Source organism: Sulfoacidibacillus thermotolerans (genome assembly GCF_003144315.1).
In the GTDB taxonomy this organism is placed as follows: Bacteria; Bacillota; Bacilli; order Alicyclobacillales; family SLC66; genus Sulfoacidibacillus; species Sulfoacidibacillus thermotolerans.
Map to the genome: position 1 here is coordinate 1 of NZ_MPDK01000014.1, position 57,671 is coordinate 57,671.

The 57,671-nt window shown below is 48.1% G+C and carries 57 protein-coding genes (1 of these 57 running past the window's edge); 52 read left to right on the plus strand and 5 right to left on the minus strand.

Annotated elements, in window-relative coordinates; genetic code table 11:
• Nucleotides 1-97 precede the first annotated feature (97 nt).
• A complete protein-coding gene (locus BM613_RS15065; protein WP_181363005.1) occupies nucleotides 98-274 on the minus strand; it encodes a hypothetical protein in 177 nt (58 codons plus the stop codon).
• A gap of 185 nt (nucleotides 275-459) precedes the next feature.
• Here BM613_RS15065 and BM613_RS08990 point away from each other — a divergent pair, with 185 nt between their 5' ends.
• The 15 genes from BM613_RS08990 to BM613_RS09060 all read left to right on the plus strand — a co-directional run bounded on the left by BM613_RS08990 (nucleotide 460) and on the right by BM613_RS09060 (nucleotide 16,330).
• Complete coding sequence (locus BM613_RS08990; RefSeq protein ID WP_245926323.1) at nucleotides 460-759, plus strand: DUF5665 domain-containing protein; 300 nt, start codon at nucleotides 460-462, stop codon at nucleotides 757-759.
• A 37-nt stretch (nucleotides 760-796) separates the two neighbouring features.
• Nucleotides 797-1,405, plus strand: coding sequence for a TraR/DksA C4-type zinc finger protein (locus BM613_RS08995; protein WP_181363006.1), 609 nt, complete (start codon nucleotides 797-799; stop codon nucleotides 1,403-1,405).
• A 114-nt stretch (nucleotides 1,406-1,519) separates the two neighbouring features.
• Nucleotides 1,520-2,005 (plus strand): signal peptidase II, encoded by a 486-nt coding sequence (gene lspA / locus BM613_RS09000; RefSeq protein ID WP_245926330.1) that lies wholly within the window; start codon nucleotides 1,520-1,522, stop codon nucleotides 2,003-2,005.
• Nucleotides 1,992-2,960 carry an RluA family pseudouridine synthase gene (locus BM613_RS09005; protein ID WP_425450695.1) on the plus strand — a complete coding sequence of 323 codons (969 nt, stop codon included), beginning with the start codon at nucleotides 1,992-1,994 and terminating at the stop codon, nucleotides 2,958-2,960. The genes lspA and BM613_RS09005 overlap by 14 nt, the downstream gene beginning before the upstream one ends.
• A 254-nt stretch (nucleotides 2,961-3,214) precedes the next feature.
• The gene (gene pyrR / locus BM613_RS09010; protein WP_109430850.1) at nucleotides 3,215-3,814 is read left to right on the plus strand and encodes a bifunctional pyr operon transcriptional regulator/uracil phosphoribosyltransferase PyrR; all 600 of its coding nucleotides are present in this window, start codon (nucleotides 3,215-3,217) and stop codon (nucleotides 3,812-3,814) included.
• A gap of 25 nt (nucleotides 3,815-3,839) precedes the next feature.
• Nucleotides 3,840-4,754: an aspartate carbamoyltransferase gene (gene pyrB / locus BM613_RS09015; RefSeq protein ID WP_245926324.1), complete on the plus strand. Its 915-nt coding sequence runs from the start codon at nucleotides 3,840-3,842 to the stop codon at nucleotides 4,752-4,754.
• Nucleotides 4,755-4,809: 55 nt separating this feature from the next.
• On the plus strand, nucleotides 4,810-6,084 hold the full coding sequence (locus BM613_RS09020; RefSeq protein WP_245926325.1) for a dihydroorotase: 1,275 nt from the start codon (nucleotides 4,810-4,812) through the stop codon (nucleotides 6,082-6,084).
• Nucleotides 6,085-6,115: 31 nt separating this feature from the next.
• Entirely contained in the window at nucleotides 6,116-7,216 is a 1,101-nt protein-coding gene (locus BM613_RS09025; RefSeq protein WP_109430852.1) for a carbamoyl phosphate synthase small subunit, read from the plus strand.
• Nucleotides 7,200-10,448, plus strand: coding sequence for a carbamoyl-phosphate synthase large subunit (gene carB, locus BM613_RS09030; protein ID WP_109430853.1), 3,249 nt, complete (start codon nucleotides 7,200-7,202; stop codon nucleotides 10,446-10,448). Before BM613_RS09025 ends, carB begins: the two co-directional genes overlap by 17 nt.
• Nucleotides 10,414-11,184: a dihydroorotate dehydrogenase electron transfer subunit gene (locus BM613_RS09035; RefSeq protein ID WP_245926331.1), complete on the plus strand. Its 771-nt coding sequence runs from the start codon at nucleotides 10,414-10,416 to the stop codon at nucleotides 11,182-11,184. The genes carB and BM613_RS09035 overlap by 35 nt, the downstream gene beginning before the upstream one ends.
• A complete protein-coding gene (locus tag BM613_RS09040) occupies nucleotides 11,181-12,164 on the plus strand; it encodes a dihydroorotate dehydrogenase (RefSeq protein WP_281267848.1) in 984 nt (327 codons plus the stop codon). The genes BM613_RS09035 and BM613_RS09040 overlap by 4 nt, the downstream gene beginning before the upstream one ends.
• On the plus strand, nucleotides 12,161-12,910 hold the full coding sequence (gene pyrF / locus BM613_RS09045; protein WP_219930665.1) for an orotidine-5'-phosphate decarboxylase: 750 nt from the start codon (nucleotides 12,161-12,163) through the stop codon (nucleotides 12,908-12,910). Before BM613_RS09040 ends, pyrF begins: the two co-directional genes overlap by 4 nt.
• The gene (pyrE, locus tag BM613_RS09050) at nucleotides 12,907-13,533 is read left to right on the plus strand and encodes an orotate phosphoribosyltransferase (protein ID WP_109430855.1); all 627 of its coding nucleotides are present in this window, start codon (nucleotides 12,907-12,909) and stop codon (nucleotides 13,531-13,533) included. The genes pyrF and pyrE overlap by 4 nt, the downstream gene beginning before the upstream one ends.
• The gene (locus tag BM613_RS09055) at nucleotides 13,533-14,792 is read left to right on the plus strand and encodes an MFS transporter (RefSeq protein WP_109430856.1); all 1,260 of its coding nucleotides are present in this window, start codon (nucleotides 13,533-13,535) and stop codon (nucleotides 14,790-14,792) included. The genes pyrE and BM613_RS09055 overlap by 1 nt, the downstream gene beginning before the upstream one ends.
• Nucleotides 14,793-14,848: 56 nt before the next feature.
• Nucleotides 14,849-16,330, plus strand: coding sequence for a DUF2254 family protein (locus BM613_RS09060; protein WP_109430857.1), 1,482 nt, complete (start codon nucleotides 14,849-14,851; stop codon nucleotides 16,328-16,330).
• Here BM613_RS09060 and BM613_RS09065 read toward each other — a convergent pair.
• Nucleotides 16,320-18,089: an Rqc2 family fibronectin-binding protein gene (locus tag BM613_RS09065; RefSeq protein WP_109430858.1), complete on the minus strand. Its 1,770-nt coding sequence runs from the start codon at nucleotides 18,087-18,089 to the stop codon at nucleotides 16,320-16,322. The genes BM613_RS09060 and BM613_RS09065 overlap by 11 nt on opposite strands.
• Nucleotides 18,090-18,096: 7 nt before the next feature.
• Nucleotides 18,097-19,023: an SDR family oxidoreductase gene (locus BM613_RS09070; RefSeq protein ID WP_109430859.1), complete on the minus strand. Its 927-nt coding sequence runs from the start codon at nucleotides 19,021-19,023 to the stop codon at nucleotides 18,097-18,099.
• Between the two features lie 165 nt (nucleotides 19,024-19,188).
• On the opposite strand from BM613_RS09070, the gene BM613_RS09075 reads away from it, so the two are divergent.
• From BM613_RS09075 to spoVM, 14 genes are all read left to right on the plus strand, one after another.
• Nucleotides 19,189-21,873, plus strand: coding sequence for a calcium-translocating P-type ATPase, SERCA-type (locus BM613_RS09075; protein WP_109430902.1), 2,685 nt, complete (start codon nucleotides 19,189-19,191; stop codon nucleotides 21,871-21,873).
• Between the two features lie 71 nt (nucleotides 21,874-21,944).
• Nucleotides 21,945-22,838 (plus strand): YicC/YloC family endoribonuclease, encoded by an 894-nt coding sequence (locus BM613_RS09080; protein ID WP_109430860.1) that lies wholly within the window; start codon nucleotides 21,945-21,947, stop codon nucleotides 22,836-22,838.
• Between the two features lie 41 nt (nucleotides 22,839-22,879).
• A complete protein-coding gene (gene remA / locus BM613_RS09085) occupies nucleotides 22,880-23,155 on the plus strand; it encodes an extracellular matrix/biofilm regulator RemA (RefSeq protein WP_109430861.1) in 276 nt (91 codons plus the stop codon).
• A gap of 9 nt (nucleotides 23,156-23,164) precedes the next feature.
• The gene (gene rpoZ, locus BM613_RS09090) at nucleotides 23,165-23,374 is read left to right on the plus strand and encodes a DNA-directed RNA polymerase subunit omega (RefSeq protein WP_109430862.1); all 210 of its coding nucleotides are present in this window, start codon (nucleotides 23,165-23,167) and stop codon (nucleotides 23,372-23,374) included.
• Nucleotides 23,374-24,618 (plus strand): bifunctional phosphopantothenoylcysteine decarboxylase/phosphopantothenate--cysteine ligase CoaBC, encoded by a 1,245-nt coding sequence (gene coaBC / locus BM613_RS09095; protein WP_109430863.1) that lies wholly within the window; start codon nucleotides 23,374-23,376, stop codon nucleotides 24,616-24,618. The genes rpoZ and coaBC overlap by 1 nt, the downstream gene beginning before the upstream one ends.
• The gene (gene priA / locus BM613_RS09100) at nucleotides 24,615-26,831 is read left to right on the plus strand and encodes a replication restart helicase PriA (RefSeq protein WP_109430864.1); all 2,217 of its coding nucleotides are present in this window, start codon (nucleotides 24,615-24,617) and stop codon (nucleotides 26,829-26,831) included. Before coaBC ends, priA begins: the two co-directional genes overlap by 4 nt.
• 70 nt (nucleotides 26,832-26,901) lie before the next feature.
• Nucleotides 26,902-27,855 (plus strand): methionyl-tRNA formyltransferase, encoded by a 954-nt coding sequence (gene fmt / locus BM613_RS09105; RefSeq protein WP_245926326.1) that lies wholly within the window; start codon nucleotides 26,902-26,904, stop codon nucleotides 27,853-27,855.
• Complete coding sequence (rsmB, locus tag BM613_RS09110; protein ID WP_181363007.1) at nucleotides 27,840-29,225, plus strand: 16S rRNA (cytosine(967)-C(5))-methyltransferase RsmB; 1,386 nt, start codon at nucleotides 27,840-27,842, stop codon at nucleotides 29,223-29,225. Before fmt ends, rsmB begins: the two co-directional genes overlap by 16 nt.
• Before the next feature lie 44 nt (nucleotides 29,226-29,269).
• A complete protein-coding gene (gene rlmN, locus BM613_RS09115; protein WP_109430866.1) occupies nucleotides 29,270-30,319 on the plus strand; it encodes a dual-specificity RNA methyltransferase RlmN in 1,050 nt (349 codons plus the stop codon).
• Between the two features lie 12 nt (nucleotides 30,320-30,331).
• Nucleotides 30,332-31,081 carry a Stp1/IreP family PP2C-type Ser/Thr phosphatase gene (locus BM613_RS09120; protein ID WP_109430867.1) on the plus strand — a complete coding sequence of 250 codons (750 nt, stop codon included), beginning with the start codon at nucleotides 30,332-30,334 and terminating at the stop codon, nucleotides 31,079-31,081.
• A complete protein-coding gene (gene pknB / locus BM613_RS09125; protein WP_109430868.1) occupies nucleotides 31,078-33,141 on the plus strand; it encodes a Stk1 family PASTA domain-containing Ser/Thr kinase in 2,064 nt (687 codons plus the stop codon). The genes BM613_RS09120 and pknB overlap by 4 nt, the downstream gene beginning before the upstream one ends.
• Nucleotides 33,142-33,150: 9 nt before the next feature.
• Nucleotides 33,151-34,044, plus strand: coding sequence for a ribosome small subunit-dependent GTPase A (gene rsgA / locus BM613_RS09130; protein WP_109430869.1), 894 nt, complete (start codon nucleotides 33,151-33,153; stop codon nucleotides 34,042-34,044).
• Nucleotides 34,044-34,697, plus strand: a complete 654-nt coding sequence (gene rpe / locus BM613_RS09135) for a ribulose-phosphate 3-epimerase (RefSeq protein ID WP_109430870.1) — start codon at nucleotides 34,044-34,046, stop codon at nucleotides 34,695-34,697. Before rsgA ends, rpe begins: the two co-directional genes overlap by 1 nt.
• A gap of 151 nt (nucleotides 34,698-34,848) precedes the next feature.
• The gene (gene spoVM, locus BM613_RS09140) at nucleotides 34,849-34,929 is read left to right on the plus strand and encodes a stage V sporulation protein SpoVM (RefSeq protein WP_109430871.1); all 81 of its coding nucleotides are present in this window, start codon (nucleotides 34,849-34,851) and stop codon (nucleotides 34,927-34,929) included.
• A gap of 87 nt (nucleotides 34,930-35,016) precedes the next feature.
• Here the strand turns inward: spoVM and rpmB are convergent, their stop codons facing one another.
• Nucleotides 35,017-35,208, minus strand: a complete 192-nt coding sequence (gene rpmB, locus BM613_RS09145) for a 50S ribosomal protein L28 (protein WP_109430872.1) — start codon at nucleotides 35,206-35,208, stop codon at nucleotides 35,017-35,019.
• Nucleotides 35,209-35,340: 132 nt separating this feature from the next.
• On the opposite strand from rpmB, the gene BM613_RS09150 reads away from it, so the two are divergent.
• The 5 genes from BM613_RS09150 to asd all read left to right on the plus strand — a co-directional run bounded on the left by BM613_RS09150 (nucleotide 35,341) and on the right by asd (nucleotide 40,865).
• Complete coding sequence (locus BM613_RS09150) at nucleotides 35,341-35,706, plus strand: Asp23/Gls24 family envelope stress response protein (protein WP_109430873.1); 366 nt, start codon at nucleotides 35,341-35,343, stop codon at nucleotides 35,704-35,706.
• 14 nt (nucleotides 35,707-35,720) lie between these two features.
• A complete protein-coding gene (locus BM613_RS09155) occupies nucleotides 35,721-37,454 on the plus strand; it encodes a DAK2 domain-containing protein (protein WP_109430874.1) in 1,734 nt (577 codons plus the stop codon).
• Nucleotides 37,455-37,489: 35 nt separating this feature from the next.
• The gene (recG, locus tag BM613_RS09160) at nucleotides 37,490-39,526 is read left to right on the plus strand and encodes an ATP-dependent DNA helicase RecG (RefSeq protein ID WP_109430875.1); all 2,037 of its coding nucleotides are present in this window, start codon (nucleotides 37,490-37,492) and stop codon (nucleotides 39,524-39,526) included.
• A gap of 79 nt (nucleotides 39,527-39,605) precedes the next feature.
• The gene (locus BM613_RS09165; RefSeq protein ID WP_109430876.1) at nucleotides 39,606-39,827 is read left to right on the plus strand and encodes an alpha/beta-type small acid-soluble spore protein; all 222 of its coding nucleotides are present in this window, start codon (nucleotides 39,606-39,608) and stop codon (nucleotides 39,825-39,827) included.
• Between the two features lie 156 nt (nucleotides 39,828-39,983).
• Nucleotides 39,984-40,865, plus strand: coding sequence for an archaetidylserine decarboxylase (asd, locus tag BM613_RS09170; protein ID WP_181363008.1), 882 nt, complete (start codon nucleotides 39,984-39,986; stop codon nucleotides 40,863-40,865).
• A gap of 57 nt (nucleotides 40,866-40,922) precedes the next feature.
• On the opposite strand, the gene BM613_RS15070 is transcribed toward asd, so the two are convergent.
• Nucleotides 40,923-41,060: a hypothetical protein gene (locus BM613_RS15070; protein ID WP_181363009.1), complete on the minus strand. Its 138-nt coding sequence runs from the start codon at nucleotides 41,058-41,060 to the stop codon at nucleotides 40,923-40,925.
• A gap of 510 nt (nucleotides 41,061-41,570) precedes the next feature.
• On the opposite strand from BM613_RS15070, the gene rsmD reads away from it, so the two are divergent.
• The 18 genes from rsmD to rpsP all read left to right on the plus strand — a co-directional run.
• On the plus strand, nucleotides 41,571-42,128 hold the full coding sequence (gene rsmD / locus BM613_RS09175; RefSeq protein WP_109430878.1) for a 16S rRNA (guanine(966)-N(2))-methyltransferase RsmD: 558 nt from the start codon (nucleotides 41,571-41,573) through the stop codon (nucleotides 42,126-42,128).
• Between the two features lie 31 nt (nucleotides 42,129-42,159).
• Nucleotides 42,160-42,648, plus strand: a complete 489-nt coding sequence (gene coaD / locus BM613_RS09180; protein ID WP_109430879.1) for a pantetheine-phosphate adenylyltransferase — start codon at nucleotides 42,160-42,162, stop codon at nucleotides 42,646-42,648.
• A 39-nt stretch (nucleotides 42,649-42,687) separates the two neighbouring features.
• Nucleotides 42,688-43,476 (plus strand): patatin-like phospholipase family protein, encoded by a 789-nt coding sequence (locus tag BM613_RS09185; protein WP_245926327.1) that lies wholly within the window; start codon nucleotides 42,688-42,690, stop codon nucleotides 43,474-43,476.
• Nucleotide 43,477: 1 nt separating this feature from the next.
• Nucleotides 43,478-44,551, plus strand: a complete 1,074-nt coding sequence (locus BM613_RS09190; protein WP_109430880.1) for a SepM family pheromone-processing serine protease — start codon at nucleotides 43,478-43,480, stop codon at nucleotides 44,549-44,551.
• A gap of 80 nt (nucleotides 44,552-44,631) precedes the next feature.
• A complete protein-coding gene (locus tag BM613_RS09195) occupies nucleotides 44,632-45,150 on the plus strand; it encodes a YceD family protein (RefSeq protein WP_146192784.1) in 519 nt (172 codons plus the stop codon).
• A gap of 38 nt (nucleotides 45,151-45,188) precedes the next feature.
• Nucleotides 45,189-45,368 (plus strand): 50S ribosomal protein L32, encoded by a 180-nt coding sequence (gene rpmF / locus BM613_RS09200; protein ID WP_109430882.1) that lies wholly within the window; start codon nucleotides 45,189-45,191, stop codon nucleotides 45,366-45,368.
• Nucleotides 45,369-45,505: 137 nt separating this feature from the next.
• On the plus strand, nucleotides 45,506-46,099 hold the full coding sequence (gene fapR / locus BM613_RS09205) for a transcription factor FapR (RefSeq protein WP_109430883.1): 594 nt from the start codon (nucleotides 45,506-45,508) through the stop codon (nucleotides 46,097-46,099).
• Nucleotides 46,083-47,066: a phosphate acyltransferase PlsX gene (gene plsX, locus BM613_RS09210; protein WP_109430884.1), complete on the plus strand. Its 984-nt coding sequence runs from the start codon at nucleotides 46,083-46,085 to the stop codon at nucleotides 47,064-47,066. Before fapR ends, plsX begins: the two co-directional genes overlap by 17 nt.
• Before the next feature lie 17 nt (nucleotides 47,067-47,083).
• Nucleotides 47,084-48,040 (plus strand): ACP S-malonyltransferase, encoded by a 957-nt coding sequence (gene fabD / locus BM613_RS09215; RefSeq protein WP_109430885.1) that lies wholly within the window; start codon nucleotides 47,084-47,086, stop codon nucleotides 48,038-48,040.
• Complete coding sequence (gene fabG, locus BM613_RS09220) at nucleotides 48,037-48,786, plus strand: 3-oxoacyl-[acyl-carrier-protein] reductase (RefSeq protein ID WP_109430886.1); 750 nt, start codon at nucleotides 48,037-48,039, stop codon at nucleotides 48,784-48,786. Before fabD ends, fabG begins: the two co-directional genes overlap by 4 nt.
• Before the next feature lie 24 nt (nucleotides 48,787-48,810).
• Entirely contained in the window at nucleotides 48,811-49,044 is a 234-nt protein-coding gene (locus tag BM613_RS09225) for an acyl carrier protein (RefSeq protein ID WP_109430887.1), read from the plus strand.
• Between the two features lie 112 nt (nucleotides 49,045-49,156).
• Entirely contained in the window at nucleotides 49,157-50,395 is a 1,239-nt protein-coding gene (fabF, locus tag BM613_RS09230) for a beta-ketoacyl-ACP synthase II (protein WP_109430888.1), read from the plus strand.
• 12 nt (nucleotides 50,396-50,407) lie between these two features.
• Nucleotides 50,408-51,103 carry a ribonuclease III gene (rnc, locus tag BM613_RS09235; RefSeq protein WP_109430889.1) on the plus strand — a complete coding sequence of 232 codons (696 nt, stop codon included), beginning with the start codon at nucleotides 50,408-50,410 and terminating at the stop codon, nucleotides 51,101-51,103.
• 12 nt (nucleotides 51,104-51,115) lie between these two features.
• On the plus strand, nucleotides 51,116-54,700 hold the full coding sequence (smc, locus tag BM613_RS09240) for a chromosome segregation protein SMC (protein WP_109430890.1): 3,585 nt from the start codon (nucleotides 51,116-51,118) through the stop codon (nucleotides 54,698-54,700).
• Nucleotides 54,701-54,732: 32 nt separating this feature from the next.
• Nucleotides 54,733-55,683 carry a signal recognition particle-docking protein FtsY gene (ftsY, locus tag BM613_RS09245; protein WP_109430891.1) on the plus strand — a complete coding sequence of 317 codons (951 nt, stop codon included), beginning with the start codon at nucleotides 54,733-54,735 and terminating at the stop codon, nucleotides 55,681-55,683.
• Nucleotides 55,684-55,749: 66 nt separating this feature from the next.
• Nucleotides 55,750-56,085 carry a YlxM family DNA-binding protein gene (gene ylxM / locus BM613_RS09250; RefSeq protein ID WP_109430905.1) on the plus strand — a complete coding sequence of 112 codons (336 nt, stop codon included), beginning with the start codon at nucleotides 55,750-55,752 and terminating at the stop codon, nucleotides 56,083-56,085.
• 28 nt (nucleotides 56,086-56,113) lie between these two features.
• Entirely contained in the window at nucleotides 56,114-57,517 is a 1,404-nt protein-coding gene (gene ffh, locus BM613_RS09255) for a signal recognition particle protein (RefSeq protein WP_109430892.1), read from the plus strand.
• Between the two features lie 36 nt (nucleotides 57,518-57,553).
• Nucleotides 57,554-57,671 carry the start of a 30S ribosomal protein S16 gene (gene rpsP, locus BM613_RS09260; protein WP_109430893.1) on the plus strand. Its footprint extends 155 nt past the window's final position, so the window shows 118 of its 273 coding nt (coding positions 1-118); its start codon is at nucleotides 57,554-57,556; the stop codon falls past the right edge of the window.

Genomic DNA, 57,671 nt, shown 5'->3' on the forward strand with positions numbered 1-57,671 from the left:
AACCGCCGTATGCGGACCCGCATGTACGGTGGTGTGAGAGGTCGGGGGCTAGCCGCCCCCTCCTACTCGATTTCCAAAGGTACTGTTGTAGGCATAGTTAAATAAAGCGGGCGACAACAAAAACAACGACCCCTAAAATACCAAGAACAAAAAAAATGGGCGTAAACGTGAGTGTGTAGTTATACATTTGCTTGGCAACAAAACTGCTTAGAACCTCGATGCCTCCGATCCAGATCAGCGCGGTTGCAGCAGTGCGAATAAGCTGATTGCGCAAGCGCGACAACCCCTTTCCCCTTGTGTTCACTATCCCACGACAGAGGCGCGTACACAATGGGTTGATCAGTTTGTGCCGTGAACATCCTTTGACAGTTTGCATAGACGCGATGTTTGAAAGAAGCATACCCCTTTGCTAAATGGGAATGATAACCTTTGCGCAGTGACTAGAAAGTGGTGAGAAGATTGCAACCAGCTAGACGTCCACAAGGATTGCGAGCTGTAGAAAGACTCAGTGACTATTTTGAACGTGTAAATTTTGGCGCCTATGTGTCGCTTTTGCAGAAACCTTGGCGTTTAATTTATCTGAATTTTATCGGCGGCCTCGCTCGTGGGATTGGAATAGGGCTTGGATTTACACTGCTTGCAGCTTTATTGATTGTAATAATGCAACATTTAGCGGTGTTAAATCTCCCTTTAATCGGGTCGTATATTGCGGATGTTGTGCGAATTGTACAGGCTGAATTACATACCCCAACGGTATAGAGTACGCGTTACAAGATGTACAGCGGGAGGAATTGGCATGCATGTTTACGCAAATGCGAAGGTCTTGCTTATGAAAGAAAAAGCAGAAATTGAGCAGCGATTGCAAAATACAGATCAATATGGGCTAACGGAAGCAATGAACGAGAGCATCGGGGAATTGTCAGGTTACGATCAACATCCTGCGGATATCGCGACAGAACTGTTTGAGCGGGCAAAAGACATTGCCTTGCGTGAGCATGATGAGCTTCGCCTAGACGCGGTGAAGCACGCTTTGGAAAAATTTCAAGAAGGGACTTATGGAATCTGTGAGCATTGCGGACAAGCGATTGAAGAAACTCGAATCCTCGCAGAACCTGCCGCAACACTTTGCATCACTTGTGCGAAAGAGACGTCTCAACCTGTCAATGTGCATGATCGTCCAGTGGAGGAGGAGTATCTATCCCCTGGATTTGGGAGAACAAACTTAGATGATCAAGATTACACTGGATTTGACGGAGAAGATAGTTGGCAAGCACTCGCGCGTATGAATTCGCGACACGATCCAGATTCAGTAATCGACGAGGAACTTTATGCAGAAGGATCAGGGTATGTAGATCCGATTGAGCAGATCTCCAATATGGAGTACAAAGCGCAACTTCCAGATTAATGGGTTGTATAGGACTTGTTGACGAGCGGGATTTGTTCCTTTTCACATTGCTTGTTTGTGCCAAACGCTCATGGTACGATACAAAGTAAGTGAGGGGGCGGATGTTTGGTATATGTGGTAGCAGGTATCGTTGCTGCAATTGATCAGTTGATTAAGTGGATCATTTCGACGCATATGGCGGTAAATTCAGCCATCCCGATTTGGCCGGGCGTTTTAGAATTGCTCTATGTGCAAAATCGCGGGGCAGCGTTTAGTATTCTACTTAATCAAACGGTATTGCTCATTGTAGTTGCAGTGGTTGTAATCGGTGTGATTGTCTACATTAATCGGCGTTATGCAAAGCGCCATTTGCGTCTACAGATTGCACTTGGCTTACTGCTTGGCGGTGCAGTAGGCAACTTGATCGATCGCATACGTTTGGGGTATGTGATTGACTATGTTTACATTGAGGCAATCCATTATCCAGTGTTCAATTTTGCTGATAGTTGTATCGTGGTTTCTGTTGTGTATCTCGTGCTTCGTGCGTGGCGGGCACGCGATCAAGAAGTTGGCATTCATAAAAAAGCGCAAACAAAAGAGGTGAATCATGGAAAACCTTGAAGACTTTGCGCCGGATGAAGAAGAGGAATTTCAAACACAAGAAGTAGTCATGTTTGTCGTTGACCGCGATGAAGAGCGGATAGACCGTTATCTGGCACAGCAGGGGACATGGTCGCGTGCGAAAATCCAGCAGCTCATTGCATCGGGACGTGTGACGGTAGATGGGAAGACGGCGCGTGCGAGTATGAAAGTTGGCGCTGGTCAGGAGATTGTCGTTCGCGTTCCACCACCTGTTGCAATCGATGTGCTTCCGGAAGATATCGAACTCGATATTCGCTATGAAGATCGCGATTTGATCGTAGTTAATAAACCGCGTGGCATGGTAGTTCATCCTGCGCCAGGACATGTGCGCGGTACACTTGTTGGTGCTTTGCTCGGACATATCAAGGATTTATCTGGCATTGGCGGCGCAGAGCGACCAGGTATCGTCCATCGAATTGATAAAGATACAAGTGGATTGCTCGTTGTTGCAAAGACGGATCTAGCACATCAGGGGCTGGCTGAACAGTTTAAGGCGCATTCTGTCACCCGGTTATATCAAGCACTTGTGCACGGACATGTAGGGCCTATGACTGGAATGATCGATGCTCCCATAGCGCGTGATCGGCACAAGCGCCAACAAATGACTGTTGTTCCAGAAGGCTATGGGAAGCGGGCTGTGACGCATTTTCAAGTGCTTGAACGCTACCAGAACTACACTTTTGTACAATTGCGCCTTGAAACCGGCCGAACACACCAGATCCGCGTGCACATGGCATATATTGGACATCCTGTTGCGGGAGACCCTGTCTATGCGTCACGCGATCCACTCGCGTTGCATGGACAAGCTCTCCACGCGCATACACTTGGTTTTATTCATCCGCGAACAGGTGAATTCCTTCTGTTTGAAGCAGAGTTGCCCGCAGTATTGCAAGCGACGTTACGCGATTTACAACGGCAGAAGGCGAGTTTGTAGGAAGATAACAACGTGTGAGCATCCCCATGGATTGATCGACAGCTTGACCTGTGCCACATAGTTTGTTAGGATGCAAGTAATATCAAGCGTTCCTTTAAATAAGTCCAGTGAGACTTATAAGGAGTTCGGCGATGGGTTTGCTCTATAGTTGACGTGTAGATCATACATTTTGTCAAGTCATCTATAGCAAAAACCACCTTAGGCGTGCTCCTAAGGTGGTTTTTTTGTATCCATGTCGATGAGAGGAGCGGATTATGGCGCACATTCAACTGCTCAATGCCGATTCAATGCGACGTGCATTGTCGCGCATTGCACATGAGATTGTGGAGCGATCGGGAAGTCCTGACGGGTTGGCGCTCGTGGGCATTCGCACACGGGGCTGGCATTTAGCAGAGCGACTCGCACACCGGATTACACAGATTGAAGGTTGGCAACTTCCTTCTTATGCGTTAGATGTGTCAGCATTTCGTGATGATCGCGGGCACATCGTGCGTGGCAAAAACGGGGAAAAAGCATCATGGTTCACAGCGGAAGATCTTTTTACACAACGTTACAAAGAGGTTCCCGAATGGTTGGAACAGCGCGCAGTGGAGGGACGACGCGTCATTTTAATCGATGATGTACTATTTACCGGACGAACAGTACGTGCTGCGCTTGATGCACTCAGCCGATATTCGCGGCCTGCTGTTATACAGTTGGCAGTGCTTGTAGATCGCGGGCATCGCGAATTGCCGATTCGACCTGATTATGTAGGGAAAAACGTCCCTACTGCGCGAGATGAGCGCATTTCTGTAAAAGTTTTAGAAGTGGATAGCGAAGATGGTGTGTGGTTGTATAAACATTCAGGGGAATGAAAGGGCGGAAAGGACGCGGGAACAGTTGAAACATCTGATCAGCGCTAAACAGTTGCAAAAAACAGAGATCATGGAATTTATTGATCGCGCAAAACATATGGCAAGTATCTTGAAGCAAGGGGGTACTCACACATTAGACGGCAAACTGATGGCAGCCCTGTTTTTTGAACCGTCTACGCGCACTCGATTATCTTTTGAGACGGCGATGTTGCGGCTTGGCGGCCAGGTGATCAGCACAGAGAGTGCACGCGAATTTTCTTCTGCCGTAAAAGGGGAAACTTTGGAAGACACGATACGTGTGGTTGCAGGCTATGTCGATGTCATTGTGTTGCGCCACCATGAGATTGGAGCGGCTGCGCGCGCTGCAAGTGTGAGCACGGTACCGATTTTGTCTGCGGGGGATGGGGCCGGCGAGCATCCGACACAAGCACTACTCGATTTATACACGATTGAACGAGAATTAGGACATGTTGATGGATTAACTGTTGCGCTAGTGGGAGATTTACTCTATGGGCGAACGGTGCATTCTTTAGTTTATCTTTTAAGCCAATTTACTTCCGTTCGCTTGCTATGTACGGCACCTGCGAGCACACCACTCCCTGATGACGTGCGTGACTTTGCGTTAGCAAAAGGAGTTTCTGTGGAGTACGAACCGAACTTAGAGCGAGCGGCGAGGCAAGCAGATGTCATTTATCAAACGCGTATTCAAAAAGAACGGTTTTCTTCATTGGCAGAATATGACGCTGTAAAAGGGAAATATGTCATCGATGAGGGGACTCTTTTAGTCATGAAGGAGCATGCGATCATTATGCACCCACTCCCGCGTGCTGGAGAGATAACTCCAGGAGTAGATAAGGACCCACGAGCAGCTTATTTTCGTCAATCGCACTATGGAGTGCCAATGCGCATGGGGATCTTGCAACACTGTCTTGAAAGATAGCGGCGAGCGTATGAGCGAAATGCGGTTAGAAGGGTAGAGAAACGAGGGAACGCAGTTGGGAAAATTATTTAAAGGGGCGACGGTTGTCGATCCTGTAATGGGGTACAGCACAGTGCAGGATCTGCTGGTTGAAGGACAGATCATTACGGCTCTTGGAAAAGAGTTGCCGACGTCAACGCATGAGGTGATCGACCTTCGCGGTTTGCATGTAATGCCAGGCCTCATTGATCCACATGTACATTTGCGCGAACCGGGGCAAACACATAAAGAGACGATCGAAACTGGCACGATGGCAGCTGCAGCGGGGGGATTTACGCAGATCTGTTGCATGCCAAACACGACGCCGATTGTCGATGAAAGGAAATGGGTTCACTTTATTCGTGAAGAAGCAGATCGCTTCGGTTATGCGACAGTACATCCCATTGCCGCAATCACAAAGGGAGCGAAGGGGCAGGAAGTAACAGATTTTGTCGCCTTGCATCAAGCGGGTGCTGTCGCCTTTTCTGATGATGGCAAGGGAGTGCAGTCTGCACAAGTCATGCGCCAAGCGTTGCTAAAAGCGAAGCAGTTAGGCGTGCCGATTGTTGTCCATGCAGAAGATGAATCGCTGTCGGGTGCGGGTTGTATGAATGCAGGCCCTGTCGCGGAGCGCCTTGGAGTCCCGGGGATTGTGAGCAGTGCCGAGACAGTGATGATTGCACGCGATGTACTACTTGCACAGGAAACAGGTGCTCATGTGCATATGTGCCACGTGAGTCCAGAGGCTGCCGTGCAAGTTATTCGTTGCGCGAAAGAAAGCGGTGCGCCAGTAACTGCGGAGGTGACGCCGCATCACCTCTTGCTCACCGATGAGCAAGTTGAACACTTGCTGGCACAAGCGAAAGTGAATCCACCGTTGCGCGCTGAGAGTGACCGCGCGGCCTGTGTGCGTGGCTTGCTCGACGGAACGCTCGACATGATTGCCACTGATCATGCACCTCATACGAAAGAAGAAAAAGATCGTGGTTTGCTAGATGCTCCTTTTGGATTCGTTGGCTTAGAAATCAGTTTTCCACTTATGTATACAGCGTTTGTGAAAAGTGGGATTTTACCGTTTGAGAAACTCGTTTACCTCATGTCAACAGCGCCTGCGAAACATTTCCATTTGCGAGGTGGGCGCATTCAACTTGCGAGTGTAGCTGATTTCACGGTTGTGGACTTAAATCAGATGCGCCGCGTCAATCCTGAAGCGTTTCGCTCTAAAGGGCGTAACACGCCATTTGTGGATCGCGAGTTGTGGGGTTGGCCCGTGCTGACTATACATCGTGGTCAAACGGTATTTCAGGCGTAGGGATGAAGTGATCACTTGGAGGTGAGTGCAAATGGGAGCGCGTTTATTGTTAGAAGACGGCACGTTGTTTGAAGGTACGCACTTTGGGGCAAGCGGAGAATCGTTTGGCGAAGTCGTATTTAATACTGGGATGACAGGATTTCAAGAGGTTTTGACAGACCCCTCGTACTATGGGCAAATTGTGACGATGACCTATCCTTTGATTGGAAACTACGGGTGCACAGTGGATGATATGGAATCAACTCGTTCGCATGTGCGTGGATTTGTGGTGCGTTCGTATGAAACAATTCCGAGTCACTTTAAAAGTGAGTTCTCGCTTGATGACTATTTAAAACGCGAAGGCGTCGTCGCCATTGCGGACATTGACACGCGTAAGTTGACACGAATTCTGCGTGTGCATGGAACGATGAAGGGCGTGATTACTAGTTTAGATACCCCACTTGCACAACTACAGCAGCGTCTCGCTGACTATGTCCACCCCGTGGATCAGGTGGCGCAAGTCACAACTAAGACGCCATACCGCATTCCTGGCGAGGGATTGCGCGTTGTCTTGCTCGATTTTGGAGTAAAAATGGGGGTACTGCGTTCGCTGCGTGCGCGCAATTGTGATGTTGTTGTATTGCCAGCTTATAGTACCTATGAAGAAATTATGGCTTGGGGACCGAATGGCCTCATGATGTCCAATGGACCTGGCGATCCCATGGATCTTCCAGAAATTGTAGAAACCATAAAGCGGCTGATTGGCCGTATTCCTATTTTTGGTATTTGCATGGGACATCAATTGTTATGTCTTGCACGCGGGGCACAGACGGAAAAGTTGCGCTTTGGGCATCGAGGTGCAAACCATCCGGTAAAGGATCTGCGCACAGGACGCGTTTATATGACCTCACAAAATCATGGGTATGTGGTTCGGGAAGAGTCCCTTAGAAATACAAATCTAGAATTGACACACATCAATCAAAATGATGGGACGGTCGAAGGTGTACGCGTAAAACAGGAGGCAGCATTTTCTGTTCAGTATCACCCAGAAGCGCGTCCGGGTCCAGATGATAGCGATGAGTTATTTGATGAGTTTATCCAACTGATGAAGCAGTTTGTCCAAGGAGGCGATGTAAATGCCAAAACGAAGTGACATGAAATCAATACTCGTCATTGGTTCGGGCCCTATTATTATTGGACAGGCGGCGGAATTTGACTATGCAGGCACTCAAGCATGTCATGCACTGCGCGAGGAAGGGGTTCGTGTGATCCTCGTGAATTCCAATCCTGCAACGATTATGACGGATCCTGACACCGCAGATCGAGTGTACATTGAACCTTTGACTAAAGAATTTTTGACACAAATTATTCGTCAAGAACGTCCAGAAGGGCTGCTGGCCACACTCGGGGGGCAAACAGGATTAAATCTCGCTGTCGAGTTAGCAAAAGCAGGGGTGTTGGAACGTGAAGGAGTACAGCTATTAGGAACGTCGCTAGGTTCGATTCAGAAAGCGGAGGATCGCGAACAGTTTCGTGCCTTGATGAATGAATTAGGAGAACCAATTCCTGAAAGTAAAATTGTTACTAGTTTTGACGAAGCACAGTCATTTGTGCAGGAGATAGGACTTCCAGTGATTGTGCGTCCTGCTTATACGCTTGGTGGCACAGGTGGCGGAATTGCAACGACTGAAGATGAATTTACATCGATTGTTTCACTCGGTCTCGCGCTCTCGCCGATCGGTCAAGTGTTGATTGAACGCAGTATCGCAGGATTTAAAGAAATAGAGTATGAAGTAATGCGCGATCATGCAGACAATTGTATTGTCATTTGTAATATGGAGAATGTGGATCCAGTCGGAGTCCACACAGGTGACAGCATTGTCGTAGCACCAAGTCAAACACTGTCTGATCAGGATTACCAAATGTTGCGGTCAGCGAGTCTGCGCATCATCCGCGCGCTTGGCATCGAAGGTGGTTGCAATGTGCAATTTGCCCTCGATCCAAAGAGCAAACAGTATTATGTGATTGAAGTAAATCCGCGTGTCAGCCGCTCGAGTGCTCTTGCATCAAAAGCGACTGGTTATCCTATTGCCAAAGTCGCAGCAAAGGTGGCACTAGGTTATACACTCGATGAGATCTTAAATCCGATCACAGGCCAGACTTACGCCTGTTTTGAACCTGCACTCGATTATGTGGTGACGAAGATTCCGCGTTGGCCCTTTGATAAATTTGCGAGCGCCAAACGTCATCTGGGCACACAGATGAAGGCGACAGGAGAAGTCATGGCGCTTGGCCGAACGTTTGAAGAGTCATTGATGAAAGCGGTGCGCTCTCTTGAAATCGGTGTTTATTCACTGGAATTGCCATCACTCTCCAACCTTTCTGTAGAAGAACTGTGGCAACGTGCAAAGCGCCCTGATGATGAACGGTTGTTTGTACTCTACGAATTGCTCTTACGCGGTGCAACTGTAGAGCAGTTATATGATGCGACAAAAGTAGATCCCTTTTTCTTGCGCAAACTGCAAAGAATTAAGGAACTAGCAAGCCGTCTGAAAAGTGAAGGGCTTTCTGATGAGCTGCTTTATTTAGCTAAGCGGGCAGGTTTTGTCGATGAGTATATCGCTTCGCTAACGGGTCTTAGCAGCAAAGAAGTAGAAGCATTACGGCAAGCGAAAAAACTTGCTCCCGTGTATAAGATGGTCGACACGTGTGCCGCAGAGTTTGAAGCTAAAACGCCCTACTATTATTCTACGTATGAGACAGAGGATGAAGTGCTCCCTTCTGATGCAAAAAAGATTATCGTGCTTGGTTCTGGACCGATTCGCATTGGGCAGGGAATTGAATTTGATTACTGTTCGGTGCATTCTGCGCTGGCACTTCGCAAACATGGATATGATGCGATTGTCGTGAACAATAATCCAGAAACTGTTTCAACAGATTTTAACATGTCAAGCCGCTTGTACTTTGAGCCTTTATACATCGAAGATGTCATGCATGTGATTGCGCGTGAACGCCCCGAAGGCGTAATTGTGCAATTTGGCGGGCAAACCGCGATCCATCTCGCAAAGCCATTAGCCGATCGAGGAGTAAAGATCTTTGGCACACAGGTCGAAGATATCGACCGCGCAGAAAATCGCGAGAAGTTTGATGACTTGCTCTCTAAATTAGAGATTCTGCGTCCGGCTGGATATGCAGTAACGACGCTGGCACAGGCAATTGAAGCTGCGAGAGCCTTGCAATTTCCTGTCCTTGTACGCCCTTCTTATGTCCTTGGCGGCCGCGCGATGCAGATTGTCTACTCGGAAGCGGAATTATCGCAGTATATGAAAGAAGCAGCGCAAGTTTCACCAGAGCATCCTGTGTTGATTGATCGCTATCTGTTAGGAGTGGAAGTAGAAGTAGACGCGATTTCAGATGGTGAGACGGTCATTATTCCTGGGATCATGGAGCATATTGAACGTGCTGGCGTGCATTCTGGCGATTCGATTGCCGTTTATCCCGCGCAATCTCTGACAGCACAGTGGCGAGAAAAAATCATTGCAGACACCATTTTAATTGCGCGCGAATTGCACGTAGTGGGGCTTTTAAACATTCAGTTTGTCATTCATGAACAACAAGTGTATGTACTTGAAGTCAATCCTCGCTCTTCACGCACAGTGCCCTTTTTAAGCAAAGTCACGGGGATTCCGATGGTGGATCTTGCCATGCGTGCGGTACTTGGCGAAAAACTTGCTGATTTAGGATGGGAAACAGGGCTGGCGCCAGAACAAGAGAATATTTCCGTGAAAGTTCCGGTCTTCTCTTTTGCCAAATTACACGATGTGGACGTGACATTAGGTCCTGAAATGAAATCCACAGGCGAAGTGATGGGAACGGACACTACACTTGGCAAAGCGCTGTATAAAGGCATGCTTGCTGCTGGTTTTCGTTTTCCGACATATGGTTCTATCATTGCGACGATTGCAGATAAGGACAAAGAAGAAGCCTTGCCGATCTTGCGCGGCCTTGCCATGCTTGGTTTTCATCTCTATGCGACGGAAGGCACAGCACATTTCTTGGCGCGCTATGGCATTGAAGCTACTTTAGTCAATAAGATTTCACGTGATGGGCCTTCTCTCTTAGACATGATTCGAAAAGGCCAGGCGATGATGGTGATCAATACGCTTACGCGGGGACAGGCACCTGAGCGTGATGGATTTCGCATTCGCCGTGAGGCGGTAGAGCACGCCATTCCTTGTCTCACTTCACTCGATACTGCGCGAGCAGTGTATGAAGTGCTAAGCTCGTTACATTTTTCCACTCGACCTCTACAAGGGACACTTGAGGAGGGGGGGAGAAAAGTTGGCCCTAGTGCAGATTATCTCGCAACAAAGCATCGGAGCTGACATTTTTGAACTCACGCTTGAAGCCCCTGTGGATCTGCGTGTATTCCCATATGAACCGGGTCAGTTTTTGCATATTCGCGTGACCGATTCGTTTGATTTTTTATTGCGGCGTCCTCTTTCACTCTGTAAAGTGGACCTCATCAAAAATCATTTGAGTGTTGTTTATCGCGTGCAAGGACAAGGTACGCGACGTCTTGCGGCAAAGCGGGCAGGAGAGATTTTAGACGTGTTAGGTCCGCTTGGACATGGGTATCCGAAACATAAAGATGATCGAGCAGCTCTCTTGATTGGCGGAGGAATTGGTGTTCCTCCGCTCGTCGAATTAGCTCGTCAACTGCGTCAAGACGCACAAAGTGTACACACCGTCGTCGGATTTCAGACAAAAGCCCAGGCGATTCTGGTGTCTGAACTAGAGACCTATGGTCCTGTGACAGTTGTGACAAACGATGGGAGCTTAGGGAATCACGGGCTTGTAACGGATGTTTTGACTCAAGCTTTTTGTGCAGACTTTGATCGCTATTACGCTTGTGGTCCGACTCCAATGTTGCAAGCAGTTCAGCGTAGACTCAGCGAATGGCAACTGCCAGGTTATTTGTCGCTCGAAGAACGCATGGGCTGTGGGATTGGTATTTGTGTCGGGTGCGTGCATAAAATTTCGCGCAATGGACGCATCGCGCAACTCAAAACTTGCAAAGAAGGCCCTGTCTTTGATGCGCAGGAGGTGGTATTCACGTGACGCATCCGTCAATTGATCGTAGGGCGTCGTATGACGCGCATCACGAGGTCGATCTTAGTGTGCAATTTTTGACCTTATCGCTTAAAAATCCAGTCATGCCGGCGTCAGGATGCTTTGCATTTGGGCGCGAGGTGGCCGCTTTTTATGATTTGAACCGCTTAGGTGCAATTGTGGTAAAAGCAACGACACTTGATGAACGACAGGGGAACGAAACGCCACGATTAGCAGAAACGCCTGCTGGCATGCTCAATTCCATTGGTTTGCAAAATCCTGGTGTTTTGCGTGTGATTGATGAAGAATTGCCGTATTTACAACAGTATGATCGCCTTCCTGTGATTGTGAATGTCGCGGGTACTGCGATCGAAGACTACGTGCAAGTAGTAGAACGCTTGTCACAAGTCAATGCGGTTGCTGCGATAGAGCTGAATATTTCCTGTCCGAATGTCAAATGTGGCGGAATTCAGTTTGGTACGGATAAACAGATGGCAGCCAATATGGTACGCGCGATTAAGCAAGTTGCAAAGGTACCTGTCATTGTCAAATTGTCACCCAATGTTACTGATATTGTAGAGATGGCCGTCGCTTGTGAAGAAGCAGGTGCAGATGCATTATCGTTAATCAATACGCTAATTGGCATGCAAATCGATATTGAGAAGCGGCGACCCCTTCTGGCAAATGGCGTCGGTGGACTCTCGGGACCCGCAGTAAAACCAATAGCGGTTCGCATGGTATACGAAGTTTCGTCGGCTGTGAATATCCCTGTTATTGGAATTGGTGGTATTATGTTCGGGGCTGATGCAGTGGAATTCCTCATGGCGGGAGCAAGTGCTGTACAAGTTGGAACGGCTAATTTTGTCGACCCGTTTGCTTGTGTACGGATTATCGATGAGCTTGGTGCCTGGTGTGATGCTCATGGTGTGCGTTCTGTCATCGAACTCATCGGGGCTGCTAAGGGTGAGAGAGGAGTTGTGAGAAGTTGAGTGATTCGAGTTCTCCGCGTGAAGTTCCTGTGTTTGTGGCACTCGATTATGCTTCGCGAGCAGAGGCGCGCGCACTGGTGGATGATTTTGGCGAATACTGCACGCACTATAAAGTGGGTTTACAACTCTATTTAGCTGCGGGACGCAGTTTTATCGAAGAATTGGTCGATTTAGGGAAGCATGTATTTTTGGATTTAAAATTCCACGACATCCCCAATACCGTGCGTGGAGCAGTCATTGAGGCAGCAAAAATGGGCGTAGACCTGCTGACTGTGCATGCGAGTGGCGGCGAGGAAATGGTAAAAGCGGCTGTCGATGCAGCACATACGACAGATTTTGCGATGCGCGCACCAAAAATATTGGCGGTTACCCTGCTAACAAGTATTACGCAAGAGCAACTCGGTAAACTCGGATATTCCGTATCGACAATTCCTGAACAAGTTGCATTGTTATCAAACTTAGCTAAAGCTTGCGGCGCATATGGTGTCGTGTGTAGTGCAAATGAAATTGCTGACGTCAAAAGAGTTTCAGGATTAAAAGCGGTCGTTCCTGGAATTCGTCCTGCTGGTTTTAGGAGTGGTGACCAAGCACGAGTCGCTGTACCAAAGATTGCGATTCAAAATGGCGCAGATTACTTGGTCGTTGGGCGACCGATTACAAAAGCGCAGGATCCACTGCAGGCACTGCGCGCGATTCAAACAGAAGTGACACAGGCATTATCAGAAGATGCGGAGATGATACAATGACTGATCGTGAATTGCTGGCGTATACTCTACTGCAGATTGGAGCGATCAGTCTGCGACCACAAGAACCGTTTCTTTGGACATCAGGCATTCAGTCACCGATTTACTGTGACAATCGTTTGACACTGTCTCATGTCATTGCTCGCAGACTTGTCATAGATAGCTTTGTCGCACGTATTTCCGAGCAATTTCCACAGATTGAATGTGTGGCGGGGACAGCAACAGCAGGGATTCCGCATGCTGCATGGATTGCTGAGCGACTCGGGTTGCCGATGGTGTATGTCCGTAACTCAGCAAAGTCACACGGGAAGCAAAACCAAGTGGAAGGTCGTCTACTGGCTAGTCAAAAAGTGCTCGTTATCGAAGATACAATCTCGACAGGCGGAAGTTCTTTGGCGGCTGTTGCGGCACTCGAGCAAGAATGTGCCCATGTGCTCGGCGTGGCTGCGATCTTCAATTATGGTTTTGCAAGTGCTGCAGAAGCGTTTGCAAAAAAGAATCTGCCGTTGTTGAGTCTCACAGATTTTGCTACACTGATACAGGTTGCCTTGCGTATGCAGCGGATTGAAGAAGGCGATGTTGAGGCTTTAGAGCAGTTTGTACAAAATCCGTACGGGAGAACATAATGCCACTACGAGTTGTCGATGATGTACAGTATAACGAACATGTAAGCATTCTAAATGGCAGTTATGCAAATATCGGGATTAGTATTGTCAGTAATTTTGCTCCACTTTTTATCATTCAGGCTTTGCATGCAAACAGCCAAGAGGTTGCTTTGTTAAATTCTTTACCCGCTCTTTTTACGATTGTGGCGACGTGGCTTGGAGTGTTTTGGCTTTCTCGGACAGCGAGTAAAAAATGGTTTTGCATTCGCGCTACGACTGTGGCGCGAATGTTTTATGGGCTGATTGCAATCGCCCCTTTTTTTATTCATGGCCCCCTCTTGCCGTTATTCATTGTGTTGTGTATTGCTTTTATGAATATCCCCCAGTCTTTAAGTGGACTTTCTTGGACTTCGTTGATTGGTGACTTGATTCCAGAGGATCGTCGGGCCGTCTTTTTTGGCAAACGCAATCAAGTAATCACGCTCGTAGGCATGCTCGCAACTGTCGTTCCAGGACTGATCTTGCAGCACTATGCGCCTACGTTTATCCCACCGTATCAGTGGTTTTTTATTTTAGCCCTGGCTTTTTCAGGTTTGGAAATTTATTATTTGATCTTACATCGCGAGCCACAAAAGGAGCATTCGCCTAATCGTGCGTCTTTATTTTTGCGCCCAAAGCGTCGAATTGGGTATTTGAAACATCGTCCATATCGGCGGTTTTTGCTGGGGTCTGCTCTTTTTAACTTAGGATGGCAGATGGCATGGCCTCTTTTTAATATTTATCAGATCCAGTTTGCTGCTGCTACAGCTGCTTGGATCAGTGCTTTTACTGTGGCGGCGCAACTGTCGCAAATTGCGACCTTTCATCTGTGGGGGCGATGGTCAGCCCGAAAGGGCAATACCTTGATTTTAGCGTTTGCATGTCTTGGTATGGCGTTTACACCCATCGCAACAATCCTTAGCAAAAACTTGGTGTATTTAACTGGCGTTAATTTGGTTTCTGGTGTTTTTGTGGCGGGAGTGCAGTTACTTCTCTTTAATCATTTACTTGAGGTCGCACCGCAAGCAGAGCGCACTTCTTACATTGCACATTACAATATGGTGATCGCTTTTATAGGATTTATTGCACCAGAAATAGGCGTGTGGTTCCTTCATTTACTCAGCATGCAATCTGCGATGGTCATTTCTGCAACCCTACGCTTGGCGAGCGTAATTTTATTTTTTATCGCTGCGAAAAAAACTTCGGATAAGCAGATGGGAACGATAACTTTTGAAAAATGAGAGCGTCCAGACTTACTGGATCTCATTTGGGGCAATCTGTAAATGGATAGCTCGAAATGGGGTTGGACGCACTGCTAAAAAAGATGTTTTTACATGCTTTCGTTTCGGGCACGGTGATTGCCCTTGTATTTACCTTTTCACCGAAAGGATTTGCTGGTGATACAGATACGGCGCGAAACTATCTGAGTACAATCGTATCGAGTTTATCGACGATTTTGGCGCTTTGTATTTCTATTACATTAGTTGCGATTCAGTTGACAGCGAGTCGTTATACGCATCGTGTACTCGACTTGTTTTTGAAAATGCCTTTTAATGTATCACTCATTCTATTCTATTTTGTGACGATCATCCAAAGTTTGTATCTCTTGTCGCGCATTGCAGAACCAATTCGCGAAACGCTGCCCTCGTATCTTCAGCCGCAAATGGCTGCAGATATGATTCTTGTGGTTTTTTGTTTTGCGATTTTAATTGCGTATTTGTATGCTGTGATGCGACTTTTAAAACCAGAGCGAATTGTTGCAGAGATTGAGCGTGAATGTTTGAGTGCGATTGCGCGTAACCGCAGTCGGGAGGCGCTAGACAAAGTAGAGCAAATTTGCGATATCGCAAAACGTGCGGCAGGTGACATGGATTCAACAACGGGATTGATTGCGATTGAGGCGTTAGAGAAAATTGCAAACCATGGTTCACGTGCCGCACGGGCAAGTGTCACAAAACAATTTGTTGAAATTGCTGCGATTGCAGCGAAAGAACGAGAAGGCGGGATGCTGCTGTTTGTTCTTTCAGGCCTTTCCTCCATTGGTACAGCAGCTTTACATGCCGATCGCTTACAAGATGCTCGTGATGTCATCCATGCTTTTGAACGAATTGTACGCACGGCACTTGTTGGACAACAACTTGTCCCCTTTGTTGAAGAAGCGATTGCTGCGATGTATCACCTCGCGGCGCAAGCAGTGCGAAAGGAACAAGCGACACGAATGAGTGAATGTGTCGAATTTGCTGAAAAAACATTTCGTTCAATCCGCAATATTGGGGAGGAAGTCTTACTTTTTGAACGAGATGGTGGGGCTTATGTAGCACGAGTCATTCTCGCACATCCGTTTGGGTCTTTGCTGCAAGACTTAGAGCAAGTCGCTCCGTTTGTTACTGAGGAAATGTGGCCGCTTTTAATCGATTATGCGCAGCTAGCCAAACGGTTGATTGCACGCGTCGAATTAAGTGAGCTTGCACTCATCACTTCATGGTTGCGCGAAGACTTGCTTCGCTATCAAAAAGACGAAGCAATCTTCGAGCATGAACTGATTCTGGTGATCTTACTTGCAGCACTGAGTCATTATGGGAATCACAATCGAGCGGTGCGGTTGTTAGTTCACGCGATTGCGAGTATCGTGGCGGTTCCGCACTCGCTTTTTGCAAAACTGGAGCGAAATGCCCGAACGTTCCGGGTGTTGTTTGACTACTCCGATGCAAGACCACATTTGCAGGCTGTGCAGACAGCTTTTGAAGAATATCGGAAGGGGAGCGCCGTTACTGTATAACTTCGCGGGAGTTTGTACTCATCAGCAGTTTTGTGAGTACTTCATGTTCTAGGTTAACAACAAGGGTTCGCTGTCCAGTAAATAAAACGAAGCCAGGATGAGCGCGGTTTGGTTGCCAAATGTTTTTCACCGGCACGACATCAACTTCCACTTTTCCTGCTTGCTTGTGTTTGCTAAAGTATCCAGCTAACAGTGCGGCTTCATAGATTGTCGTTTCTGTTGGCGCTGCTGAACGGATGATGACATGTGATCCAGGTGCATCTTTTACGTGAAGCCAGATGTCTGTTTTTTGCGCGATTTTGAGCGTCAAAAGATCATTTTCACGGTTGTTGCGACCCACTAAAATGGGTGTTCCATCTGTAGCATAGTAAGTCGCGTATCTAGATGATCCTTTTTTTTGCTGGGTTTGCTTACTTGTTTTTGTGTTTTTTTGTAGCAGTCCGACCTCGCGCAACTCAGCTTCAATGTCTGGAACGTCCTCAATTTGGCAAGACGCGAGTTCATGTAACACACTTTCTAAATAGATAGCGTCTGCGCGTGCCAATTCTAGTTGTTCCAGCGTTACTTCACGACCTTTTTTATATTTGGCATAGCGTTTAAAATACGCATTGGCATTTTCCAGCGCAGATTTTGCAGGATCTAATTCAATGGTTAGCAAGCGTTCATCATCGTAAAAATTAGGAAGTGTAACACTCGTTTTCCCTTTTTCTACTTGATGTGCGTATGCAGTCAGTAGTTCTCCTATTACGCGCCACATTTCTGCGCTTTCGTGCGCGTCTAACAGGGTTTCAAACTTTGCGATTTTTTGTAGCGCACGTTCTCTCTCTGTACGAACTAAGCGTATGTAAGAGGCCGTTTTGGAGCGGGCGATGTCTGCAAGTGCTCGTTCCTCATAGAAAGCCTCCACACATTGATTGACGTTTGCATACGTTTGTGCAGTTCCATCTACATGTGAAAGAGGAAATAAGTAAAATGCGATGGCACTTCCCCAAGAATCGCGTACGATCGTTGGTTGTTTTGCGTTTCTCGCAAGGTCAAGCAGTGTAGAGAAGATTTGCCACTCTAGATCTTGGGGCATATCTTGTGCCAGTGATGCGCGCGTTCGCTCGATGCGATCGGACAATTCATCCCCAAAAAAGGGACCTATCCCAAGGTAATGATCGATGACAAAGCGTTTCATCGAGATTGTTTTGGCGACTGCGCGCGCGGTGTCAAATGCGTCTTTCGTTTCGCTAAACGGATCTTTTTTTGTTTGAAGAGGCGGATATACATAGGGTTTGCCTGGTAAGATTTCACGGTGGCGATTGATCGCGTGGGACGTATGCGTGACAGCGTCAAGAATCACTCCGCCAGGTTGATCCAAAAGGAGGATATTGCTGTGTCTCCCCATCAGTTCGACGACGATGCGACGAATGACTTTATCTCCTAGTTCATTATACGCATCGATGTCTATAAATAAGATGCGCTCACGTTGAAATTGTGTGATGGAACGGATCCGTCCACCCTCTAGATGCTTTCTCATGAGCATACAAAACATTGGAGCGTTCGTCGGATTTGGCAAACGCATAGAAGACAAAAGATGAACGCGTGCAAAGGATTTATTTGCGGATAACAGCAAGCGATAATTGGATCTCTCCGCGCGAATGGTGAGAATGAGATCGTGCTCTGTCGGCTGCTGTATTTTATCGATTCGGCCAGTTACGAGTAAATTTTGTAATTCATTTGCGATCGCGGATAACACGAGTCCATCAAATGCCATATCAGGTTCACTCCTCTAGTTGATCCACTGTAAATTGAGCGACTCGATTCCCTGCTTGCACGGTGTAGAGAGAGCGCTGATTGGGCCGATCAAGGCGATCGATCACAGTGGCTTGTTCATTCCAAGGGAGTACGTGTACAAATGCACCGATTTCAAATTTCTTTGGGTCAAAAAGCTCGGCCTTACCAGCGTCATAATGGCTGAGTACATCTGCGCCGTTTGTCAATGAGAGAATATTCCCTGTGACAAACTGCGCTTCTGGTTTTACTAAAAAGGAGATCACTTGCGCAAGATCTCCTCCAACAGGTGTGCGTATTCCCACTGTGGGATCTGAAGGGAAGGGCGCTTCTTTTAGCGAGCCGCGGATGTCACCTGGACAGATCATATTTGCTGTAATGCCGTTTTCACGCTCCTCGATGGCTACCGTGCGGGTAAGTGAAGCGAGCCCCACTTTGGCTGCTGCATAGGCAGAGCGATATCCCCAACCGGGGGCTTGTTCTACACGGTCAAATCCAACCGTTACGATGCGGCCAAATCCTTTTGGGCGCATCAGGGGAATGACTTGGCGAAATAAGTAGAATGCGGACGTTAAGTTGCCGTGAATCATTTCATTCCATTCTTCATCCGTATACTCTGTCAGGCGTTTGCGTCGAAAGATAAAAGGTCCAGCACTGTGAATCAGCACATCCAAGCGGTCAAAGCGCTGCTTACCGGCTGTGATCATCGCTTCAATCTCTGCTTGCTTGGTCATATCTGCTTTTTCGACGAGAATATCTATGCCATATTGCGCTTGCAGGGACAGAGCAAGTTCTTCACAGGCCGTTTTATTTTTGCGGTAATTGAGGATGAGATTAAACCCATCATGTGCCAGTTGGCGAGCAAATGCGACAGCAAGGCCGCTTGCGCTGGCAGTGACTAGTGCGACTTTTCGCACGTGGCTTCACCCCTGATTGAGTACAGTATGCTCAGTATAACAGACGGCTAGAGTACGCGTGCAATTCAATTTGGGCGGCATCTTGTTCTGGCGGTACTGTTTGTCCGCATTCGCGCATAGGAAGTAGTAATAGCGCAAAATGTGTAAGGATGGTGCATTCGCTTGATGCATGCCGAATTGTGGCACACCAAATCGATAGATGAGGTATTCATCACTTTAGATGGACGAAGGGAAGGTTTGACGGAGGCGGAGGCGCAAGAACGGCGTCTAGTTTATGGAGACAATCAATTGCAAGAACGTGCGCGCGTTTCACTGATTAGCACGTTTTTTGATCAGTTTCGCAATTTTATGGTGATTGTCCTGTTGATTGCCACTTTAATTTCTGGTTTGCTAGGAGAATTTACAGATGCGATTACGATTATTGTAATTATAGTCGCAAATGCAATTTTAGGTTTTTTTCAGCAAGTGCGCGCAGAGCGTTCACTTGCCTCTTTAAAAGAATTGACCGCACCGACAGCCAAAGTTTTGCGTTCGCAAGAGTGGCGAGAAGTGCTTGCGCGCGAACTCGTTCCGGGCGATATTATTGGCATTGAGGCGGGCGATCGAATTCCAGCTGATGCACGACTTTTGAGTGCTGAAGAACTGGAGACTGTAGAGTCTTCATTGACTGGGGAATCACTCCCAGTCAGTAAGCAGGTGACACCTGTAAATGATCCAGAAGCCCCACTTGGCGATCGCTTCAATATGTTGTATATGGGGACGGTGGCAACACGTGGGGTGGGTCAGGCGATCATCGTAGAGACGGGCATGTCTACGGAGATGGGAAAGATCGCGGATCTCATCCAATCGAGTGAAGAGGGGATGACACCGCTTGAGCAACGCTTAAATCAACTTGGGCATGTACTTGTCTACGTTTCACTGGCGATTACAGTCATTGTTGTAATTGCTGGTGTATTTCATGGGCATGAATTATATGAGATGTTTCTCGCGGGTGTCAGTTTAGCTGTAGCTGCCATACCCGAAGGATTGCCGGCAATTGTGACGATTGCTTTGGCGCTTGGTGTTCAGCGAATGATCAAACGCAACGCCATCGTGCGCAAACTGCCATCCGTTGAGACACTCGGCTGTGCGACAGTTATTTGTTCCGATAAGACAGGGACATTGACGCAAAATGAAATGACGGTAAAAGAAATATACGTTGATGGACAGACGATCGAAGTCGAGGGCGATGGGTATGAAGCAAAAGGTCAACTACTTTTGCGTGGGAAACCCCTTGCTATATTGCCGCCGAATCTAAAAAAGTTGATTGATATCGGGTTAACATGCAATCATGCACATTTGGTCACTGAGTCAGATAAACAAATCGTTTTAGGTGATCCAACGGAAGCTGCACTTTTGGTGTTGGCACAAAAGGCACAGCAGACTACACCTGCAGAACGAGTAAAGGAGTTTCCCTTTGATTCTACGCGCAAGCGGATGACCGTGCTTATTAAAAACAAGGACGGAGGGTACACCGCGTTTGTGAAGGGTGCACCAGATCTGCTTTTGAGTCAGTGTGCGTTTATACAGTCTGGAATCGAAGTCAGTCGATTAAATGAACAAAAGCGCCAAGAAGTGCTGCAAGCACTTACTCATATGGCTGGGCGCGCAATGCGGACGCTAGGTTTTGCGTATCGCAACTTTCAAGCGCTGCCGCTGTCTGTGGAAGCCGCGGAGCGCGATCTGATTTTTATCGGAGTCGTTGGGATGATTGACCCGCCTCGCCAGTCTGTACCAGAGGCGATTCAGACATGTAAACGTGCGGGGATCCGCACAGTGATGGTCACGGGTGACCATCAGCTGACGGCGGAAGCGATCGCGCGCAATCTCGGACTCTTACCGCGCCATGGTCTCGTGATGACGGGTACAGAACTCGATCGTCTGAGTGATCGCGCGTTAGAAGATAAAGTGGACGATGTGTATGTATTTGCACGTGTATCGCCTTTACATAAATTGCGAATCGTAAAGGCTTTACAGAAAAACGGACATGTCGTTGCAATGACTGGAGATGGCGTCAATGATGCGCCTGCAATTAAAGCGTCTGATATTGGGATTGCTATGGGGAAATCGGGAACTGATGTGGCGAAGGATGCATCGGCGCTCATTTTAGCTGATGATCATTTTGCTACAATTGCAGCCGCAATTGAAGAGGGACGTGCGATTTATGATAATATAAGGAAATTTATTCGCTATCTCCTAACGTCTAATGTAGGGGAAATGATCACAATGTTTCTTGCTATGGTTGGCGGTCTTCCATTGCCTTTATTGCCCATCCAAATTTTGTGGGTTAATTTAGTAACTGATGGTCTGCCAGCGATTGCTCTTGGGCTTGACGCCCCTGAGGCGGGCAGCATGGAACGACCGCCACGAAGTGTACGCGAAGGGATCTTTGCACGTGGCTTGGGACGCAAAATTATTGTCCGGGGATTTTTAATCGGCGTGATGACGCTTCTCGTTTTCTATGGGGCACTTTCACTGTATCACACGAGTTTACAAACTGCACAGACAATGGCGTTTGCTACACTCGTAATCGCCCAGTTGATCCATGTATTTGCCTGCCATAGCGGAGATGATAGTAAGTTTTATCTTCATCTTTTTGAAAACTGGTGGCTTGTCGGGGCAGTCGCGAGTTCCCTTGTCTTACTTCTCATCGTGATTTATGTTCCGTCATTACAAAGTATCTTTCACACAGTTCAATTACCGCTTGGCGCGTGGTTGGCAATTGTCGTGGCAGCCCTTGTCCCTAGTCTTGCTTTGTCATTGCGCAAAAAAACCTTCTCATCGCGCAGTTTGGCGCCGCGCGTACGGTAAAGGCCGTTTTTCCTGCTCTTGTCATGTAGAACTGCCCTGCGCTACAATACAAGTGCCGGAAACTCGGAGGGATGTATCTGATTGTCAGTATGACAGGGTATGGTCGTGCGCAGACTGCGCTACCGACTCATAAATTGCTAGTTGAGATGCGGTCTGTCAATCACCGCTTTGCCGAAGTCGTAGTTCGCCTGCCGCGTGAATGGATGGAGCTTGAAGAACGCGTACGCAAGCTGGTGCAAGCAGAGATTGCCCGGGGTCGCGTAGAGGTTTATATTACGGTGACGACATCTGCTGCAGCAAATGCAATCGGAGTGGAAGTTGATCGTGATTTATTGGCGCGGGCGTTGCGTTTGATTCACGAGGTGAGTGTTGCAAGTGAAGTAGACTTTGAACCGCCGAGCATCGGTGATTTACTCGCAATTCCAGGACTCTTTCGGACGCGGGAAGACGATCTTTTGTCCGTCCAAGAAGTTGAGGAGCCGCTGTTTGCGACTGTCAAAACGGCTCTTTCGCAACTGCTCGGGATTCGTCAAGCGGAAGGGAAGCATTTGACACAACACTTAGAGCAACGATTGCAGGAGCTTTCGCGTGTAGTCTTGTTGATGGAGCAAAGAGCGCCGCAAACGGTTCAATTGCTGCGCGATAAATTGCTGGAGCGATTGCGACAGTTGCTGCAGGGTGAAGTAGATGCTACGCGGGTAGCTCTTGAAGTAGCGATTGCGGCGGAGCGCACTTCTGTTGAAGAAGAAATTGAACGGCTAAAAAGTCATATCATGCAGTTTCGTAAGCTGGTTGAGAGCCAAGAACTTGCGGTGGGGCGTCGTCTCGATTTTTTATTGCAGGAAATGAATCGGGAAGTGAACACGATCGGGTCAAAATGTGCTGATCTCGCGATGACTGATGCTGTTTTGCTCGCAAAACACGGGATTGAGCAGATGCGCGAGCAAGTGCAAAATGCCGAGTAGTACAGCTTGGCTGTTTGGCGCCCGCATGAGGGGGAGAAGCTGTGAGTGTACGCTTGATCAATATCGGGTTTGGCAGTATTGTTTCAGCAAACCGCATCATCTCGATTGTTGGCCCGGAATCGGCGCCAGTGAAACGACTGATTCAAGATGCAAAAGATCGAGGCAAATTGATTGATGCAACTTATGGACGGCGAACGCGTGCGGTGATTATCTGCGACAGTGAACATGTCATCTTGTGTGCCGTACAGCCGGAGACAGTGGCTAATCGCTTGTCTAATCAGTCCAAAGACACCCCATCAGATGAAGAAGAGGAGTAGGTACATTCGATGATTCTCTATCCGTCTATTGATAAGTTGATTGAACTTGTTGACAGTAAGTATACGCTTGTGATTGCGTCTTCAAAACGCGCACGAATGCTACAAGAGGGCGCACGACCACACGCCACAGCAAAGTCGGGAAAATTTGTGAGTGTCGCGTTGCGTGAATTAGAAAATCAATCGATTACGTATATTCGAACGCGAGAAGGCATCAAGTAATGGAAGGAAAACGTATTGTCCTTGGGATTACAGGAGGAATCGCCGCTTATAAAGCGGCGATTTTGGCAAGTGCGCTCACAAAGCGTGGGGCGCAAGTGACAACCGTGATGACTCGCGGGGCCACCCAATTTATCACGCCGCTCACGCTGCAGAGTCTGACTCGTCAACCAGTGTATGTGGATGTATTTGAAGAGCGAAATCCAGCTCGAATTACTCACATCGAACTCGCGGATGAAGCGGATGTCATCGTCGTAGCACCTGCTACGGCAGATGCGATTGCGCGCATTGCACATGGTTTTGGCGATGACATGCTCACGGCGTTATTGCTCGCAACGCGCGCCCCTGTGGTTGTTGCTCCAGCGATGAATGTGCATATGTACGAAAATCGCATTGTGAAGAAAAATATCGAACTGCTCGTGGAAGCTGGCTACAAGATTGCAGAGCCTGGTGTTGGCCCCCTTGCGTGTGGATATAACGGCAAAGGACGATTAATGGAACCCGATGAACTCTTAGAATATATTGAGATGGTGCTCACGGACAAGCCTTTGCTTGGGGAACACGTGCTTGTCACGGCTGGTCCTACACGCGAACGCATTGATCCTGTACGCTATCTGACAAATGATTCGACAGGGACAATGGGATACGCACTCGCGCAAATGGCATGGCGGATGGGGGCGCAGGTCACTCTGATCTCAGGTCCGGTTGACAAGCCGCCACTCATGGGAGTAGAACGCATATTTGTCACGTCTGCAGCGGAAATGTACAATGCTGTGATGAGTCACTTGCCCATGTCTACAATCGTCATCAAGGCAGCGGCAGTTGCTGATTACCGACCTGAGTTCGAATCCGACAAAAAACTAAAAAAGCAAGATGATGCGCTTTTGCATTTGACACTTGCACAGAACCCAGACATTTTAAAAGCGATCAAAGAGCGGCGAAATGCTGCTTGCTTTGTTGTCGGATTTGCTGCTGAGACACATAATCCGGATTATTATGCACGAAAAAAACTGGAGGAAAAAGGACTGGATTTGCTCGTTTTAAATGATGTGCTGGAGCCGGGTGCGGGTTTTGGCACAACGACAAATCGAGTGTCGCTCTATTACCCGGATGGATCTGTGCAACAGCTCCCACTTGCTCCGAAACTGGATGTTGCGCGAGACATTTTACTTGCTATAGCAGAGCAAAAAAAGGGGAAGGTAATACGAAATAGGGAGCATTCACAATCAGAGGATGCATCTTTATGATTGCCAAAGTCGCGATAGAACTGCGCGCAAAGCCAGTGGATCGGCTATATGATTACCTGATTCCAGAAGAATTGCAAGTACAAGTTGGCGATTGTGTTGAAGTGCCGTTTGGAACTCGTGTAGTCACTGGCTACATACTGGCATTAGAAAGTGAGAAGCAGGCTGCGCAGCGTGAGTTGCGCCCTCTATTACGTTTGATGACAGATCAGACGCCCTCGCTGGAACCTGAGATGATCGAGATGATGCGTTTTCTTAAAGATCGTTACTTGTGTACGTGGGGTGCCGCACTACAGACAATCTTACCACCTGTTACGCGGGTGAAAACGTCTGCGCGCTATGTTTTAGGAGAGTTTGCAACAGAAGCAGAACTTGGCGTAGCACTTGTTGCGTATTTAAAACGTTATAAGGGAGCTACAAAAAAGACACTTGTAGATCAGTTTGCGATTAATAAACGACAGCTTGACACATGGTTGCAACAAAATGTGTTGCGCTTAGACGTTTCCCATCGCTCGCGGCTGGGAAAACGCCGTGTCATTGCTGAAGGCAAGCAGGGAGAGCAAGCATTTGAACTCGAAGTGCCACTGGCATTATCTCTGGCACAAGAGATTGCATACCGCGAGGTGTGCAAAGCGCTTGATCAACAGGTGTCTCAAACGTTTGTCTTGCATGGTGTTACAGGAAGCGGGAAGACAGAAGTCTACTTACAAGCGATCGAGTATGCGCTTCGAGCAGGGAAAACAGCGATGATGCTCGTTCCAGAAATTGCGCTCACAACCCAGATGATGGCGCGTTTTCAAAGGCGGTTTGGCGCGCGCGTAGCCGTTTTACACAGCCGCCTGACAGATCGCGAGAAGTACGAAGAGTGGTATCGCATCTTACGGCAAGAAGCAGATGTTGTCGTGGGAGCGCGTTCAGCAATCTTTGCACCGCTGCGTAAAATAGGATTGATTGTGATTGACGAAGAGCATGAGCAGACATATAAACAAGAAACGGAACCGCGCTATGTCGTTCGAGAAGTCGCCGAGTGGCGTGCAAAATATCACCAAGCTGTCGTCATCCTCGGCAGTGCAACCCCTTCTTTAGAAACTATGTACCGCGTAGAGCGCGGGCGTTATACACTGCTCTCGCTACCACAGCGCATCGGAGAGCGCGCCTTGGCAGATGTGCAAATCGTCGATATGCGCGAAGAGTTTCGAAAAGGACATCACTCGCTGTTTAGTCAAGCATTGACTCATGCTTTGCAGGAAGTTTTAGCAAAAGGAGAGCAAGCAATTTTATTTTTGAATCGCCGCGGATATACGACGATTCTTTTGTGTCGTGATTGTGGTGAGGCAGCGACCTGTCCGGATTGTGATATTTCACTCACATTGCATAAAGTAGGGGGATCGTCGCTGTTGCGCTGTCATTTTTGCGGGCATACAGAGCCCCTGCGCGAAGTGTGTGCGAGTTGCGGGAGTGAACGGATCAGGCAATTTGGCGCAGGAACACAAAAAATTGAGCAAGCTCTATTCGAGCAATTTCCTGGTATTCGCGTGATTCGGATGGATGTGGATACGACGGGGAAAAAGGGTGCCCATGAACAGATGCTAGGCGAGTTTGAACGCAATGAAGCGGACGTGCTCTTAGGCACACAGATGATTGCAAAGGGGCTGGATTTCGCTCGTGTTACACTTGTCGGCGTTGTTGCCGCCGACATTTCTTTGCATCTCCCAGATTTTCGTTCTGCAGAGCGCACGTTCCAATTGCTTGTACAGGTGGGGGGGAGAGCGGGACGCCATGAAATGCCAGGTCGGATGATTGTTCAGACGTTCTCTCCTGAGCACTACGCAATTTGCGCAGCGAAAAAACAAGATTATGACCAGTTTTATCAAACCGAGATGGCTGTGCGTAAGGCCATGCAATATCCACCTTATACAGAAATCACCCAATTTTTAATTGCACACGCGTCCGAGCAGGTAGCGTATAACATCGCATATTTACTTTACGAAGAGTTGCAAAATGAACTTTTTGGGCGCAATGAAGTGCGTATCTTAGCGGCCGTTCCGGCCTCGATTCCGCGCTTGCGCGGAGTGTATCGCTACCAAGTGATGGTACTCTACACTTCATTTGCGCGTGTCAAAGAAGCCATTACACGTGTTTATCGCAAGATGCTTGCCAAGGCTAAATCAGGCGTCGTGATTACTGTAGATGTGAATGCGCAAATGTTATTTTAGTAGAGGCGTGACATGATCGCGTGTGCTTTACAATGCGTGTCAGACAGACAGCGCAGATGGAGGTTTCAGCGTGCAGAGTGATAAACCGAGGATTCTATTTATGGGGACGCCGCAGTTTGCGGTCCCGATTTTGTTAGCACTTTTAGAACATCAGTATCCTGTGGCAGGGGTTGTGACACAACCTGATCGACCTGTTGGACGCAAGCGCATGTTAACTCCGCCGCCCATAAAGGTAGCGGCTCTTGCGCACGGTCTCGCTGTTTTCCAACCGGAGCGCATCCGTCGTTCCGAATCACTTGAGGTGATTGCAAAGTGGCAGCCAGAGATGATTGTTACTGTGGCGTACGGTCAAATCTTACCCCCTGACTTACTGGCGAGTGTCCCACTTCAAGCTCTAAATGTGCATGCTTCCCTCCTGCCTAAATACAGGGGCGCCGCACCGATACAGTGGGCACTAATGAATGGGGAAAGGGAAACTGGCATCACACTTATGACGATGGTCAAAGAGCTAGATGCAGGTCCGATGTGGGCATCGGTTGCTGTGCCAATGCATCCAGATATGACGTATGGTGAGTTACATGACGAACTTTCGCATCAAGGTGCCACCCTGCTTATCAACACTTTGCCTCGCATCTTGCGCGGTGAATTGATTGCGCAGCCTCAAGATGAGGCAAGTGCCACCTATGCGCCAATGCTCGCACGTGCAGATGAGCAAGTCGACTTTGCGCAGTCATCTTATGAAGTGTACAATCACATCCGCGCTTTTTCACCTGCACCAGGAGTTTTTACCTATCTGAATGACAAGTTATTCAAAATCATGCGCGCGCAGGCACTCCATGATTGGCGTGGTTCGGCGTATCCAGGGGAAATTGTTGGCGCTGATCAAGAGGGCCTGCTCATCGCCTGTCAACAAGGCGCTATTCGTGCGCTTGAAGTCCAGTTAGAGGGCAAAAAGGTGCAACCGGCAGGCGAGTTTGTGCGTGGTCTGCGCTCAATCGCTGGGTTGCGGTGCTTCAAGCGATGAGCGGGCGGATCGCAAAGGCACGGCTTATGGCGTATGATGTGCTGTGGGCGATTGCAAAGCAAGGTGCGTATGCCCATGTAATTTTGCATGAGGTTTTGGATCGTGAACACCCTACTCCAAACGATGCAGCACTTGCTAGTGAAATTGTGTATGGCGTGTTAACCTGGCAGCGTTTGCTCGATCACGAGATCGCTTTACACAGTAAAGTCGCAGTACAAAAGATGGATTTCCAAGTGCTCGTAATTTTGCGGATGAGTCTCTATCAATTGCGCTTTTTTTCGCGCGTTCCATCTTATGCGATCTTGTCAGATGCTGTAGAACTGACAAAGCAAGTGGCCTTTCGTGCAAGTGGCTTTGTGAATGGGGTTTTGCGATCTGCCACACGGACACCGCACAAGGAGAGCGCAGCAAAAGAGGGAGATTGTACACAGTTGGCTCAAAAGCAGCGAGGAGTCTATCTCTCTTTTCCTGATTGGCTCGTCGATCATTTTACGCGTCAGTTTTGCGACGAGACGGCTTGTGAGATCATGGAAGCGTTAAATCAAAAAGTTGCCCGTACTGCGCGTGTTAATACAACTCGCTATACTCCATCTGAAGTGATTCAGGCCTTGCAGGAGGAGGGTGTTTTAGCGCAACGATCTCCTGTTTCTCCTTATGGCATACGCCTGCCTGCCAAAGTAAATCCAACCGCACTTGCCGCGTATAAAGAGGGGATGTATACCTTACAAGGGGAAAGTTCAATGCTCGTTGCACCGCTATTTGGGGATATGCGGGGAAAGCGCGTTCTCGATGCATGTGCAGCACCAGGTGGAAAAGCGTTACACATCGCTGAACTTGCACACGATCAAGCAGAAGTGGTTGCCGTGGATCTTCATCCACATCGCGTGCAAACGATTTTGCAGCAAGCAAAGCGGCTGCATCTTTCATCTATACAAGCATTTGCTAGCGATGCGCGCGCGATTGCGATCTCAGGATCATTTGACGCAATTTTGCTTGATGCGCCTTGTTCCGGACTTGGCACGATTGCTCGTAAACCAGACATTAAGTGGCGTGTGCTGCCAAGTGATATCGAGCAACTTGCCGAGTTGCAATCGCAACTACTCGATGCCTTGGCACAGCGAGTGCAAATCGGCGGTTTATTGATATATACTACATGTACATTGTCAGCACGTGAAAATGAGCTGCAGATTCGTGAGTTTTTACGCCGTCATTCAAATTTTCAATTAGAACCGCTACACTTTGAGCTTGTTTCTGATACGCTTTGCCAGATCATGCAAGCGAAGCCTCTTGAAGCAGGAATGGCGTATCTGCTTCCACAGGAATTGGGTACTGATGGATTTTTCTTTGCAAAGATGAGACGCGTTGATTGATTCAGTAAGAGAAAAAGAGCTAGCAGTTGTCTGGCAAAGGAGGAATGGAGTTGACGCGCTCTTTATATGGTATGACTTTGACGGAACTTGAAGAGTGGTTAAAGTCCCAAGGTCAACCTAAATATCGCGCGGTGCAGATTTATAAATGGCTCTATCAAAAGCGCGTCGAACGCGTGGAGCAAATGACCGATTTACCAAAGGCGCTGCGCGATCGTCTTGAAGAGTCGACTGTGCTTTTGACACTGCAAGAAGTGACACGTCAAGTGGCAAAAGATGGAACAATTAAGTTTTTATTTGCTTTGCAAGATGGATCTACGATTGAGACAGTCATCATGCGGCACGATTATGGGAACAGCGTGTGCGTTTCAACGCAAGTAGGATGTAAGATGGGGTGCAAATTTTGCGCGTCAACGCTAGGTGGATTGATTCGCAATCTTGAAGCGAGTGAGATCGTGGAACAGGTCATGTGGTGTCAACGGTTATTAGATAAAACGCATGAGCGCGTCTCAAGTGTCGTTTTGATGGGTTCAGGTGAACCGCTTGACAATTATGATGCATCGATGAAATTTATTGACATTATCACGGAACCAGAAGGTTTGCGCATCGGGCAACGACATATTACGGTTTCCACAGTAGGATTAGTCCCTGCCATTTATCGCTTGGCTGATGAGAAACGCGGCATTACTCTAGCTATTTCTCTGCATGCGGGAGATGACGAGACGCGTCAACGCATGATGCCGGTAAACAAGGCGTACGATATCGAACAACTTTTAAATGCATGCCGTTACTATTTTGAACAGACGGGGCGGCGGTTGACGTTTGAATATGCGTTGATTCGCGACCATAATGACCATTTGGAAGATGCGCGCAAATTGGCTCATTTACTCCAATCTTTGCCGTGTCACGTCAATCTGATTCCAGTCAACTACGTTCCCGAACGAAACTTGACAAGGACTTCAAAAAACCAGATTCAGGCGTTTGTTCAAGAACTACAACATCTCGGCATCAACGCAACGATTCGTCGGGAAATGGGTGGCGACATCGCCGCTGCATGCGGACAGTTGCGCGCCGAGCATTCTCGGGAGAGAGTCTAGGGAGTGAGGGGCATGCAGTTTGCGGCAGCATCCCATGTGGGGCTTGTACGTAAAGTCAACCAAGATGGCTACTTAATTTTAAGCGAGCAGGGAAAAGATTACCTTGTTTGCGTCGCTGACGGAATGGGAGGTCACGTTGCGGGCGAAGTGGCAAGCGCACTTGCCTTGCAAACGATTCGTGAAGTGATGCAACAGGGAGTAGAAAATGATCAAGAGACGCGTTTGCAACAGGCAATTCTAAGTGCCAATCAAAGGGTGTATGAACAGTCTGTACAGACTGAAAAATATGCGGGTATGGGAACGACCATTGTGGCTGCGTTACTTGAACGAGAATCCATTTGGCTTGCTCACGTAGGCGATAGTCGGGCTTATTTATTGCGTGGTGACGGAGAACTAAGCCAGCTCACAGAAGACCATTCGCTCGTTAACGAACTTTTGCGACGTGGTCAAATTCAGCCGCAAGAGGCGATTCGCCACCCTCAGCGGCACTTGTTAACACGCGCACTTGGGACATTGCCTGACGTTGTTGTAGAGTGTCGCAACCTGGCTTGGACGACAGGCGACATGTTTTTCATTTGCTCAGACGGTCTTACGACACATGTCGCAGATGAACAGTTGCGCTCAATTTTAAGTACTGCTGAAGATTTGCAAGTGAAAGTAGATCAATTGATTCAAGCGGCGTTGGACAACGGTGGGCATGACAATGTCACAGTCGTCGCAGTGTTGCACGATGGCCGCCTAGAAGAGGAGGTTATGGGATGACCGGACGCACTCTTGGCGGTCGCTATCAAATTTTGGAGCGGATTGGTGGCGGCGGCATGGCGATTGTGTATCGCGGCATGGACGTTTTGCTGCGCCGTCCGGTCGCCATTAAGACCTTGCGCTCTGAATATGCGCTCGATATGGATTTTGTGCGCCGTTTTAAGCGAGAGGCACAGGCTGCGGCGAGTTTATCCCATCCAAGCGTCGTCAATATTTATGACGTAGGCCAAGATGGAGAGATTCACTATATTGTCATGGAATATGTAGATGGTAAAACGCTCAAACAGGTCATTGAGGAGCGGGCTCCTTTACCGGTAGAAGAGGCGGTTGAGATTGCTCGCCAAATTTGCGAAGCACTTGCACACGCGCATGACCACCATATTATTCATAGAGATGTAAAACCGCATAATATTTTAATCAGTAAGTCTGGTCGCGTAAAAGTAACGGACTTTGGCATTGCGCGGGCAATGTCAACCAATACGATTACACATAATAGTTCTACGGTTTTGGGATCTGTGCACTATTTTTCTCCTGAACAAGCACGTGGAGCGATTGCGGATGCGAAGTCGGATGTATATTCATTAGGAATTGTCCTATATGAGATGCTGACAGGGCGGTTGCCGTTTTCCGGAGAGACGCCAATTAGTATCGCTTTAAAACATCTGCAAGAACCTTTTGTTGAACCGCGGGCACTTTCACCTCGTATCCCACAAAGTGTGGAGAATATCGTGTTGCGCGCGTTGATGAAAGATCCGCGCGAGCGCTATCAATCAGTTCGCGCAATGGCGGATGATTTGGAGCGAGCCTTACTGTTACCTGATGTGCCCAAATTCATTTCGTCGGCACAGAGTTTTGATGACAGTCCCTCAATTCAGATTCCGATTATTGCTGCGGATCGAGCAATGAAGGAACCTTTCGATGAAGAAGCAATCGAAGAACCTGAAGCACCCCGTTCTTTAAAACGCAAAATTCTCGTAACGCTTGCCTGGATTTTTGGGTTTGGTGCGCTTGTCGCGCTCGCTGCAGTAGCAGCAATTTATATTGTGGTCACGTATTTACGCGTACCCATGGTACAAATGCCAAATGTTGTAGGTATGCCTTATTTGCAAGCGCGCAATGAACTCGTAGCGCATGGGTTCGACCCAGCGAAAATTCGCGAGGTGTTGGATACCAAATCGACTTCAAAAGTTGCACAAGGGGATGTGGAACGACAAAGTCCTACTTCAGGGATGGTACAAGCGAATCAGGAGATCACGCTTGTTGTCAAGGCAGGGACGGCACAGATTGCGATGCCGCAATTAGTCGGCTACTCCGAGAGTGAGGCGGAGCAACGCTTGCTTGATCTTGGTGTGCCAAGTGGTCATATCGTGATTCAAACCCAGGCGAGTTCTACGGTGCCGTCGAATCAAGTGATGTCTACGACGCCTGTTGCTGGAACGACGTTTGCAAGCAGCACGCAGCAGATTACGCTTGTAGTTAGTTCAGGGGCACAATCTGCAGCAGTACCGAATGTGCAAGGACAGTCTCTAAGCAGTGCCTCAAGCATGCTAAAAGCCGATGGTTTTTCAGTAGGACAAGTGACAAACGCCCCGTCTGCGACAGTACCTGCAGGACAAGTGATCAGTCAAACACCGCAACCCGGTCAACAAGCGGCGGCAGGATCGGCTGTTAATCTTGTTGTCAGCAGCGGCCAGCCAGCTGGTGCAACGGCTGTGACAGCGAATGTAAATGTCTCTCTCTCGCCCGGCACCTCGCTACCGGCAACAGTGAAGGTTGTCGTAAATGACGTGTTTGGTACGCGTACTGCCGTGGATACCTCACAATCGTCTGCGCAGGCAACTTATGCAGTCCAAGTGACGACAACACCTTCGCACCCTGCTCAGATCGACGTCTATGCAAATGGACAGTTAATCGGTAGTGATGTAGTAAATGGCAATACAGTCACAGCGAGTGGTGGCGGAGGGTCATCTGGCAACGCATCATCGACCACGCCGGCGAATACAGCACCGAGTTCTGGAAAGGGGGATAACGGAAATGGTTCCCCCCATTCTACGAGTTAAGGAGTGGAAATGGGGATGGTAAGTATGACAGGTAGAATCGTTAAAGCGATTTCTGGATTTTATTTTGTGCGGCTTGAAGATGGACGCAATTTACAGTGTAAGGCGCGCGGTGTATTTAAAAAACGTGGGTGGAAGCCTTTGGTCGGTGATCTGGTACGCGTTGAACCACAGGGGACACAGGAGGGAACGATCACAGACTTGTTTGCGCGTCGTTCAGAACTTGTCCGCCCGTCGATTGCAAATGTCGATCAGGCGTTACTCGTGGTGGCGCTGGTTCAACCAGAACTATCACTCTATCAACTGGATAAGATGCTAGCAATGCTTGCTTTATCAAAGATTGAAGTAGGTATTGCCTTTACAAAGATTGACTTACCGCACGCTTTGGATGTTTTACAGCAGGTACAAAAAATCTACGAAAAACTTGAGTATCCGATTTTTGCTTTAGATGTGCGACATGAAGTGGGCGTCATGCCGTTGCATGGCTTTTTACAGGGGAAAATCACCGTACTAGCTGGGCAGTCTGGCGTAGGGAAGTCGACTCTCTTAACGCATTTGATCCCAGGTTCTGGTGCGCTTACGGGTCAGATTGGCGATCGATCGAAGCGCGGCCGCCATACGACGACACATGTCGAACTCTACTCCTATGCAGATGGCTTTATTGCAGATACGCCAGGATTTTCACAGTACGCATTTGATCATTTGGAGCCAAGTCATCTTGGCGTTCTTTTTCGCGAGATTGCCATTTTGCGTGCAACATGCGAATACCGCGGTTGTTTGCATACAGAAGAAGAGGGATGCGCGGTGCGTCGTGCGGTTGAAAACGGCAGGATGGCAGAGTCGCGCTATCACAACTACGTCCAATTACTCACAGAGTTAAAGGAAGCTAAAGCGAGGAGATATTAATGTTCGTGCAAGTAGCTCCATCTATTTTATCAGCAGATTTTGCAGCGCTCGGTCGTGCTGTGGAAGAATTGACCAATGCGGGAGCAGACCTTATACACGTAGATGTCATGGATGGGCGATTTGTCCCAAATTTGACGATAGGTCCCCCTGTGCTCGCTGCGATTCGCGAGCATACGAATCTACCACTTGACGTACATTTAATGATTGAGGAGCCAGAGCGTTCGATTGCGGATTATCGCAAAGCAGGTGCAGATGTGATCACGGTTCATGCAGAAGCATGTAAGCATCTGCAACGCACGCTGACGATGATTCGCGATCTTGGGGCGGAAGCTGGCGTTGCATTGAATCCTGCGACTTCGGAGCATGCGTTACAATATGTACTAGACGATATTGATCTCGTTTTAGTGATGAGCGTGAATCCAGGGTTTGGAGGTCAGAGCTTTATTTCATCTAGTGTTCACAAAGTGGCAAATGTCCGTAAAATGCTAAACGACGCTGGGCGACGCGCTGTGCAAATTGAAGTGGATGGCGGGGTGACAGCGTCTAATGCCCAAAACCTTGTAACTGCGGGAGCAGGTATTCTCGTGGCAGGTTCATATATTTTTTCTGCACCGACTCTTGGGGAAGGAATTCGCAGTTTGCGGATAAAGTAGGCACATATCGGCTATTGCGCTCATATAGTGAAGTGATGGATCTGGACATGAAAACTAGAACTAGGGCATGGGATGTAAGTTGCTTGCCTCGTTGATGCGTCTGTTGCGCACGAGATCGTGATCGCAGACAGGGTGTAGGAGGGGTGGATGGATGCGGTTTTATACGATTAAATTGCCACGGTTTCTCGGAGGAATTGTCAAAGCTTTACTTGGGGCGCGTGGGAAAAATTGAATGATCGATTTTTTTTACACGTTTTTTTCATACAAAAAAGCACCCTAAGCGGTGCTTTTTTCGGGTTGTGCCATAAACTTCGAAGTTCTAGATTGCACGAGCAACTCTTCCACTTTTTAAGCAACGTGTGCAAACGCGGATGCGTTTGACCGTTCCATTTACGTTGGCCCGGACAGACTGCAGATTCGGGAGCCAGCGCCGCTTTGTGAGAATGTGGGAGTGACTCACTGCATTACCAACTTGCGGTCCACGGCCACAGATTTCACAACGTCTCGCCATGCTGTGCACCCCCTTTATAGATATTGAACTAGGATATCATAGCATACTGCAATAGCTGAAGCAACCGCCTTTCATTCGCCATAGCAGTATAGTACACTAAAGAAAATTGAAGTGAATGAAAGGTGAGGTCCCATGCCTACAGTCGTTGTAAATGAATTGGGAAAAGTCGTCATTGCCGATGAAGTGATTGCGACTGCTGCAGGAATTGCAGCTCTAGATTGTTATGGCTTGGCTGATATGGCGCCACGCAGGGGCATGCGCGACAGTCTCTCAGGATTTTTGGGTCGCGAGAATCCAGGTCGGGGCGTTGAGATCACCTCATTGCCAGACCATTTGGAAGTCGATTTGTCTATCGTGGTAAGTTATGGTACGCGAATTCCGGAAGTTGCTGCCAACCTTCGCGAAAAAGTGCGATATACCCTGCAAGAAACGTTTGGCATCAAGGCAGACAAGATTAACATCCACGTTCAGGGTGTGAAGGTGGTTGGAGAAAGGTAAGGGGGCACTAACGAGTGCAGCAACACAGGTCGTTAGATACGTTGGGATTTATCTCCATGTTACATGGTGGCCATCAACAATTGGCTAAATTCAAAGAAAATGTGAATGCACTAAACGTTTTTCCAGTTCCAGATGGAGACACCGGGACGAATATGTACTTATCGTTTACTTCTGGGATCGAACAAATTTCTCGATTGCCAGAAGGAACTTCTTTAGAGCGGGTAGTTACTGCGTTTTCCGAAGGGTTATTGATGGGCGCGCGAGGGAATTCGGGCGTGATTTTATCTCAATTATTCCGCGGTTTTCAGCTTGCTTTTGGCAAAGCCACACACATTGACCCTCATCTGTTTGCACAAGCACTGCAAAGTGGTGTGCAGACGGCCTATAAGGCTGTGTCTCGCCCGGTTGAAGGGACCATTCTTACGGTGGCACGAGAGGCTGCAATGGCGGCAGACGTCGCTTCTAAAAAAGCAAATGTCACGATCGAGCACGTGATTATAGCGGCAGTTGAACGGGCTCGTCAAGTTTTAGCAAAGACGCCAGATTTGCTTCCAATCTTGCGGCAGGCTGGTGTGGTCGATTCTGGGGGACAAGGGCTTGTCTACATTTACGAAGGTTTTTTGGCTGCACTCAACGAGGCGTATAACGCACGTGGTGATGAGTGGGAGCATCGCTTGCAGCAGAGTGAATTACGAAAGCCAGTTGTCTTTGCTACAAATGAAGTGCACGGCGAAGGTGAATTTGGCTATTGTACAGAATTCATGATTCGCATCGCCGATCAGGGAGAAGAAGAACCTATTTTGCCGCGCGTGCGCAACGCGATGTCCGTGCTCGGAGACTCTTTACTCGTCGTACAGGCTAATGACCTGGTACGAGTACATGTACATACGTTGCATCCAGGGGAAGCTCTAGAAGCGGCATTAACATTTGGCCCGTTGGTACAAGTAAAAATTGATAACATGACGGAAAAGAATCGCTCTTTGATGCTTGTTTCAGATGAGCAACTGGAGCAGGAAAAAAAGAGTGGCACTGTTCTTGCTGAACCGAGAAGCTCTGATCAGCAAATCCACCAACCATCCAAAGCTGAACAAAAAGTTTGTGGGCTTGTTGTTGTCGCAGCAGGACAAGGAATTGTCGATTTATTTGAAAGTTTAGGCGTGGATTACATTGTCCCTGGTGGACAGACGATGAATCCCTCAACGGAAGATTTGTTAGCAGCCGCGAGTCAAGTCTCGGCTTCACATGTTATTTTGCTGCCGAATAATCGCAATATTGTCATGGCGGCAAAACAGGCGAGTGTAGTGAGTGAAGGTCGGATTCATGTCGTAGAAACGCATTCGATTGGACAGGGATTAGGAGCGGCGCTTGTTTTCCATCCTGAACATGAAGTGTCGGCAAATGAAGCAGCCATGCAAGATGCAATCTCTAAAATCATGTCTGGGTCGATTACGACTTCTGTTCGGGATTCGGTGATTGGCGATCACGTCATTGGAGAAGGCGATTACATTGGGATGATTGACGGTGAGATCGCTTCAGTAAATCCTTCTCGAACGGCTGTACTTACTGCATTGATTGAACAATTTTGTCTTCGTGGTGCGGAGATTTGTACTGCGTTTTATAAAGATCCAGCGTTTATTTCTGAAGTGCAAGCGACGATTATGACGCTTCAAGCGAAATATCCCCTCGTAGAATTTGAACATCAGTACGGTGGGCAACCTGTCTATGATTATCTACTCGCAGCCGAGTGAGTTTTTGATCCTTGTGGAAGGAGTGCTAGTGTTTTGTGGACTTATTTTTAATCGAAGTCACAAAAATTCCAGGTGTCGGTCCTGCGCGTGCGAAAGGATTGGCACGCTTACAGATTCATAGTGTGGGTGATCTCCTGTTTTATGTTCCCTTTCGCTATGAAGCTGTACAAAGGGGATCTGATGCTTTTTCCCAAGGGGCAAAGCTTGTTTTAGAAGCAGTTGTATGTGGGACGGCAACAGTCAAAATACAGGGCAAGAGGTCTACTGTTTCTGTTCCTGTGCAAGTAGGCGAGCGTATGATTCAAGCACTTTTTTTTAATCAAACCTTTCTTCGCCATCAGTTGACAATTGGAAAGCAAATTCGTCTCTATGGAAAATACCAAGAACAAGGACAAAAATTGATTGTTAATCGATATGAATGGATAAAAACCGAAACGACTGCGGGAGAATATATTCCAATTTATAGGGTGACAAAAGATCTGTCCAATTCGGTTTTGCGCACGATTTTACAGTCTGCGTTGCGTGTCTATACACCTATGATTTCTGATACCATGCCGATCAATCTGCGTACGCGCTTTAAATTACTTCCGCTTGCCGAGGCGCTGCTTTGTGCACATCAACCTAAATCGGTGCAAGATATTCGGCAAGCGCGTCGACGACTTGTTTTTGAGGAATTTTTGCGCTTTCAGTTGCAAATTCAAAGTTATCGTCGCTTGCGCAAACAAACACAGCAAGCAGCACTTGATTTACAACAACTCACAGAAGCCGTAGCGCTTTTTACAAAACAATTGCCATTTGTCCTTACGGCTGGGCAGGAGCAGGCGATCGCGCAGTTGCTTCCTGAACTCGCAAGTGATCAACCCATGCATCGCTTATTGCAAGGAGATGTAGGTTCAGGGAAAACGGTTGTGGCATTTGCCGCGATTGCTGCTGTTGCAATGCTCGGGTGGCAGAGTGCGTACATGGTGCCAACGGGAATTTTGGCATTGCAACAATTCGAGGTTGCTAAAACCTTTTTTGCTCCACTTGGCCTGCGTGTTGCTTTGTTGACAGGAGGACAAGATACGGCAAAACGGCAGCAGATTTTACAGGAGCTAGCGAGCGGGGATGTTGCACTTGTCATTGGCACGCATGTGCTCTCGTTAGATGAGGTGAACTTTCATCGTTTACGACTTGTCGTGACGGATGAACAGCAGCGTTTTGGCGTGAATACGCGAAAACTCTTGCGACGCCAAGGTTTTTTGCCTGATGTGCTACAGATGACAGCGACCCCAATCCCACGCACGCTTGCATTGACGCTTTTTGGAGACATTGAGGTGACCTCACTCCGTGACATGCCCCCGTTGCGAAAACCGATACAAACCTTGTGGGTTTCTCCCCAAAAAGAAGACAAAGTGTTGCAAATGCTGCGTTCTGAACTCGCCAAGGGTCGCCAATGCTATATCGTTGCGCCACGTATTGACCCTGATGAAGAGGATGAAGTGGCGAGTGCAAAACAACTCTATGAAAAGCTAAGTGAAGAGTTGGCTGCCTTTTCTGTCGGTCTCTTGCACGGTGGCTTGCCGGAACGAGAGCGCATGGAAGTGATGCGGCGATTTGCCGCGGGTGAGATCGCGGCACTCATTGCCACAACGATGATTGAGGTTGGAGTTAGTGTACAAAACGCCACGATGATGGTGATCTACAACGCTGATCGCTTTGGTCTTGCCACACTTCATCAATTGCGTGGCAGAGTGGGAAGAGGAACGTATAGTGCACGCTGTATTTTGATTGCCGATCCCCTTACAGAAACTGCGAGGGCGAGACTCGAAGCGATGGTACAGACGCAAGACGGGTTTGAGTTAGCTCAACAAGATCTCGTTTTGCGCGGTCCAGGCGAACTGTTAGGCGAGCGCCAAAGCGGGTTGCCTGTGTTTCGCGCAGGTGATTTGTTTCGCGATAGGAAGGCGATGGAAGTGGCGCGTCAAGTGGCGAGTGAACTCTTAAGCAGTGAAGAATTTTGGCTTCTACCAGAATACCGTGAACTTCGCAGTGAAGCGCTTGTAGGACTTGATGCGTATCTGGATTCTTAATCATACAAGGTTTTCTTTAACAACCTTGTATGATCGTACACAGTCTGGACAAACTATGCCCCAATAGGAGGTGATCAGTGTGGCTGGAGGACAACATTCCAACACGCATCTTGTCAAGGGGATTGGCAAAGCTATGGATCAGTTTAAATATGAAGTCGCGCACGAATTAGGAATACAACCCCCTGCAGACGGCTATTGGGGAATGATGACAACGCGTGACACAGGGACAATCGGTGGACATATGACGCGTAAGCTCGTAGCAATGGCAGAACAACAATTGGCGAGTCGACAACCTTTCTAAGCTTGAAGGCACGGGGCAACCCTGTAAAAGGAATCATGACCGGACAATTGGCATGATTCCTTTTTGTTGCACGAGAAAAGTGTCCTTGCAATTTGCTGTGATTATTTATGATACAATAACGAAGTTATGCGAGAAGATAGGGAGCGTTTTATTATTATGAAGCGATGGCATCCGTGGCGGCTGGCTTTGTTGCTTTTGCCAAAGCGTGGATTGACTCGGCTGGCGGGTAGAATTTTTCGCAGTCCTCTAAGTAAGCCGTTAATCCCCGTATTTATCCAGTTATATGGGATCGATGCCGCGGAAGCAGCTAGTCCCTTGCACGCGTATCGTTCACTCGCTGAATTTTTTGCTCGCCGTGTCAAACGCAAAGGGATTGCACATGCAAATACTGAGTATTTTACACCGATTTATTCACCTGTAGACGGACAAATTGCTGAGGTTGGTCAGATTCATGCCAACCATGCAATTCAAGCGAAAGGGAGTTCTTATTCAATCTCTGCGTTGCTTGCATCCGCTACTAGTTATTTTGAGTCTGGTACCTTTGTCACGATTTATTTAAGTCCAGCAGATTATCACCGGGTTCATATTCCGATTGCTGCGCACGTCAAACGGATTGTTCATGTCCCGGGAACGCTTTTTCCAGTGAATCGCTTGGGTACGCAGTACATGGATGCACTTTTTACACGTAATGAGCGCATTGTTACATGGTTTGTGCGTGAGGAATGTGAATTTGCGATGGTTAAAATCGGTTCGACAATTGTTGGAAGTGTTCAAATAGATCCTTCTTTTGGCATTGTTAAGGCGAAACAAAGACAGCGAGGGAATCCTTCTCTACTATGGGAGGGAGATCGTGTGCTAGAGGCTTTTGATGAATACGCGTGGTTCGAATTTGGCAGTACTGTAATTTTGTTATTCCCTCCAAATTGTGTTTCTCTGGAAGTGAAAAAAGGGGAGCGCGTTAAAGCGTTTGATGTGATTGGTAGATGGCAGTTATCGGATAGGGACAACGTAGAGCCGCTACAAAGAGATGGATCTTAGGATCCATCTCTTTGTAGTAGAGCACTGAGTTTACGTGGATGCTTTCTTTGCTAAACTTTAGTACATTACGCTCGCCGCAGCAGAAGCCGTGGCGCCAGAATACCCACCGCTATAGCCTGGAACAAGCAGGAAGAAGAGAACGAAGATGATGAGAAAAACAACTGCCCAACGTGTATATCCTCCAAATGTGCCCATGTTAAGAAACCTCCTCAATTGGTGAAATGTTTGTGGTGATGCATTTATTTAATAAACAGGTACAGTCGTGCATTGGGTGGTATAGACGGGGATGAGCAGGAAGAAAAGAACAAAGATAATGAGGAACACGACTGCCCATCGTGTATATCCGCCGAAAGTTTCCATGTTGATCTGACCTCCTTTGTTGCCTGATCACCACATGAGTATCAAATGCTCGGACAGGGAGGGTTGGAAGGGCATATATCCGTGGTTTAAAAAATAAAAAGACCCCTCTCGCCCGGGTACGCGAGAGGGGTTGCCTGATGCGGGGTTTATGTATTGCTCCGCATTTGGCTACTGGGAGAGGAGAAACCGGAAGAGAGTGTAAATTACGCCTCTCTCTGGTTGCCTATGCGACGTTTGCGTCGCTAGATGACAGTCTGGTCACTTCTTAGACTTTTTATACTGCCTTAGTGATTTTTCCGTTTGAGGCCGACAAATTCACTATGGTAAAGTAAGGGGAAGAAGGTGATGTCCATGCGCGTAATTGCAGGTGACTTAAAAGGTCGTCGCTTATCTGCACCTAAAGGAACATCGACACGACCGACAACAGATCGTGTGCGTGAAGCGATTTTTTCCATGATTGGACCTTTTTTTTCCGGAGGTGTATGTTTAGATCTATTTGCGGGTTCAGGGGCGCTTGGCATAGAAGCAATTAGCCGGGGAATGGATGAAGTGATTTTTGTCGACAAAGCGAGTGCGGAGACAATTGCAAAGAATGTGAAGCAGCTTGGCATCGAGGCAGCTTCTTATCTTTTAAAACTTCCTTATCCCATAGCAATCAAGCGATTAGCGCAAGAGGAGCGAACTGCTGACTTGGTTTTCCTGGATCCGCCCTATCGCCTTGGCGTGCTAGAGGATGCGATGCAATTACTTTTAAAGGCACAAATACTTCGCGAAGATGCAGTCGTGGTAGCAGAAATGGATCATAAAACAGCTGCGCCGGATATTTTGGAATTGCTCATGCGCAAAGAAGCGGTCTATGGGAGTACAAAAATTGTAATTTACGAGTATGCATGTGCCAAGTAGCGTGAGATCGTTAGATACTAGGGGGTGTACGATGCGCACGGTAGTGTATGCTGGCAGTTTTGATCCGATTACGAATGGGCATCTTGATGTGATAGAACGAGCTGCGAAGCTTTTTGACTTATGTGTGGTTGCAGTTCTTGTGAACATAAAAAAGCAATCACTGTTTACGATCGAGGAGCGAATGCATCTGATCACCGAGGCAACCCAGCATTTACCTAATGTGCAGGTGGATCAGTTTCAAGGGTTGCTCGTGGATTACTTGCGAGCGAAGGAAATGTTTACACTCGTGCGTGGTGTGCGCACAGTGAGTGATTTTGAAGTGGAGATGCAGTTGGCAGCCCTCAATCGCGATTTGCTGCCTGTGGTAGAAACAATTTTTCTTCCCACACAGCGGGAATACGCACACCTTAGTTCGAGCATGATGAAAGAAATTGCGTTGCATGGCGGAGATGTGACAGGATTCGTTCCAGCACACGTGGCGCATGCATTGCGGGAAAAGTTCGCATCCACTTCTTCGTGATGCGAGCGAAAAACCCGTGATGAGAAAGGGGATGAGCGCGTGTCAGAACATTTGCGCATTGGCTTGGCGCTCGGCAGCGGAGGGACTCGAGGCTTTGCTCATATTGGCGTTTTACAGGTGCTTGAGGAAGCGGGGATTGAAATCGAGGCGATTGCTGGTTCGAGTATGGGGGGGTTAATCGCTTCAATCTATGCGACAGGGGCACCTATTGAACGTATGGAACAACTCGCAGTCCATTTACCGCTCAAGCGCTGGGTAGATGTTACAGTCCCCAAACTAGGATTGGTGGCAGGCCAACGATTTCATGAACTCGTAAAATTGTTGACAAAAAGCATGGATTTTGCTGATACACAGATTCCGCTCGCAGTGGTTGCGACAGATATTGAGATGGGGGAACGGGTGGTTCTTACGAGTGGAGCTATTCATGATGCAGTGAGGGCAAGCATCGCGATTCCCGGAATTTTTGTACCTCATCGCGTTAACGGGCGCTTACTCGTCGATGGAGGAGTGATTGAACGTGTGCCTGTACAAGCAGCACGTGATCTCGGTGCAGATTTTATCGTCGCTGTAGATGTAGGATTGTTCGAGCGTTTACCGCCAGTTAAAAACGCTTGGGATGTGATTGTGCAGACCATGGATATCATGGAGCGCGAAGTTTTTCGTCATCGCATACTCCACGCGGACTTTGTAGTACGGCCGAAGCTCGATCTGATGAGTTCTATTTCTTTTACAGGGGTGCAACAAGCGATTGAAGCAGGACGGCAGGCAATGCGTCAAGCGCTTCCTGAACTGCTGGCCAAACTTCAGACGAAGCGGGGAGTGATCTAGTGTGTCGACTGTACAACGCCTTTACTGGCGGCGACCGAAACGAATCTTATTGTACGTTTTGGCTGCATTACTTGCCACTGTCTTGATTTTAATGAATTTTATCGCTTTACCCTATTATATTTACGCTCCGGGAGAAGCGTTGCCGTTACAGCCGATGGTCGATGTTCAAGGCGGACATAAGACGGATAAAGGTGCTTTTTTAATGACGACGGTTTATGTCGTTTACGCGGCTAATGTATATGATTTTCTCTATGGATTGTTCTTGCCGCATCATCAGATTCTCCCAGCCACTGAAGTGAACGGGGGACTGACGAATTCGCAATATGATCAATTAGAGGCATTTATGATGAAGGCGGCACACCAAAACGCTGAAATCGCAGCGCTCCATTATTTACATAAACCCATTTCAATAGCGACTCTTGGCGTGATTGTCCTGTCTGTCGAACGTGGCAGTACAGCCTATGGACATCTTGTTCCAGGTGATGTTATTACAGGGGTTAATGGGATTTCACTAAGTGATCCCAATCGCATCTTTACAGTTCTACAGCACGCCAAAGTGGGGGAACCTATTTCGTTAACAGTCCTTCACCACGGCAGAATTGAGCAGATGACTTTGCATTTAAAACTCTTGCCGGCCGTCGCAGGACAAGTTTCTAAACGTCCCGGACTCGGTGTGTTCTTGGCACCTGATCAAGTTGTGCACAGCCCTATTCACATTACTATACACAGTGGAGATATTGATGGGCCTTCTGCGGGGCTGATGTTTACACTTGAAATCATTAATCAGTTAGCACCTGGGAATTTGACGAAGGGGTATCGGATAGCCGGGACAGGGACGATGAGCGCGAATGGAAGTGTAGGACAAATCGGCGGTGCTGCACACAAGGTGGTTGCAGCTTCAGAAGCTGGCGCTCAGTATTTTTTTGTTCCTGCTGACACAGCTGCAGGAGATACAAATGCATTGCACGCGATCGAAGAAGCGAGAAAAATCGGGACCCACATGAAAGTAATTCCAGTGAAAACATTGCAGCAAGCGATCAACTTCTTGCAATCATTGCCACCTAAAACGGGATGACGTAGGCGCTCATTTGAAGTTTGACAGGTTGTATCGGAGTAGGTATACTATGACATGTTGTGATCGAGGTGACGGAGATCGTGAAGGTGTTGTGGACTTCGGCCATGAAGTCTGGTGGGGTGGCGTTTGCAGGTACACTGGACGTCTCATCCTTGTTTCGCAATCGCAAGGATGTTGTCCATATCGCACCGCTGCAAGCAGAAGGCATGGTTACGATGAAGAGGCCAAACATTTGCGAGGTAAACGGCACCGCTACGACGAATGTTCAGTATCGATGCGTTCGCTGTTTGACAGAATTTACGCGGCGGCTTGACACCTCGATTGATGAGGTTCTATCGAGGGTTCCCCTGACTGAGGAGCAAGAAGAGGCTGAACTGATCTATGTACCCGAGGAAGCGATTGATCTCGATCCTTTGATCGAACAGGCGGTCGTTTTGAATCTTGATGTACAGCCGCTTTGTCAAGAGGAGTGTCGAGGACTGTGTTCGGTTTGCGGAGCCGATTTGAACGTTGCGACTTGTGTGTGCCACGAGCAACAAGTAGATCCGCGCTTGCAGGCATTGTCTCAGTTTTATGATACACCAAAAACTGAACATTGATCGATGCGGGTGGAGCTTTGAAATGGAGGTGTTCTCTGATGGCAGTACCGCAACATCGAACGTCGAAGACGAGAAAGAGACTGCGTAGAACGCACTTTAAACTGTCAGTGCCGGGTATGGTTGAATGCCCGCAATGTCATGAATTAAAATTGTCTCATCGCGTGTGTCCAAACTGTGGAACGTATAATAAGCGTCAAGTATTGGAGCAACGTGGATAGAGACCAAGAGGGTCGGGACGCCTTGCGTTCAGGGCGCTCTTTTTTTATCGTAGTGATACATAGAGATCAGATATTCATAGTTATAGAAATGTCTTTCATATGTGATAGGGCGTGTACGCGGATGAGGTGTCTTGAACTTGGCGCAAGATAGCAGGAGGGCGCGACAGGAGCGACTCGTCGACATACTTGGACGCGAGCCTTTCTTGACAGATGAACAACTTGCTGCAAAATTTTCGGTGAGTGTTCAGACGATTCGGTTAGATCGCATGGCGCTCGGAATTCCGGAGTTGCGTGAACGCATTAAAGATCTTGCTGTTTCTCGTTATCACGAGGTGCGTTCGCTCGCCCCTGATGAAGTATTTGGCGATATCGTCGAATTAGAGCTTGGCGTACAAGGACTCTCAATTTGGCGCGCTGATCGAGAGCATGCGTTTTCTCGTTCGTCGATCGTTCGCGGTCACTATCTGTTCGCTCAAGCAAACTCTTTAGCCGTTGCGATCGTAGATGCAGATCAAGCATTGACAGCGCGAGCCACCGTCAAATTTATGCGTTCTGTCAACGCGGGTTCCTATATGATTGCGCACGCGCGGGTAAAAGGAGAACGTCATGGCTATGTGCGCGTCGGCGTTCAGACGAAAGTTCATCATGAGAGTGTATTTGAGGCTGATTTTTTAATTATGCGCAAAGGGATAGAGATAACTGGAGGGAGTGCCGGTGAGGGTTGCGATTGACGCGATGGGGGGAGATCATGCCCCAAAAGCGCCTGTTCTAGGCACGATCGAAGCTGCTAGAAAATTGAAAGATGCAGAATTTGTGTTAGTAGGAAAAGAGTCAGAGATTCGCCTCTATGCTCACGACCTTCCAGACAATGTGAAAATTATGCACGCGAGCGATGTGATTGCACCCCATGCGGAACCTGTAAAGTCCGTTCGTCGACAGAAGGATTCTTCCCTCGTGGTTTGCACCTCATTGGTGCGTGATGGGCAAGCAGATGCTATGGTTTCTGCTGGAAACACTGGCGCTTTTATGGTGGCAGGTTTATTTGTCGTTGGGCGCATGACAGGTATTGAGCGTCCAGCTTTGGCTGCGATGTTGCCTACTTTTAAAGGAAAAGGCGTACTTTTATTAGATGCAGGCGCAAATACGGATTCTTCTCCGAAAAATTTAGTGCAGTGGGCGCAGATGGGACAGGCTTATATGCGGCTTACTCATCAGATGGCGAAACCGCGCGTAGGATTGCTAAACATCGGTTCCGAGCCAGGTAAGGGCAATGAGTTATGTAAAACTGCTTATGGAATGTTGGAAAATACGTGTACGGATTTTATTGGGAACGTGGAAGCCCGCGAATTGTTAAATGGTGTATGTGATGTGGTGGTTTGCGATGGATTTGTAGGCAATGTCTTAGTTAAATTTTATGAAGGTGCGGGTATTGGATTGCTCGATTCGCTCAAACAATTATTTTTAGCTACACCGCTGACAAAGCTCGCAGCATTGTCCATGCGAAGTGGGCTCAAAGCATTTCGTTCGCGCTTTGACTATGCAGAGTATGGCGGCGGTCCGTTTTTGGGAGTGCGCGGCGTGCTTGTGAAAGCACATGGCTCCTCGAGTTCACGCGCTTTTGAAATGGCGATTCGGCATGCATATAAGATGCAAAGTGGAGGTTTGATTCAGGATCTCGAACGCTCTTTGCAAGGCTAGAGCAAGGGGGTGTACTTATGGCAATTGCATTTGTTTTCCCAGGGCAAGGTGCTCAGTATGTAGGAATGGGGAAGGATCTGTTGGAGCGCTATGCGCTTGTACGCGAGACGTTTGCTGAAGCAGATGAAGCGCTTTCGTTTGGTTTGAGCAAGATCATATTGGATGGTCCTGAATCTGAACTAAGACTTACGTACTATACACAACCAGCCCTCTTAACCGTCAGCATTGCCTGTTTGCGGGTTTTACAAGCTCAAGTGGACGTACAGCCAGCGGTCGTTGCAGGACATAGCTTGGGTGAGTACAGTGCACTTGTGGCTGCTGGTGCACTGCCTTTTCAAGATGCGGTGCGTATCGTACACGCTCGTGGCAAATTTATGGATGAAGCAGTACCAGCCGGGCTTGGTGCAATGGCAGCACTACTGGGCGGTGATGTCACTCAGATCAAGGAATTATGCGCAAATATTTCGCAGCAGCATGAATTGCCAGTCGAAATCGCCAATGTCAATTGCCCGGGGCAAGTAGTGGCGTCTGGTGGGAAGGCTGCTGTAGAGGAATTGATTGTCCGTGCGAAAGAAGCACAAATTAAGCGCGCAATTTTGCTTGATGTGAGTGGTCCCTTTCACTCTTCGCTCATGCGACCGGCGACTGAGCGTTTGACTGATGTATTGAAACGACAAGTGTTTACTGTACCGCGCTGCCCGGTAGTCGCGAATGTTTCTGCTAAACCTGTTCAAAATATCGTGGAGATTGAGACGGCGCTTGCGCAACAGGTCGCTTCTCCAGTACTATGGGAAGCGTCCGTTCAAACGATGATCAAAATGGGTGTGACGACATTTGTGGAAGTGGGTCCTGGCACTGTCTTATCTGGGTTGATTAAGAAAACAGCTAAGAGTGCACAATTGTATCACGTTGAGGATATCGCTTCTCTTGATGCGACTCGTGAGGCGTTGCAAGATGAGGGGGGACGGACATGAGTGGATCACTAAATGGGCGAGTGGCCATCGTCACTGGAGCGTCAGGAGGAATTGGACAAGCGATTGTCGAAGAGTTAGCCGCAGCAAAGGCTCATGTGGTAATTGGCTACTCGACAAATGAAGCGCGTGCCAATCAATTGGCGCAAAGGCTTACAGAACTTGGGGCGCACGTCATACCTGCACAGGCGGATGTCGCGACAAGTGAAGGGGCAAAATCTCTTATCGATGCTGCACTCAAACATTTTGATCATGTGGACATCGTGGTCAATAATGCGGGCATTACGCGGGATGGGCTGTTTTTACGCATGAAAGAAGCAGATTGGGATGCTGTTTTGGCAGTGAATCTAAAGTCTGCTTTTCTTTGCACGCAAGCAGCTTCCCGTCATTTATTGCGTTCTCCACATGGGCGTGTGATCAATATGGCCTCAGTAGTTGGATTAACTGGCAATATTGGACAAGCAAACTACGTCGCAGCAAAGGCTGGGTTGATCGGTCTAACGAAAACGCTAGCGCGTGAGCTTGCAAGTCGCAAAGTGACGGTAAACGCAATTGCGCCAGGCTATATTGAAACGGAGATGACCGCGCACTTGGCTCCTGATCTTCAGGCAAAGTTATTTGAACAAATTCCTTTGCAGCGTTTTGGCCAACCGCGCGATGTGGCTGCTCTCGTCCGATTTCTGGCATCCGATGATGCGTCGTACATAACGGGTCAAGTATTGCAGGTCGACGGCGGCCTAGTGATGTAATATACTTTGGGAGGAGGTGAAAGTATGTCCGATGTTTATGATCGCGTGAAGCGCATTGTGGTCGATCGCCTTGGCGTTGAAGAAGCTCAGGTGACTCCAGAAGCTTCCTTTAAGGACGATTTGGGCGCCGACTCTTTGGACGTGGTCGAATTAGTCATGGAGTTAGAAGACGAGTTTGACTTGGAAATTTCAGATGAGGATGCGGAAAAAATCACCACGGTAGGCGATGTCGTGAAATATATCGAATCGCATGAGTAATTGTAGGCGTTATTGTTCATAGAATTTGAAGACCCCGTGCTGTGCGCGGGGTTTCGCGTAGTATGTGGCATTTTGCGTTTAGTGGATAGATGGATATGAGGGAGGATAAACAATGAGACGAGTTGTGGTCACTGGCATGGGAGCGATTACTCCAGTCGGCATCGGAGTCGATAAGTTTTGGGGCGCTCTGTTAGCTGGGGTGTCTGGGGTACGACTGATCGACCGGTTCGATGTATCGGAATATCCTACGAAAATCGCTGCACTTGTTACAGATTTTGAACCGGAAGATTACATTGAACGGCGAGATGTCAGGCGCATGGATCGCTTTGTCCAATTTGCGGTCTCTGCTGCTTCAATGGCGATGGCTCAAGCTGGTCTCGAAGTGACTGAGGAATTGGCTCCGCGCATTGGCGTGTATATTGGTTCTGGAATTGGCGGACTACAGACATTAGAAGACCAACATCGCGTTTTGCTTGAACGTGGACCAAAGCGGGTGAGCCCCTTTTTCATTCCAATGATGATAGGGGATATGGCGTCTGGACAAGTCTCCATTCGCTTTGGGGCTAAAGGCCCAAACAGCGCGCCCGTTTCGGCCTGCGCTACAGGTTCGAACGCAATTGGCGATGCATATAAGATCATCGAACGGGGAGCAGCAGATGTCATGATCTGCGGTGGAACCGAATCTACGATTACGCCGCTTTCCTTAGCTGGATTTTGCGCGGCAAAGGCAATTTCCGAACGAAATGACGATCCAGCGCGTGCTAGCCGTCCATTTGATGCTGGACGTGACGGTTTTGTGATGGGGGAAGGAGCAGGTATTCTGATTTTGGAGGAATTAGAATTTGCTAGAGCGCGAGGAGCAAAAATTTTTGCGGAAGTAGTTGGCTATGGCATGAGTGGCGATGCGTACCACTTAGTGCAGCCTGCACCAGAAGGGGCGGGGGCGTCGCGGGCGATGAAAGCTGCACTAGAAGACGCCAAATTGCTACCTGATCAAATTGACTATATCAATGCTCATGGAACATCTACACAAATTGGTGATGAAGTCGAATCGATTGCCATTCATCATGTGTTTGGAGAACATGCGCGGGTGTTGCCAGTCAGTTCTACCAAATCGATGACAGGGCATTTACTTGGCGCTGCTGGAGCGATTGAGGCTATAGCTTGTATCATGGCTTTGCGGGATCAAATCATTCCACCAACGATCAATTATGAGACGAAGGATCCAGGATGTGATTTGGATTATGTTCCAAATATTGCACGCCGCGGGAATTTGCAATATGTCATGTCAAATTCCTTTGGGTTTGGCGGGCACAATGCAACGCTGATTATAAAAAAATACGAGGAATAGGGCGAGGCAAACGTGAATTCACTGCCGTTATCTCAACTGTGCACAAAATTAGAGGTGTCCTTCTCGGAACTGTCACTTCTTAAAGCGGCGTTTACCCATTCTTCATTTCGCAACGAACACAAGCGGGATCAGATTCAAGATAATGAGCGGTTGGAGTTTCTAGGTGACGCTGTTTTGGAATTGTGTGTAAGTCGCTATTTGTATCGTGAGTTGCCTGAAGCACCTGAAGGAGAACTTACTCGCATGCGATCTGCGATTGTTTGTGAACCTTCACTTGTTGCGGCGGCTAAGAATCTGGATTTTCCACGTTATTTGCGCCTAGGAAAAGGGGAAGAACTGTCAGGTGGTAGAGAGCGTCCGAGTTTGCTGGCGGATGTATTTGAAGCATTTATTGGGGCGCTGTTTCTTGATCGAGGATTGGATGCGGTAGAGGATTTTATGACCCGACATTTTTATCCGCGCATCGAAATTATTGGAGAGCATCTTCATCGTGACTATAAAACGCTTTTACAAGAATATGTGCAAAAACAAGGACTCGGGACACTCGTTTATGAAATCACGGCAGAGCGTGGTCCTGCTCACGACCGCGAATTTGTCGCAAATGTCATGATAGCCGGCGAAGTGTGGGGAGAAGGCGTTGGGCATTCCAAAAAAGCTGCAGAGCAGAATGCTGCACGCAAAGCTCTGCAACGTCAGTCCTTTACATAAGGTGGAGAAGCTATGTTTCTAAAGCGTCTCGATGTAATAGGTTTTAAGTCGTTTGCAGATCGTGTGGAATTAGAGATCGCACCTGGGGTCACTGCGGTAGTGGGCCCTAATGGCAGTGGGAAAAGCAATATTTCTGATGCAATTCGCTGGGTGTTAGGTGAGCAAAGCGCTCGTTCTTTGCGTGGGGCAAAGATGGAAGACGTCATTTTTTCCGGTAGTCAAGCGCGCAAACCAGTGAATTTTTGTGAAGTTACACTTACTTTGGACAATCACAATGGCATTCTCCCAGTCGACTTCGCGGAGGTCTCAGTCACAAGACGCGTCTATCGCTCCGGTGAAAGTGAATATTTGATCAATAAAACACCTTGTCGCTTGCGGGATATTGCAGAGTTGTTTATGGACACGGGTGTGGGTAGAGAGGCATATTCAATTATTGGACAAGGTCGCATTGAAGAGATCTTGTCCAATAAATCTGACGAACGCCGGGGAGTCTTTGAAGAAGCTGCTGGGATCGTGAAGTTTAAGTGGCGCAAGCGTGAAGCTGAGCGCAAGCTGGCGGAGGCAGATCAGAATCTAGTTCGTGTAAATGATGTGCTTGCGGAACTTGCGCAGCAAGTGGATTCTCTCGCCGAAAAAGCTGAGATTGCAAAGCAATACAAGATGGTTGCAAGTGCAACAGAGAAACTGCAAATTGCGGTACTTGCAGCAGAGATTTCCGAGTTGTCGCAAAAGCGGATGGCGCTTGTCGCAGAGCGTGACGAATTGCTTCAAAAGATAGAGTTGCAAGAGCGTAAAGAAAAAGAAGCTGAATCTTTACTCAAGCAGGTTAAAGAGCGCTTTGAAAAGGTGGAAGTGGAGTTTAGCGAGCTGTCGGAGCAATTTGTACAGGCGACGGCACGGGTTGAACAATGTGTTGCAGAACGTCGTTTGGCACTTGAACGGCAAGAAAGTGCGATATTACAACTTGACGAATTGCGCGCGCAAAGAGAACGTGTCGCGTCGCGTCAAATTGCACTCGAAGCAAATCTTTTGAGCCATCGTGCAGAGGTTTATGAACTTGAACAGCGTGTGGCGAATTTGCGCGGGGAAGTTCGCAGGAAATTAGATGAACAAGATGGCAGCGGCTTGATTGCACAATTGCGCGAACGTATGACAGAGGCGCGTGCATCGATGATTGAAGTCATGCGCCGACAAGCGGGGGAGCGCAATCAACAAAAAACGTTACTTCAAGAACGCGATCAAAAATTGCGTAAATTAGAGCGTCATGAGTTTGAACAAAGTGAACTAACGAAAAAAGTGACCGATGTTGAGAATAAGCTTAGCTTATGTGAAAATGAGCTGACTCGACTGGCAAATGCTACACAGGAAATCTCGCAAGCTACGGATGAGGTCTATAAAACACTCGCGATCAAGGAAGCAGAATTACGTACTGACACAGCAAAGGTAGAGCAACTGGAAAGACAAAAGGTGGAGATTTTGAGTCGACACCGGACATTGCAAGATTTACAGCGTGATTTGGACGGTTACGCGAGTGGGCCCAAAGCAGTATTGCGCGCTTCTCAAAAATCAGAGTTGACTGGAATACACGGGGTTGTCGCAGATCTTATCCAAGTATCTAAAGAATATGAGTTGGCAATTGAAACAGCGCTTGGCGGAAGTCTGCAGCACCTCGTTGTAGAAAGTGAGATAGATGCCCGCCATGCGATTGATTTTCTGAAAAAGCGGCAACTAGGACGAGCTACTTTTTTGCCGCTAGAGACAATTGCAGGGCGACGGCTTGCACAGCGCGATCTGCAAGCGATCGATTCTCTGCCGGGTTTTATTGGGTTAGCGAGCGATCTAGTGCAAGTTGATCGGCGCTATCAAGCGATTGTGGAGTCTTTGTTAGGAAATGTAGTGATTGCAGAACAATTGGCCCATGCGAATGCAATTGCTAAGCATCTCCATTACCGTGTGCGGATCGTGACACTTGGCGGAGATGTGGTTCATCCTGGCGGTTCCATGACAGGTGGCAGTACGGGAAAAAGGAGTGTCGGCTTACTTGGGCGCGCACGTGAGATTCAAGCGCTTGAAGAGCGGGCGCGAGATGTTTCGGTGCAGATAAATGAAGTTTCACGTCATCAACAAGCGTGTGAGACTGCAGTGCGTGAGATGCGGGAGCGGCGTGCCCAATTGCAAGGCGAATTAGGAAAGATCGCGGAGGCTGCACGAGTGCAGGAGTTGCACCAAAACACATATATAGCTGAACAGAAAGCGCTGATGGAACGCATTCAAATGCTTTTGCGCGATCGTGAGTTGACAAATACTGAATTACAGGCATGTGAAGCACAATTGACAGAAGTAGAAAACACATTAGAAAAAGTTGGCGAAGAAGTGCGCCAGTCAGAAGCTCAGATTAAAGTACTCGAGGAAGAGTTATTGCAAGCAGAAGCAAAAGTTTCTGGGCACAATGAGCGATTGACTGAACTGCGCGTTGCGTTGGCAGAGCAGGAGGAGGCGCTGCGCAGAGCACTTTTGGCAGGACAACAACTAGAGAGTCAGTTAGGGGCAGTAGGGACAGAGCGCGAGCGCATTGAAACTGAACAACAGGCGATGATTGTGCGGATTGCGCAATTGCGCAGCAAAGTGGAGGCTGAGGAATTACAAGCAACCTGTGCGCAAGAAGATAAGCAGCAAGTAGAGACGGTTCTTGAGTCGCGACGCGAGGAAAGAGCTCTATTGTTAAAAAAGCTGGAACACGTTGCTCAAGTTGAGCAAACCATTCGTGCAGAGTCTGACAAGCTTCGCCAACGCATGCATCAAGTTGAGGTCAGTGCGAGCAAGATGGATGGGGAGTTGGAAACCAAGAGTGATCATCTGCGCACCGAGTTTCAATTGGGGTATGAACTGGCTAAACAACAGTATCCGCTTGCAGAGTCGCTCGTTCAAGCTCGTTCCAAATTAGCCGCATTAAGACAAGAACTTGAAGTGTTTGGCGATGTAAACGTTGGGGCGATTGAAGAGTACGAACTAGTGCGCGAACGTTATGGATTTTTACAAAACGAAGCCAGTGATCTCACAGCGGCGAAGCAACAATTAACTTCTTTAATTGCTGAGATTGACGAAGAGATGGCGAGTCGCTTCAAAGAGACATTTGCAGCAATTCGGCAGCGGTTTCAAGAAGTTTTTTGTTCGCTTTTTGAAGGCGGCAAGGCGGATGTTTTCCTCATCGATGAGGAGGACCCGTTGCACTCCGGGATTGAGATTACAGCAGAGCCGCCAGGGAAAAAGATGCAAACATTGTCGTTGCTCTCTGGCGGGGAGCGTGCTTTGACTGCACTTGCCTTGCTTTTTGCGATTCTACATGTGAAACCTGTGCCGTTTTGTGTGCTCGATGAGGTAGAAGCTGCTCTTGATGAGGCCAATGTCAGCCGTTTTGCTGAATATCTGCAGAGTTTTTCTCGTCAAACACAATTTGTCGTCATTACACATAGGCGGGGAACGATGGAGGCGGCAGATGTCCTCTATGGTGTAACCATGCAGGATTCAGGCGTGTCAAAGGTAGTTTCTGTTCGCGTGTTAGAAGAAGAAATTACTTCCGAAAAACACTTGGCATAGTGAGTGGCAAGAGAGAAAGGAGATCTCAAGCAATGGGACTCTTCGAACGTCTGAAGGAAGGTTTAGCGAAAACGCGACAACGGTTTGCCGATCGTGTAGGAAGTGCGTTATTTCGCAGAAAGATTGATGACGAAGTATATGAAGAGCTTGAAGATGCACTGCTAGCGGCAGACATTGGTGTAGCGACCACGCAGTTTTTGCTAGAGCGGATCCAAAAAGAGGCTCGAAAACAGAAATTAACAACAGCGGATCAATTGATGCCTGTTTTACGTCAATTGATTGTAGATATTTTACATGCGCATTCTTGTGAGCCAAGCTATGCACAGTCGGGCCCTACTGTTGTACTTGTGGTAGGGGTAAACGGTGTAGGCAAAACCACGACCATTGGGAAGATGGCAAATTACTATCGCGCCCAAGGGAAAAAAGTACTCCTTGCCGCAGGAGATACGTTTCGCGCAGCGGCTATTGAACAACTGGTTATCTGGGGACAGCGAACTGGTGTGGAAGTGATTAGACAGAATCTTGGTTCTGATGCTGCTGCGGTCATTTATGATGCATTATCGGCAGCACGCTCGCGCAAAGCAGATATTTTACTCTGTGATACTGCAGGACGCTTGCAAAATAAAGCTCATTTAATGGCCGAATTAGAAAAAATATATCGTGTCATTGCGCGGGAAATTCCTGACGCGCCACACGAGGTATTATTGGTTTTAGATGCAACGACAGGGCAAAATGCGATTGTCCAGGCAAAGCTTTTCAAAGAAATCGCAAAGGTCTCAGGAATTGTATTAACGAAACTGGATGGAACGGCAAAGGGCGGTGTGATTATCGCCATCAATCAGGAATTACAACTCCCAGTTAAGTGGATTGGCATTGGTGAGCATAAAGATGATTTGCAACCTTTCTCTCCAGATGATTTTGCACGAGCGCTATTTCCGGACGACGCGTTACAAACAGAATCCAGGGATCCTGATGACAAGTAAAAATACTTGACAGTAAGCGTCGTAGGAAGTAAACTGATAACCACTTGGGATTGAGCGGTGACCGCGATGAATGCACCATGGAATACGCTTGAAACTCATTTGCTCTTTGATTACTATGGAGCCTTGCTTACTGAACGCCAACAAAAGGTACTTGCGATGCGACTGTTTGATGACCTTTCTCTAACTGAGGTCGCACAAGAGTTAGAGATTACACGCCAAGCAGTACATGATCTCTTTCATCGCACCGTCGAGCAATTGAAAGACTATGAACAGAAACTGGGCCTCATCGCGGCGGATCGAAGAAGGAAAAAAATACTAGACGAATTGATCGAACGACTTCGCAAAGAATTTTCCGTCACAGAAGAAATCCTCGAAGCATTGCGCGATGTCATGCAAGGATAGGGGAATAAACAGCAAGGGAGGTGTTTAGATGTTTGATACATTGACCAGTCGACTACAAGGTGCATTTCAAAAGTTACGTGGCAAAGGTCGATTGAGTGAAGATGATGTAAAAGAGGCTTTGCGTGAGATTCGACGTGCACTTCTAGAAGCAGACGTAAACCATGTCGTTGCAAAAGAATTCATTGAACGGATCAGGGAACGTGCAGTCGGACAAGAAATTTTGCAGAGTTTATCTGCGGCGCAGCAGGTTGTTAAGATTGTTAACGACGAGTTGACAGACTTGATGGGCGGTGCACAGGCTAAGTTAGCTCGCGCAGCGAAGCCTCCGACTGTAATCCTGTTAGTCGGCTTGCAAGGTGCCGGGAAAACGACAGCGGCCGCAAAGTTAGCTCGTCACTTAAAAGCGTCGGAGCACCGTCGACCCCTTCTCGTTGCTGCAGATATTTATCGTCCAGCGGCGATCTCTCAGTTGCAGGTTCTTGGTGAGCAGATCGGGGTACAAGTCTTTACGCTTGGCGATCAGGTAAACCCACGGGAGATTGCGTTGCGCGCTCTCGACGAAGCGCGCCGTGGTGGATTCGATTATGTGTTGATCGATACGGCCGGACGTTTGCACATTGATGAGACGCTGATGCAAGAGTTACAAGACATCGAGAAGAGCGTGAACCCTGATGAAATCTTGCTTGTAGTGGATGCGATGACAGGGCAAGATGCTGTAAACGTGGCTTCGCATTTTCGTGAGCAGCTCTCTTTGACAGGGATTATTATGACTAAGCTTGACGGAGATACTCGCGGTGGAGCGGCTCTAACGGTTCGCCATGTCACAGGATGCCCAATTAAATTTGTGGGTATCGGGGAAAAAGTAGATGCTCTTGAACCCTTTTATCCGGATCGCATGGCCTCGCGGATTCTTGGAATGGGCGATGTCATGACCTTGATTGAGCGAGCGCAGGCGGCGATTGATGAAAAAGATGCGCTTGAACTTGAGGCAAAGATTCGGCGCAACGAGTTTACGCTTGAAGATTTTCTTAGCCAATTACAGCAAGTACGCAAATTGGGGCCGCTTGATCAATTACTTGGATTAATTCCTGGGATGGGTAAGTTTAAGCAGTTACAAGGGGCCACGGTTGACGAATCGCAAATCAAAAAAATTGAAGCGATTATTTATTCGATGTCTATTGCAGAGCGGCGCAATCCTGACCTAGTGATGAAGAGTTCGAGCAGGAGGCAACGGATTGCAAGAGGAAGCGGAACAGAAGTACGCGACGTCAATCAATTGTTGCGTAAATTTGACGACATGAGAAAGTTGATGAAGCAATTTTCGTCGCTTGGAAAGAATCCTTCTCGGGCTTTAGGTGGCTTGGCAAATCAACTAAAGGGTGGCGGCGGAGTGTATGGCGGGGCTTCGCGCAAAGGAAAAAAACGTCGGTAAAACACACCCTTTATATCCTTGTAAGGAGGTGAGAAAATGGCAGTGAAGATTCGTTTGAAGCGAATGGGGGCAAAAAAATCCCCGTTTTATCGTGTGGTTGTTGCAGATTCGCGTTCCCCACGGGATGGCCGGTTTGTTGAGGAGATCGGGACAT

Excerpts from the sequence above, each read along its gene's own strand:
- BM613_RS08995 (WP_181363006.1), top strand. The coding sequence starts at position 797 with ATGCATGTTTACGCAAATGCGAAGGTCTTGCTTATGAAAGAAAAAGCA.
- BM613_RS09005 (WP_425450695.1), top strand. The coding sequence starts at position 1,992 with ATGGAAAACCTTGAAGACTTTGCGCCGGATGAAGAAGAGGAATTTCAA.
- pyrR (WP_109430850.1), top strand. The coding sequence starts at position 3,215 with ATGGCGCACATTCAACTGCTCAATGCCGATTCAATGCGACGTGCATTG.
- BM613_RS09025 (WP_109430852.1), top strand. The coding sequence starts at position 6,116 with ATGGGAGCGCGTTTATTGTTAGAAGACGGCACGTTGTTTGAAGGTACG.
- carB (WP_109430853.1), top strand. The coding sequence starts at position 7,200 with ATGCCAAAACGAAGTGACATGAAATCAATACTCGTCATTGGTTCGGGC.
- pyrE (WP_109430855.1), top strand. The coding sequence starts at position 12,907 with ATGACTGATCGTGAATTGCTGGCGTATACTCTACTGCAGATTGGAGCG.
- BM613_RS09055 (WP_109430856.1), top strand. The coding sequence starts at position 13,533 with ATGCCACTACGAGTTGTCGATGATGTACAGTATAACGAACATGTAAGC.
- BM613_RS09060 (WP_109430857.1), top strand. The coding sequence starts at position 14,849 with ATGGGGTTGGACGCACTGCTAAAAAAGATGTTTTTACATGCTTTCGTT.
- BM613_RS09065 (WP_109430858.1), bottom strand. The coding sequence starts at position 18,089 with ATGGCATTTGATGGACTCGTGTTATCCGCGATCGCAAATGAATTACAA.
- BM613_RS09075 (WP_109430902.1), top strand. The coding sequence starts at position 19,189 with ATGCATGCCGAATTGTGGCACACCAAATCGATAGATGAGGTATTCATC.
- BM613_RS09080 (WP_109430860.1), top strand. The coding sequence starts at position 21,945 with ATGTATCTGATTGTCAGTATGACAGGGTATGGTCGTGCGCAGACTGCG.
- rpoZ (WP_109430862.1), top strand. The coding sequence starts at position 23,165 with ATGATTCTCTATCCGTCTATTGATAAGTTGATTGAACTTGTTGACAGT.
- coaBC (WP_109430863.1), top strand. The coding sequence starts at position 23,374 with ATGGAAGGAAAACGTATTGTCCTTGGGATTACAGGAGGAATCGCCGCT.
- priA (WP_109430864.1), top strand. The coding sequence starts at position 24,615 with ATGATTGCCAAAGTCGCGATAGAACTGCGCGCAAAGCCAGTGGATCGG.
- rlmN (WP_109430866.1), top strand. The coding sequence starts at position 29,270 with ATGGAGTTGACGCGCTCTTTATATGGTATGACTTTGACGGAACTTGAA.
- BM613_RS09120 (WP_109430867.1), top strand. The coding sequence starts at position 30,332 with ATGCAGTTTGCGGCAGCATCCCATGTGGGGCTTGTACGTAAAGTCAAC.
- pknB (WP_109430868.1), top strand. The coding sequence starts at position 31,078 with ATGACCGGACGCACTCTTGGCGGTCGCTATCAAATTTTGGAGCGGATT.
- rsgA (WP_109430869.1), top strand. The coding sequence starts at position 33,151 with ATGGGGATGGTAAGTATGACAGGTAGAATCGTTAAAGCGATTTCTGGA.
- rpe (WP_109430870.1), top strand. The coding sequence starts at position 34,044 with ATGTTCGTGCAAGTAGCTCCATCTATTTTATCAGCAGATTTTGCAGCG.
- spoVM (WP_109430871.1), top strand. The coding sequence starts at position 34,849 with ATGCGGTTTTATACGATTAAATTGCCACGGTTTCTCGGAGGAATTGTC.
- rpmB (WP_109430872.1), bottom strand. The coding sequence starts at position 35,208 with ATGGCGAGACGTTGTGAAATCTGTGGCCGTGGACCGCAAGTTGGTAAT.
- BM613_RS09150 (WP_109430873.1), top strand. The coding sequence starts at position 35,341 with ATGCCTACAGTCGTTGTAAATGAATTGGGAAAAGTCGTCATTGCCGAT.
- asd (WP_181363008.1), top strand. The coding sequence starts at position 39,984 with ATGAAGCGATGGCATCCGTGGCGGCTGGCTTTGTTGCTTTTGCCAAAG.
- BM613_RS15070 (WP_181363009.1), bottom strand. The coding sequence starts at position 41,060 with ATGGGCACATTTGGAGGATATACACGTTGGGCAGTTGTTTTTCTCATC.
- rsmD (WP_109430878.1), top strand. The coding sequence starts at position 41,571 with ATGTCCATGCGCGTAATTGCAGGTGACTTAAAAGGTCGTCGCTTATCT.
- coaD (WP_109430879.1), top strand. The coding sequence starts at position 42,160 with ATGCGCACGGTAGTGTATGCTGGCAGTTTTGATCCGATTACGAATGGG.
- rpmF (WP_109430882.1), top strand. The coding sequence starts at position 45,189 with ATGGCAGTACCGCAACATCGAACGTCGAAGACGAGAAAGAGACTGCGT.
- fabD (WP_109430885.1), top strand. The coding sequence starts at position 47,084 with ATGGCAATTGCATTTGTTTTCCCAGGGCAAGGTGCTCAGTATGTAGGA.
- fabG (WP_109430886.1), top strand. The coding sequence starts at position 48,037 with ATGAGTGGATCACTAAATGGGCGAGTGGCCATCGTCACTGGAGCGTCA.
- BM613_RS09225 (WP_109430887.1), top strand. The coding sequence starts at position 48,811 with ATGTCCGATGTTTATGATCGCGTGAAGCGCATTGTGGTCGATCGCCTT.
- fabF (WP_109430888.1), top strand. The coding sequence starts at position 49,157 with ATGAGACGAGTTGTGGTCACTGGCATGGGAGCGATTACTCCAGTCGGC.
- smc (WP_109430890.1), top strand. The coding sequence starts at position 51,116 with ATGTTTCTAAAGCGTCTCGATGTAATAGGTTTTAAGTCGTTTGCAGAT.
- ftsY (WP_109430891.1), top strand. The coding sequence starts at position 54,733 with ATGGGACTCTTCGAACGTCTGAAGGAAGGTTTAGCGAAAACGCGACAA.
- ylxM (WP_109430905.1), top strand. The coding sequence starts at position 55,750 with ATGAATGCACCATGGAATACGCTTGAAACTCATTTGCTCTTTGATTAC.
- ffh (WP_109430892.1), top strand. The coding sequence starts at position 56,114 with ATGTTTGATACATTGACCAGTCGACTACAAGGTGCATTTCAAAAGTTA.